Source organism: Brevibacterium sp. LS14 (assembly GCF_012027885.1).
Classification (GTDB): domain Bacteria; phylum Actinomycetota; class Actinomycetes; order Actinomycetales; family Brevibacteriaceae; genus Brevibacterium; species Brevibacterium casei.
In genome coordinates this window covers 1-57,671 of the sequence record NZ_SJXG01000028.1, presented here as the reverse complement: position 1 = coordinate 57,671, position 57,671 = coordinate 1, and the positions used below count along the sequence as shown (strand labels likewise).

The following is a 57,671-nucleotide window of genomic DNA, read 5'->3' as shown; positions in this document are numbered from 1 at the left end:
CTTCGCCGAACGCCTCGGCGCCTGGGTCGCCCCCGACCAGGTCGTCGAGACCTGGCTGGGCGTGACAGAGATCTTCCGCGACTACGGCTACCGCCGCCTGCGCAACAAGGCCCGCCTGAAGTTCCTCATGGCCGAATGGGGTCCGGAGAAGTTCCGCGAGATCCTCGAGACCGAGTACCTCGGCTACCGCCTCGCCGACGGCCCGGCCCCCGCGAAGCCGCTGACCGAAGGGGACCATGTCGGCGTCCATCGCCAGGCCGATGGGAAGTACTACATCGGGGTCAGCCTCATCGCCGGCCGCGCCTCGGGAACCCTGCTCGGACAGATGGTCGACATCGCCGAGAAGTACGGCTCGACCCGGCTGCGGACGACCCCGCACCAGAAGATCCTCTTCCTCGACATCCCGGAGGAGGACATCGACGCGGTCGTCGCCGACCTCGACGCGGTCGGCCTCTCGAGCCGCAAGGACCTCTTCCGCCGGTCGACCATCGCATGCACGGGCATCGAATTCTGCAAACTCGCGATCGTCGAGACGAAGCAGACCGCCGCGGACACCATCGCGACCCTCGAAGCGCGCCTGGCCGAGATCGACCTGCCGCACCCGATCAGCCTCCACCTCAACGGCTGCCCGAACTCGTGCGCGCGCATCCAGACTGCCGACATCGGACTCAAGGGCCAGTTGGTGACCACCGACGACGGGGAGCAGAAGCCCGGGTTCCAGGTCCACGTCGGCGGGGGACTGGCCTCGAGCGACCGCGATGAGGCCGGCCTCGGCCGCACCGTGCGCGGCCTCAAGGTCACCGCGGACGATCTCAGCGACTACGTCGAGACCCTCGTGCGCCGCTTCCTCGCCGGCCGGTCCGAGACCGAGACGTTCTCCGAGTGGGCACACCGAGTCGACGATGAGGAGCTCGTATGACGAAGACCCAGCCCACTGACACCCAGCCCACTGACACCCAGACCGCCGGCACCCAGCCGACTGCGACCACCGAGGCCCAGCCGACGCCGCCTGCCAAGCGCTCCCTCGAGGAGCTGCGCGCCCTCGCCGAGGCGGGAGCCCGCGAGCTCGCCGGTGACCCCGAGAACGGGGTGCCCGAGGCGAGTCCGGCCGACGTCATCCGCTGGGTCTCGAAGCACGTCGACGTCCGCGCCGCCGCCGTGGCCTGCTCGATGGCCGATGCGGCGCTGCCGCACTACGTCGCGCAGTACCTGCCCGGCGTCGACGTGCTCTTCCTCGACACCGGCTACCACTTCCCGGAGACGTACGAGACCCGCAACGAGGTCGCCCGGACGATGGACGTGCGCATCGTCGACGTCCTCCCCGAACAGACCGTGGCCGAGCAGGACGCCGAATTCGGTGCCGAGCTCTTCGCCCGCGACCCGAGCCTCTGCTGCGCCCGCCGGAAGGTCGCGCCCCTGAAGAAGTCGCTGTCCGGCTACGAACTCTGGTTCACCGGGGTCCGCCGCGACGAGGCGCCGACACGGGCGAACACCCCGTTGGTGACCTTCGACGAGAAGAACGGCCTCATCAAGGTCAACCCCGTGGCCGCGTGGTCCTTCGACGACCTCCTCGACTACGCCGGCGCCTTCGGGGTCCCGGTCAACCCCCTCCTCAACCAGGGCTACCCGTCGATCGGGTGCCAGCCCTGCACACGCAGGGTCGCCCCCGGAGAGGATCCCCGGTCCGGGCGCTGGGCAGGTTTCTCCAAGACAGAATGCGGGCTGCACGTATGAGCATCGACACCACCACACCGACGACCCTCGACGTCCTCGAATCCGAGGCCATCCACATCATCCGCGAGGTCGCCGCCGAATTCGAGAAGCCGGTCCTCCTCTTCTCCGGCGGCAAGGACTCCGTGACCGTCCTCCACCTCGCGGCCAAGGCGTTCTGGCCGGCGAAGATCCCCTTCGGGCTCCTCCACGTCGACACCGGACACAACTTCCCGGAGATCCTGAACTACCGCGACCGCACGGCAGAGCGCTACGGGCTGAACCTCACGGTGGCCAAGGTCCAGGACTACATCGACGACGGGCGGCTGCGCGAACGCGCCGACGGCACCCGCAACACCCTGCAGACGCAGCCGCTCATCGACGCCATCGCCGCCGGAGGGTACGACGCCGTCTTCGGCGGGGCCCGCCGCGACGAGGACAAGGCGCGGGCGAAGGAGCGCATCATCTCCCTGCGCGACGAATTCGGCCAGTGGGACCCGAGCAACCAGCGCCCCGAGCTGTGGAACCTCTACAACGGCCGCCACGTCAGCGGTGAGCACGTGCGCGTGTTCCCGATCTCGAACTTCACCGAACTCGACGTGTGGACCTACATCGCCCGCGAAGGCATCGAACTCCCACCGCTCTACTTCGCCCACGACCGGGAGGTCTTCTCCCGCGACGGCATGTGGTGGGCGACCGGGGAGTTCTCCCAGCCGCGACCCGGCGAGGACGTCGTCACCCGGTCCGTGCGCTACCGCACGGTCGGGGACATGAGCTGCACCGGAGCGGTCGAATCGACCGCCGCCGACATCGCCTCCGTCGTCGCCGAGGTGGCGGTGACCACCGTGACCGAACGCGGCGCCACCCGCGCCGACGACAGGATCTCCGCCGCCGCCATGGAGGACCGGAAGAAGGACGGATACTTCTGATGACGACTGTTGCCCCCACGACCACGAAGACGCTGCTGCGGTTCGCCACCGCCGGCTCCGTCGACGACGGCAAATCGACCCTCGTCGGACGCCTCCTCCACGATGCGAAGGCGATCCTCGCCGACCAGCTTGCGGCCGTGACCGCGACGAGCGCCGAACGCGGCTTCGTCGGCGGCGAGTTCGACTTCGCCCTCCTCACCGACGGCCTCCGGGCCGAACGCGAACAGGGCATCACGATCGACGTCGCCTACCGGTACTTCGCCACCGACCGCCGCTCGTTCATCCTCGCCGACTGCCCCGGACACGTCCAGTACACCCGGAACATGGTCACCGGCGCGACGACCGCCGACGCCGTCGTCGTCCTCATCGACGCCCGCAACGGCGCGACCGAGCAGACCCGCCGCCACCTCACCGTCGTCCACCGCCTCGGCATCCGCCACGTCATCGTCGCGATCAACAAGATCGACCTCCTCGACTACGATGAGGCCGCCTTCGCCGAGGTGGCCCGTGAGGTCGGTGCGATCACCGAGGAGATCGGCCTCGAGGCACCCCACCTCATCCCCGTCTCCGCGCTCGCCGGGGACAACGTCGCTGCCGCCTCGGCGAACACCCCGTGGTACCAGGGTCCCTCCCTGCTCGAACTCCTCGAGACCCTGCCGAGCATCGAGGAGGACCAAGCCGACCTCGAGCCCTTCCGCCTCGACGTCCAGTCCGTGCTCCGCCCGCAGGGCGGACTCGCCCCGGGACTCGATCCCGAGGACTTCCGCGACTACCGGGCCGTGACCGGGCAGATCACGTCGGGACGGGTCCGCGTCGGCGACGAGATCGACGTCCACCCGGCCGGGATGCGCACGAGAGTGACCGGCATCGACACCGCCGACGGCCCGCTCGAATCCGCCGGAGCCCCGCTCTCGGTGGCGCTGCGGCTGGCCGACGACATCGACACCGCCCGCGGCAGCGTGCTCGCCGCCGCCGGCAGCCTGCCGCCTGTGCGCAAGACCCTGCGCGCCGAGGTCTTCCCCTTCACCGCCGCAGGCCTCCGCACCGGCGACCGAGTGCTCGTCAAGGCCGGGACGACGACCGTCAAGGGCATCATCGGCATCGAATCCCGTCGGAACCTGCTCACGAACGCATCGGAACCCGCCGAGGTGCTCGCCGGCAACGACATCGGCGTGGCCGAGGTGCGGCTGTCCGCGGCGCTCACCCTGCCCGACTTCCGCACCCACGGCCGTGCCGGAGGATTCATCGTCATCGACGAGCAGACCGGAGCGACCGTGGCCGCCGGCATCCACACCCCCGTCGAGGAGGACGAAGGATGAGCATCGACCGCTTCGCCCCCGGCAGCGTCCTCCTCGTCGGAGCGGGACCCGGGACGCTCGACCTGCTCACGGTTCGGGGACTGCGCGCGCTCGAGACCGCCGACGTCATCGTCGCCGACCGCCTCGGCGCCCGCACCGTCCTCGACGAACTCGCCGCCGAACGGGGAGAGCCGCTGGACGCGGAGATCATCGACGTCGGCAAGACCCCCGGACACCACCCGGTGCCGCAGCAGCGGATCAACGAGATCCTCGTCGAACAGGCCCGCGCCGGCCGCCGGGTCGTGCGCCTCAAGGGCGGGGACCCGTTCGTCTTCGGCCGCGGGGGTGAGGAGCTCGCCCACCTCCGGGAGGCGGGGATCGTCGCCCAGGTGGTCCCCGGCGTGACGAGCGCGAACTCGGTGCCCGCGGTGGCCGGGATCCCGCTCACCCACCGCAGCCTGGCTACGACGTACACCGTCGTCACCGGTCACGACCAGCTGAGCGACCTCGGCGGGGGACGCGACCACACCGTCGTCATCCTCATGGGCATCGGGACGCTCACCCACTCGGCGATGGTGCTCGCCCGCGGCGACCGCGGCGGCGACTGCCCCGTCGCGATCATCGAGGACGGCTACGGCGAGAACCAGCGGGTGACGGTCGGGACGCTGAACACGATCGCCTTCCAGGCCGCACACCGGGGTGTGCGCTCACCGGCCGTCGTCATCGTCGGCGACGTCGTCCGGCTCAGCCCGTACGCCGCCGGTGCCTTCGACCAGACCCACCGACCAGCCCTGACGAGGACCCCATGACCTACATCATCGCCCAGCCCTGCGTCGACGTGAAGGATCGGGCCTGCATCGAGGAATGCCCCGTCGACTGCATCTACGAAGGCGAACGCAGCCTCTACATCCATCCCGACGAATGCGTCGACTGCGGGGCATGCGAACCCGTGTGCCCTGTCGAGGCGATCTACTACGAAGACGACGTGCCCGAGCAGTGGGAGTCCTACTACACCGCCAACGTCGAGTTCTTCGAGACGATCGGCTCTCCGGGAGGTGCCGCCGGCTTCGGCGTGAGCACCTTCGACCACCCCATCATCGCGGCCTTGCCGCCGCAGAACACCGAGGAGTGAGGGCAACTCCCTCACGACCCCGACCCTGACCGGGCACACAGTCGATGTGCCCGACAACGACTGAGGAGAACCATGACCCGTCCTTTCCGTGTGGCTATTGTCGGTGCCGGTCCCGCTGGGATCTATGCGGCTGATCTGTTGACGAAGGCCGAGCGTGATTTCGAGGTCAGCATCGATCTCTTCGAGCGACTCCCCACCCCGTTCGGTCTGGTCCGCTACGGAGTGGCTCCGGATCACCCCAGGATCAAGGGCATCATCAACGCCCTGATCAAAGTCCTCGACCGGGGAGACATCCGCCTGTTCTCGAACGTCGACTACGGCACCGACATCACCTTGGACGAACTCACCGACCGGTACGATGCGGTGATCTTCTCCACCGGGTGCATCACAGATGCGCCGCTGAACATTCCCGGCGTCGACCTCGAGGGCTCGTTCGGGGCGGCGGACTTCGTCAACTGGTACGACTCGCACCCGGATGTCTCCCAGTCCTGGCCGCTCGAGGCCGAGTCCGTCGCGGTGATCGGAAACGGGAATGTGGCCCTGGACGTGGCCAGGGTGCTGGCGAAGCAAGCTGACGATATGCATGTCACGGAGATCCCCGACCATGTGTATGAGGGACTGAAAGCGTCGAAGGTCACTGATGTCCATGTGTTCGGCCGCAGGGGTCCGGCACAGGCGAAGTTCACCCCGCTCGAGCTGCGGGAGCTCGGGCTTGTGCCGGATGTCGACATCATCGTCTACCCGGAGGACTTCGAGTTCGATGAGGGGTCGATGGAGGCGATCGAGTCATCGAATCAGGTCAAGCAGGTCGCGAAGACGCTGACCGATTTCACGCTGCGTGAACCGACCGGTGCGAGCAGGCGTCTGCATCTGCATTTCCTCCATGCCCCGACCGAGATCCTCGGCGATGGGCAGGTCGAAGGTCTGCGCACCGAGCGTCAGGAGCTCGACGGGACGGGCAACGTCCGGGGGACGGGCGAGTTCGTGGACTGGCCGGTGCAGGCGGTCTACCGCGCCGTCGGCTATGCCGGCTCAGCACTGCCGCAGCTGCCCTTCGATCCGCGCCAGGGTGTCATCCCCAACCATGAGGGGCGTGTCGTCGACACCTTGGATCAGGCCGAAGCCCCGTCTGCTGATGTGGTGGCGGGTGTGTATGCGACCGGCTGGATCAAGCGTGGTCCGGTCGGCCTGATCGGGCATACGAAGGGTGATGCTCTGGAGACGATTGGGCATCTCATCGCCGATCGTGGTGCTGGTGTTCTTGCGGAACCGGTGTTTCCCGAGGAGTCGGCGATCGTCGACCTCCTCGAGTCCAAGGGTGTGGATTTCGTGGATTGGGAGGGGTACCACCGGGTCGAGGCTGCCGAGAAGGCCGCTGGCGAGGTTCGGGGTCGCGAGAGGGTGAAGATCGCCACCCGTGAGGGGATGCTCGCCGCCGCCCGCGATGCCGCGCGCGCCCAGTCCGTGAGCTGATCCTCTACGAGAAGTAGCCGTTGCGGTACCCGTACTCGACGGCGTCCCGGCGGTTGCGGACCCCGAGCTTGCGGTAGATCGCGGAGAGACGGTTCTTCACCGTGCCCTCGGCGAGGGAGAGATCGGCGGCGATTCGCGCGAGCGGCGTGGCCTTCTCGAGCCGGTAGAGCAGATCGAGCTCATGGGAGTCGAGCAGACGGTTCTCCACCCTGGCCTCCGACATCGTCACCGGCAGATCGAGGAGACGCGCCCGCAGCTGGGCTCCGGTGACCGGGGACATCGCGAACGTGTCCGCGATCCACTCCCACTGCGGGAAGTCGACGGTCATCTCGACGAAGTACGACCGGAGGTCGCTCGGCAGCAGCGCGAAGGGCAGGACCGAACCGGAGACGACACAGTAGTCGAGGGCGTTGCGCACGTCGGCCAGTGCCGCCGCCTCGCGGCCGCGGCGGACGAGGGCCGCGGCACGCAGTGCCAGGGCCGCGCCCTTCTCCCGCGGGTCGGTGCCGGTGATGAGCACCTGGGAGGTGAAGGAGTCGACGACGTCGTGCTGGCCGAGGGCGAAGGCGACACGGGCGCGGGAGAGACCGTGTTCCCGGTCGAGTCGGGACGCCTTCGACGCGAGCGCCTGCGCCTCCCGCAGCGCTCCAGTCGCCACGGAGAGCATCGTCGTCAACGAGAACGTCGACCCCATCACCTGCGGTTCATGACCGGCCATCGGGGACTCCGGGGCCAGCTCGTGCTCCTTGAGATAGAGCTCCGCATTGCCCGAGTACATCGCGTGCAGGGCCTCGCCGTAGCGGAAGACGCCGGATCCGCGATGGGCGGGGGAGAGGGTGCGCGCGAGCGCGATCGCCGCGGCGGAGGCGACGAGGTCGAGCTGGTCGAGGGCTCGGTGCAGGCGCGGGGTGTTGGCGATGTAGTCCGTCTGCAGGGTGTGGAATTCGAAGCGGGCCCGCAGCTCGTCGTAGCGGGAGAGCACCTGCTCGCTCTTCGGGCCGAAACCCGCAGCGATGTAGCCGACGGCTGCCACCGCGAGTGACGGGAGCAGAGGGAAGGGCTCGAAGGGGAGGATCGATTCGGCGATGACGACGGCGCGTTCGACGAGGTGCAGGCCTCGGCGGACGTCCCCGGTGCGAGCGAGATCGAGGCCGCGCTCCATGAGGAGGCGGGCATCGTAGAGGCGCGAGAGCGAGCCCGAGCCGGACTGCCGGGCGAAGATGAGCTCCATGCCCGCCTCGGCGGCGGCCACTGCGCCGTCGAGATCGCCGTGCTGCCGGCGGTCGCGCATGGTCCGCAGGGTCATCACCGCCACCTCGTCGGCGGTGAAGTCACCGTCGTCGAGGCGCGCCCTCTCCTGCTCGAGAGTGGGGACGTCGAGGCGGTCGAAGGTGACGAGCGGAAGGACCTCACGCGGGTCGGTCGATCCGGTGCGGTTGCTGATGTTCGCGATCTCTCGGGCCGCGCTCTGCGCTTCGGCGAGGACGAGCGACCCGCGGACGACGGAGGCGGGGACGGAGAGGATCGTGTGGACGGCGGCGACGAACTCCGGGTAGAAGACGTTGAAGCCCCGCTCCGACCACACCTCGGTGAGCAGAGACCACGCCCCGAGATCGCCGATGAGGGCGAGCAGCGCATCGGGACGCACCGTGCCGACGTCGAGGAGGGAGCGGTGGGACTCCTCGAGCTCGAGTCCGAGCGCCTGCCTCGGCGAGATCCGCCCCTCCGGGGGATTCGGACCGATCCTGCGGGCCACGGCACGGATGAGGCCCGGCATGACATAGCTGCCCGCGTGCTTCGGGCAGAGGCTGAGCACACCGGTGAAGACGAGTTGGGAGGTGAGCTCGTCGGCGCTTGGGACGGCGTCGTCGGGTGCCTCGCCGATGCGGGGGATCGCGCGATGGGCGAGCGCGATGAGGGGCGCCTCGATGGTCTCGACCTGCGCGACGAGGAGGAAGAGGCGCACGGCGGGGGACTCCCAGTCGAGGGAGTCCGCATCGAGGGAGAACGGGGCGAGCAGGGTGCTGTAGTCATCGGCGGCGACGGCGTCGAGCGCGACCCGTGCGCGCTGGGCGCCGCTGACGACGGTGCGGGCGAGGCTGATATGACCGGCGGTGAGGTCGAACAGCGTGCGGACGGTCTCCTCCGACAGCGTCCCAGCGGTCAGCCCGGCCGAGAACTCGGCGAGATCGTCGATCCGCTCACCGAGGATCGCGTCGAAGGGGCCGGGCTCGGGGGAGGAGTGCGTCGGGGGATGGGGGATCACCTGTGTGCCTTCGGTCGTGCGTGAGGCGAACCTCGGCGGAGGCGCCGCGGCTCACTGGCGCAGCTGGGGAACGCTGCAGCTCCTGGGTCGGAGCACTTTCCAAGGCTACATTCAGCCGGGGCGCGAATCTGCGCGGGAAGCGCCGGGATGACCCGTCGGTAACCTTCGATGACGTCGATGTGACTTCGGGGTCGCAATTGTCCGGCAGGAATCCCTGCCGCCGGGCGGCCGGGCCCGCCGCGGCGGATGGGTGGTCCGCAGCCCCCGGGGCACGAGGGCTGCGGCTGACCTCACCGCGCGGCGGGAGCGTCGACGTCGGGGCGGGCCACGGTCTTCGCGAGGGCGTCGAAGGCCCGGATCGTCGGGAAGAGCTTCCGCGCGTCCTGCGGCAGCCCCCAGCTGGAGAGCTTGACGCCGACGAAGGAGGCTCCGGGGTTGATGTAGATCATCTGCCCGTGGATGCCGAGCGCGAGGAAGGCGTGCGAGTCCGGGTACGGGAACCAGAACTGGTTGCGGTACATCCCGCCGGGCATCCGGTTGTCGCCGGGGCTGTCGGCGAATGCCTGCCTCGTGTCCTCGCTGCCGGTGAGCGTGTCGCCGATCCACGAGGTGGGGACGACCTGTTCGCCGGTGAGCGAGACGCCGCGATTCGAGTAGAGGTAGCCGAAGCGTGCGAGATCGCGCAGGGTGGCATTGATGCCGCCGTCGAACATTCCGACGCCGAACTGGTCGGTGGCGATGAGGGCGTCGCGTTCGGCACCGATGCGCGACCACAGCACCCGCGACATGAGCGTCTGCATGCTCTCACCGGCGACCTTCTCGCACACCCAGCCGAGCACGTCGGTCTCGCACGAGCGGTACTCGAACGGTCCGCCGTGCGGGGCCTTCTGCTCAAGCGTGCGCAGGTAGGCGTACATGCCCACCGCCTCGGGGGAGGGCTCCTCCTCCGACCAGCCGATGGCCCGCTCGATCTGCCGGACCTCGGACTCCGGGTCGAGGTAGTTCTCGGAGAACCGGATGCCCGAGCGCATGTCGAGGATGTCGCGCACCGTCGCTCCTGCATACCCGGACTCTGCGAGCTCGGGGACGTAGTCGGTGACGAGTCGGCTCGTCTCGATCTCCCCGGCGCCGACGAGGACCCCGGCGACCGTGCCCACCAGCGACTTGCTCACCGACATGAGGAGATGCTCGGTCTCCGGCCGCATCGCGCCGAAGTACTCCTCGGTGAGCACGGTTCCCTGGTGGAGGACCATCCACGCGTCCGTGTCGCTGGACTCGATGACGCTGCGGACGCTGCGGGCCGCAGAGTATTCCGTCTCCGGGATCTCGATCCCGCCGAGATCCCGGAGGTCGACGGGGAACTGCGCGACCGGGCCGTCTCCGCGGGAGATCGGCGTCGTCGGCAGCACCTCGTCGACGTGCTGGAACGACCAGCGCACATGCTCGGCGTCCTGCCAGTTGTCCTTGTCGACGCCCTCACCGGAGTCGACCGGGGTCGGCTCGGCGTGGGGGGCGAGCGACTCAGCGGGGTCGGTCGGGGCGACGACCGCCTCGGCGGAGGGACCGGCAGGAGCCGACCCTTCCGCCGCGAGGGCAGGGTCGGGCAGGGTCGGATCCGAAGACGCTTCGGTCACACTTCACCTCTCGATCTGTGCAGGGGTTGAGGACGAGACTATCAGTCGCCCTTCGCCCCCGGTCCGCCGATCGTCGGCGCGGGATCCTCCGCGGCAACGGGAACTCCGGCGTACATCGCACGGATCGAGTCGATGAAGTGCTTGGCACGGATGCTCAGGGACTTCTTGCCGTCGGCATCGACCTGGAGCGGGTTCTTCGTCACGAGGACACCGAGGTCGGCGCCCTTCCACCGGTACTCGCCGGCTCCGTAGATGCGGAGGAAGAAGACCTCGCTGCCGTTCTGCAGAGGATGCCAGTCGAGTGCTGCCCGCTTGTACGTCAGCGTCCCGTACTGGTCGAGGAAGTACTGTCCGGTCAGCGGCGAGTGCGTGATGTACTCGGTGATCGGCGCGGTCTCCTTGATGACCATCTGGCTCCACTCGTCGGCTCCGGAGAGCTCCTCCCACCGTTCGTTTATCTCGTCGACGTCGAGGTCGAACTCGACGTCGAGGTACTCGAGGAGGTGGAAGAGGAAGAGCGGAACGTCGGCGTAGGCTCCCGCGGTGACGTTGGTGATCGCCGAGGCTCCGGAGATCCGGGGGTTGAGCTCGCCGAGGTAGACGTCGTTGGTGTCGAGATCGACGAGGACGTCGACCTCGAAGAATCCGCGGTAGCCGCGCTTGCGCAGGCCTTCGCCCATCCGGCGGACGAGCTCGCGGGCCCGTCCGCGCTGGTCGGCGGTGAGGACATCGGGCGTCATCTCGTTGCCGCACCAGCCGCCCTTGTAGGGGGTGAGCTCGGGGAATCCGGCAAGTTCGGTGAGGAACGGGCCGACGACGACGCCGCTGCTCGTGATCACGGCCTCGACCGCCACAGGCGTGTTGTTGATCCGCTTCATCACCTTGAGCTGCTCGCCGATGATGTCGTCCCGGTGCTTGTCCCATTCCTCCTCGGAGGCGATGAAGAACGTCGTCTTGCCCGAGTCGCCGTAGGGGGTCTGCACGACGAGGTCGGTGCCGAGACCGGCCTCCGTCGACGCCTTCGTCAGCTCCTCGTACGTGTCGGCCGTCGTGAGGACGTTGGGCACCGAGTAGGCACCGGCTTCGTTGCCGAGCTTCGTCGTCTCGATCTTCGAATCCAGCTGGTTGCGCAGCTTCGCCGAGGGGAGGATGAGGTCGTAGCCGAGCTCCCTGCAGATCCGTTCGGTCTCCTCGTCGAAGAAGACCATGGCGACCTTCGGGCGCTCGCCGTGGGGGACGTTGCGGGTCATGTGCGCGCGGACCTCGGCGTTGAGCAGGAGCCAGTTGTTGATCGCCTCCCCTGATTCGAACTCGACGAACGGCTTGTAGCGGGGCGAGAACACGCGCGGGTGTCCCCCGTCCCAGCCGTCGTAGTACGTGATGTAGGAGAAGTTGCGGACCCAGCGGTCGAGACCGAGGAGGTTGAACGGGGTGGCGCCGATGAAGTAGATCGGCGTCTGGTTCGTACGGAAGAAGTGGCGGACCTCGGAGATGTTGCGCAGCGGGCGGCGCAGCTGGGCGCGGTCGGCCTCCTTTCCGGCGTAGGCGGCGTCGGTGCCGACGTGGACCTCGGCCTCGGCGGGGTCGGTGAGTCCGGGCTCGACGGGAGCGAGGGGCTCGACCGGGGCTACAGCGGGTGCGGTCACCGGGGCTGCGGGTGCCGCGGCCGGGGCGGCCACCGATGCGGCGGCCACTCCGGCGGCTGGTGCCGGCGCGGGTGCGACGGGGGTGCCGGGAGCCGGCGGAAGGGCCGGTTCGACCGGGGCGGCCGGTGCGGGTGCCGCAGCGGCGGCCGGGGGAGCTGCGGCTGCCGGTGCTGCGGCTGCGGGTGCCGCAGCGGTGGCGGGGTCGGTCGCTGCCGCAGCGGGCACGGCGACTCCGTCTTTCACCGCCCGTCGCTTGGCCTCCGGAGCGGCGGTCGCGGTCGACTTCGCCGCCGGAGCCTTCGCGGCCGTCGACTTCGTCGTGGCAGTCTTTGTCGCGGCAGTCTTCTTCGCTGCGGGAGCCTTCGTCGTCGAGGGAGCCTTGGCGGCCGTGGACTTCGTCGTAGTCGATTTCGTCGTCGTCGACTTCCTCGCCGCGGGCGTCTTCGCTGCCGAGGACTTCTGCGTCGAGGACGTGCTCGCGGCGGACTTCGTCGTCGCGCCCGTGGTCGGCTTCGCCGCCGTGCTCGCGGCAGCCGGCGTCGTCGACGACGACTTCGCCGGTGAGGACGAGTTCGTCTTCGCCGCGCCGCTCCTGCCGCCGGACGTGCTCGTGCTCGCCGGTGAACTCTTCGCCGTCGAGGCGCTCTTCGCGGCCCCCGACTTCGCCGTCGAGGACGTCTTCTTCGCCGTCGAACTCACCTTCGTCGTCGCCGTCTTCGTCGTGGGCTTCTTCGCGGCGGCCGATGTCGCCGTCGCCGTCTTCGCCGCAGGCTTCTTCGTCGCTGACGTCTTCGCAGCCGATGCGGGCGACTTCGCGGAGGTCGAGCCTCCGGACTCCTTGTTGCCGCGGGGGGTGGCGGACGATGAGCTCGAGGGGTGGTTCGTCATTGCAGTGCTCCTTAGGGAAACGCCCGACGCCGGGATTTCGTCGGCTCTGCCGAGGCTTCGGGTGACGCCTACAGCAGATGTGATGGGGACAACTTATCTCAGTTTTCGACGCCTGAGGTCGATGGTGCACCGATTGAGTGAATGGGAAGCGAAATCGTGACCACGGGAGAGGGTTCCTTGACCGAAGTCGCCGATTCCGCGTGCCCGGGTCGGTGAAGTTAGGCTGGGGCGAGTACCGACCTTTGTCGAAAGAGAGCAGACATGCCGGTGAATGCCGACAAGCAGGGAACCTCGTACACCCTGCCGCGTCCCTACGACGTCTCCCGTGAGGCGATCGCCGAGTTCGCCCGCGCGACGAACGCGACGGCCGACTACCACTTCGACCCCGCCGCGGCTGAGGCCCTGGGGTACAGGGACGTCATCGCCCCGACGACGTTCGCCGTGATCATCGCGCAGCGCAGCGAGGCCGCCTACATCTCCGACCCCGACTCCGGCATCGACTTCTCGAAGGTCGTCCACGGCTCGGAGCAGTTCAGCTTCGCCCGCTCGATCGTCGCGGGCGACAGCCTGCGTGCGACGACCCACGTCGACGGCGTCCGTGCCGCCGGCGACAACGCCATGATCACCACCCGCACCGAGATCACCGACGCCGCCGACCAGCCGGTGGTCACGGTGACCTCGACCATCGTCGTGAGAGGAGACGGAGAATGAGTCTCGTCGACCTGTCCCAGCTGAAAATCGGCGACGTCGTCGTCGAGACCGAGATCCCGCTCTCACGCGCCTCGCTCATCGACTACGCCGCCGCGTCGGGCGACCACAACCCCATCCACTGGTCGGAGCGCTTCGCGCAGGAGGTGGGCCTTGAGGGCGTCATCGCCCACGGCATGCTCTCGATGGCCGTCGTCGTCTCCCCGATCGCCGAATGGCTCGGCGACCCGGGGGCCATCGTCGACTATCGCACCCGGTTCTCCGCCCCCGTCCTCGTCCCCGACGCAGAGTCGGGTCCGCCGTCGACGCCGACCACTGCGCTCACCCTCACGGCGAAGGTCGGCGCCGTCGACCCGGCCGTCGGCACCCTGCGCATCGACGCCACCGTCACCGCCGGCGGCAACGACGTGCTCAGCCGCACTCAGATCCGGGTCGGACGGTGAACCTCTCCGAGCTCACGACGTTCCACCTCGGCGGGCCAGCCCCGGACCTCACGGTCGCAGGCTCCCGGGAGGAGCTGCTCGCGTTCGCCGCTGACAATGCCCTCGACCCGAGCGCACCCCGGATGCCCGGCATCCTCCTCGTCGGCGGCGGATCGAATCTCCTCATCGCCGATGCGGGCTTCGCCGGTCCCGTCGGCGTCGTCGCGACGAAGGGCGTTGAGACCACGGAGCTCTCCGACACCCATGCCCAGGTGACCGCCGAGGCGGGGGAGGACTGGGACGACTTCGTCGCCGGCACGCTCGCGCAGGGTCTCACCGGGCTCGAGGCCCTCTCCGGGATCCCCGGATCGGTCGGGGCCACCCCGATCCAGAACGTCGGGGCCTACGGGACCGAGGTCGCCGAGCTCATCACCTCCGTCGAGGTCTACGACCGCGTCGCCGGGCAGATCCGTTCGCTGAGCGCCGCAGAGCTCGAGTTCGGATACCGCACCTCACTGCTCAAACGCGCCCAGCAGGCCGCGGGCACCCCCGCCCACATCGTCCTCTCGGTGACGTTCACCCTGCAGCGCGGACCGGGTTCTCTGCCGGTGCGCTACGCCCAGCTCGCCTCGGCGCTCGGGGTCGGGATCGGCGAGAGCGTTCCGGCCGCCGACGTCCGCGACGCCGTGCTCGCGCTGCGCCGGTCGAAGGGCATGGTGCTCGACCCGGAGGACCATGACACGTGGTCGGCAGGGTCGTTCTTCACCAACCCGATCGTCGACGCGGAGGCCGCGCTGCCCGCGGAGGCTCCGCGCTTCCCGGTCACCGATCCCCTCAGCGGGGCACCGATCCCCGGGCTGACGAAGACCTCGGCCGCCTGGCTCATCGAGCGCGCCGGGTTCGACAGGGGCTTCGCCCTGCCGGGCGCTCGTGCGAGCCTGTCGACGAAGCACACGCTGGCCCTGACCAACCGCGGCGGGGCGACGACTGCCGACGTCCTCGACCTCGCCCGAACCGTCGTCGCCGGAGTCGAGGAGCGGTTCGGGATCGTCCTCGAGCCCGAACCCACCTTCGTCGGCGCGAGCCTGTAGGCCTGGGCCCGGGGCCGGAACCCGGCCCCTCAGGCCGTCGTCCGGTCCTCCAGCCACGCGTCGATGTCGGCTTGGGCGGCCTCGCGCACGGACTCGGGGGCGGCCGAGATCGCGAACGAGTCACGGGCCAGGCCGGCGAGGTCGGCCGGCGTGAGGCCCAGTTGCTCGGCGAACCGGTACTGGTCGACGAGTCGGGTGTGGAAGATGAGCGGATCGTCGGCGCCGAGGGCGACCTTCGCACCCGCATCGAGAAGCGTCCGCAGCGGCACCTCATCGATGTCGGGGTAGACGCCGAGGGAGACGTTCGACCCCGGACACACCTCGAAGCCGACACCTGCCTCGACGATCTCGCCCAGCAGCTGCGGATCCTCACCGGCCCGGATCCCATGCCCGAGGCGGTCGGGGGAGAGGTCGCGGACGACCGAGCGGATGTGCTCGGGACCGAGCAGCTCCCCGCCGTGCGGGACCGAGAGCAGCCCGGCGCGGCGGGCGATGTCGAAGGCCCGGGCGAACTCCGCGGTCTCACCTCGGCGCTCGTCGTTGGACAGTCCGAAGCCGATGACGGTGCCCGGACCCTCACCGGCGTGGTGGGCGGCGAGACGGGCGAGCATCCGCGCATCGAGGGGGTGCCGCGTGCGGGAGGCGGCGACGATGATCGCCATCCCGAAATCGTCGTCGCTGGCCTTCGCCGCCTCGTCGAGGATGATCTCCAGGGCCGGGGTGATGCCGCCGACGAACGGGGCATACGAGGTCGGGTCGACCTGGAGCTCGAGCCAGCGGGACCCCTCGGCCCGGTCGGCTGCCGCCGCCTCACGGACGAGCCGGCGCATGATGTCCTCCCCGCGGACGACGCCGCGGGCCATGTCGTAGAGGCGTTGGAAGCGGAACCAGCCGCGCTCGTCGGGGCTCAGTCCCGTGACCTTGTCGGCGAAGAGCTGATCGGACAGGCTCACGCCCGCCTCGGCGGCGAGGTCCTGCAGGGTGTCGGCCGACATCGAACCGGTGAAGTGCAGGTGCAGGTGTGCCTTGGGCAGGGACACGAGAGGGTCCGTCATCTGCCCAAGGATAGTCCGACGACCAGGGCGCATCCCTAGAATGGGTCCGTGTCGTCACCCCGTCTCCTCCTCCTGCTCCTCGTCCTCACCGTCGTCACCCTGCCCTGGGCGCTCTTCACCGCCCGTGCCGATCTGAGCTTCGGCCCCCATGAGGCGCAGTACCGCGTCACCGCCGATTCGCGGCTCACCCTCGACTTCGGGCCGCTGGGCACCCTCCTCGTCCCTGCCGGGGACTATCTGCCGCTCGGACTGGGGGTGAGCGTCGACATCGGGGAGATCCCCGTCTCCGGTGCCGCCGAGGACACGACCTCGGCCTCCGGCGGTGCCGCCGACAGCGGTGGAGGGACGATCGACGCCCTCGGTGGGGACATCGCCTCCTATGCCTCGCTCTTCTCCGCCCCGCAGGTCCAGATCGACCTCATCGTCGAGGGCCTGACGCGGGAGATCCTCATCCGCTGGGCGCTCGCGGTGTGTCTGCTCGCCGGAGCCGTCGTCGGCGGCATCCACCTGCTCGGGCCGGCACGGATCGCCGCGCTGCGGCAGGGACTGGCGAGCCGGGAGCTCACGGCGATCGGTGCGGTCGTCGTCCTGCTCCTCTCCGGGGTGAGCGCGATCGCGCTCACCCGTCCGGAACCGCTGCGGCCGGACCCGGCGTTCGCGGGGACCCCGCTGGCCGGATCGCAGGTGACCGGCCGCCTCGGCGGGATCATCGACCAGGCGTTCACCGCGGTCAGGGACTTCTCCGAGGATAACGACGCCTTCTACGACGCCGTCCTCGCCGGCCTTCGCGGAGCGTGGAGCGAACGCCCCCTCAGCGGCGACTGGACCTCGCAGGGCATGGTGCCCCCGCCGGCAGGGAAGGCCGGCGTCTCGACCTTCGTGCTCAGCTCCGACGTCCACTGCAACATCGGCATGGCTCGCGTGGTCGGTGCGGTCACCCGGCTGAGCGGGGCCGACGCACTCATCGACGCCGGCGATGTGACGATGACGGGGACCTCGGCCGAGAACTACTGCATCGACGTCCTCGGCGACGAACTGCCCGAGGGACTGCCGCGGATGTTCGTCAAGGGCAACCACGACTCGCAGGAGACCGCCCGCCATGCCCGGCGCAGCGGGTGGACGGTCCTCGATGACTCCACGGCGGAGCTCGCGGGCGTGCGCTTCTTCGGCGGTCCCGATCCTCGCCGGACGGTGTTCGGCTCCGGACCCCAGCTCGAGACCGAGCTCACCGCCGACGAATACGCGGCCCGGCTGCGCGACGAGGCGTGCACGGCGGACTTCGACGTCATGCTCGTCCACGACCCCAGGATCGTCCAACCGGCCCTCGACTCCGGGTGCGCGGACTACGCCCTGAGCGGACACTGGCACCGCACTGTCGGACCCGAGGCCTTCGGTCGGGGAGTGCGATACGTGAGTTCGACGACAGGCGGAGCGCTCGCGAACGCGCTCACCCCGGGTCCCTTGAAGATGGATGCCACGGTGAGCATCATCCGCGTCGACAACCGGACGAAGAGACCCATCGACCTCCAGATCATCACTGTCTCCCCAGGTGAGGAGGTCAGCATCGGTCCGTGGGTGCGTTTCCCCGAGCCGCAGCCCCTCGTCGCCGATCCCGTCGAACCGAGTGAGTAGGGGGCCACGGCACACGCGGACTGCGCTCGGTTCGACGGATCGCGGTGGGAGACGGTATGCTCGTTTCTCGTGGTTGGACACCCCCTCAGCTGGGGGAGTCGAATCGAAGGGGTGTGGCGCAATTGGTAGCGCAACGGTCTCCAAAACCGTAGGTTGCAGGTTCGAGTCCTGTCACCCCTGCGCAGTCGAAGCCTGCCGCGGCGATCACCGCCGGACAGAGCGCAGACTGACTGGCTGAGGCAGTTGAGCAGTCCCAAAGGATTCCGACCGAGTGAGGATGTGTGAGCGACACACCGGCAAAGAAGACAGGAAACGCGTCTGAGAACGCCTCCCGTCGCAAGCAGCTCGGATTCTTCGGACGGATCATCCAGTTCCTCCGCGAAGTCGTGGCGGAGCTGAAGAAGGTCGTCACCCCGACCCGCAAGCAGCTGGTCAACTACACACTCGTCGTGCTGGGGTTCATCCTCGTCATGATGGTCATCGTCACGGTCCTCGACCTCGTGTTCGGCAAGCTCGTCGGATTCGTCTTCGGCGGAACTCCGCTCTGGCCACTGTGGTGAGTCGCCCTGTGCGGCGATAACCTGGATACAAACAGCACATCCTTCGGACACGCAAGCCGTCCGACTACACGCGAAGCGAGGAATTGATCGGTGTCGGATACCAGTTCACCCGAACAGGACGCCCCTGAGACTGAGGTCGACGCGCCTGAGACCGAGACGGTCGAGGAGTCGACGACCGAGGCGACCGCCGACGTCGACGCGACCGCTGCCGATGAGGCACCGGCCGAGGACTCCGCCGCTGACGATTCCGCCGAGTCCGGCGACGACGTCGACCCCGCCGAGGAGTTCAAGGCCGAGCTGCGGATGCAGGAGGGCGACTGGTACGTCATCCACTCCTACGCCGGCTACGAGAACCGCGTGAAGCAGAACCTTGAGAACCGCGCCGTGAGCCTCAACCTCGAGGACTTCATCTTCGAGTCGCAGGTCCCCATGGAGGACGTCGTCGAGATCAAGAACGGTCAGCGCAAGCAGGTCCGCCGTGTGCGCGTGCCCGGCTACGTGCTCGTCCGGATGGAGCTCACCGACGAGTCGTGGGGCGCCGTGCGCCACACCCCGGGTGTGACCGGCTTCGTCGGCAACGCCTACGACCCGGTCCCGCTCTCGATCGACGAGGTCTTCACGATGCTCGCTCCCGTCTTCGAGGAGCGCCAGGCCGAAGCCGCTGCCGCTGAGGGCGTGGCCGCCGAGGCTGCGGCGAAGTCCGCCCCCATCACCGAGGTGGAGTTCGAGGTCGGCGAATCCGTCCTCGTCAAGGAGGGCTCGTTCGAAGGCCACCCCGCCACGATCCAGGAGATCCGCCCGGACTCCCAGAAGCTCACCGTGCTGCTGTCGATCTTCGAGCGCGACGTTCCCGTCGAGCTCGGCTTCGACCAGGTCTCGAAGCTCTGACCCGACCAGCGCACACCATCGCAGGGGCCCGGTTCCGACCGGGCCCCTGACGCGTTCTTCCACCCTGTGTTCCCGCTCACAACCATTTGCCCGAAGCCGGGCGAGCGTGGAATGATGGTGTGGTTTGATTGTCGGCCCTGTATCGGCAGGTCGGCATCGGATGATGCGCCGCGTTCTCTCGGCGCATGGACACTCTCAAGATTAAGGACCGCACATGCCTCCCAAGAAAAAGGTAGCCGGCCTCGTCAAGCTCCAGATTCAGGCAGGTGCCGCCAACCCGGCGCCTCCGATCGGTCCGGCGCTTGCCCAGCACGGCGTCAACATCATGGAATTCACGAAGGCGTACAACGCTGCGACTGAATCCCAGCGCGGGAACATCGTTCCCGTCGAGATCACGGTCTACGAAGACCGTTCGTTCACCTTCGTCCTCAAGACCCCGCCGGCCGCGGAACTCATCAAGAAGGCCGCCGGCGTGAAGTCGGGTTCGGCGACCCCGCACACCGTCAAGGTCGCGCACCTCAGCGCCGACCAGGTCCGCGAGATCTCCACGACGAAGATGCCCGATCTCAACGCCAACGACCTCGACATGGCCGATCGCATCATCGCGGGCACCGCTCGTTCGATGGGCATCACCACCGACATCGAGGTCTGAGACCAGACATCCCACTGTGGCAGGGCGGACGCAGCCCCGACCACGACTGCAAGGAGAGAAGCAGATGGCAAAGCGCTCGAAGGCCTACCAGGCCGCGGCTGAGAAGATCGCCGCAGATGTGAAGTACGAACCGGCTCAGGCGATCGACCTGGCCAAGGAGACCTCGGTGGCGAAGTACGACGCCACCGTCGAGGTCGCCCTCCGCCTCGGGGTCGACCCCCGCAAGGCGGACCAGATGGTGCGCGGCACCGTCAACCTCCCGCACGGCACCGGCAAGACCGCCCGGGTCCTGGTGTTCGCCGCCGGCGACCGTGCAGAGGCAGCCCGCGAAGCAGGTGCCGACTACGTCGGTTCCGATGACCTGCTGGAGAAGGTGGCCGACGGCTTCACCGACTTCGACGCAGCGGTTGCGACCCCCGACATGATGGGCAAGGTCGGACGTCTGGGCAAGGTGCTCGGTCCCCGCGGCCTCATGCCGAACCCGAAGACCGGCACGGTGACCATGGACGTCGCCAAGGCCGTGTCCGACATCAAGGGCGGAAAGATCGAATTCCGCGTCGACAAGCACTCGAACCTCCACTTCATCATCGGCAAGGCCTCGTTCTCCGAGCAGGCCCTGCAGGAGAACTTCGATGCTGCGATCGAGGAGATCCTCCGCCTCAAGCCGTCCTCCTCGAAGGGCCGCTACATCACGAAGGCGACGATCACGACCTCGAACGGTCCCGGCATCCCGGTCGACGCAGCCGCGCTGCGCGCCTGATTCCGACCGTGGAGTGATCCGCGCCTGAAGGGCGGGAAGTGAGTCTCTCACTTCCCGCCCTTCGTCGCATCTGCGCCTCTTCGCCTCCCACGGGTCCTCACGTGCGCCGGTGACCTTGCTCACGTTCGTCGCAGCCGATAGATTGGGATGACCCCAGTGACCTGCATGACGACCGCCGACGGAGGTGGAGCGGACTGCGATGAGCACGACACCGCTGCTGCACGACGACTATCAGCTCATCGTGCGTCGGGCCCACAGCGACCTCGCCGCACCCAACCCTGAGCGGCGCGGCGTCCCCGGGGTGCGATCGACGGTCCTCGAGTCCTGGACCCGTTCCCTCGATCGACTCCGCGACCCGTCCGGCGTCCGTGCCCGGGTGGCCTATGAGGACGCTCAGCTCGCCGAGGTGCGCCGCCGTCATCCCTTCCACTCGATCATGCCGCTGCTGCGCTCCCACCTCATCGAACCGGCCACCGGCGCGGGCCTCCTCGTCGCCCTCGGCGATGAGCAGGGATGTCTGCTCTGGGTCGAAGGGGAGCGGTCTGTGCGCGAGCGTGCAGAGTCGATGGGCTTCGTCCCCGGCTCCGACTGGTCCGAGGATGCGATGGGCACCTCGGCACCGGGTCTCGCCCTCCAGTCGCGGTCGGCCGTCCAGATCAGCCAGGCCGAGCACTTCGCCAGCGACGTCCACGCGTGGAGCTGCAGCGCGGTGCCCGTCACCCATCCCGGCACCGGCGAGGTCATCGGCATCATCGACGTCACCGGGGGAGACGATGCCGTGTCCTCGATCGTCCTGCCCCTGCTCGGGTCGACCGCTCAGGCCGCCGCCGCAGGCCTCTCCCGGCTCTACCGCGCCGATGCCGCCGAGGCGGGGGACCGGGACTCCGCCGCCCGCGTTTGCCTCGCGGTCAGCGGTTCGGCTCCCGCCCTGACCGGGCCCGACGGCGCGCGCATCGAACTCTCGAAGCGCCACGCCGAACTCCTCCTCCTGCTCCACCGCAGCCCTGCCGGGCTGACCAATGCCGAACTCGCCGATCGGCTCTGGCCGACCGGAGGCAGCGACGTCACCGTGCGCGCGGAGATTGCGCGCCTGCGCAAGACGATCTCCGCCCTCAGCGACCTCGAGGTGGCCGGACGGCCCTACCGCCTGGTCGGCGATCTCGACAGCGACGTCGACACCGCCCATCGGGCCCTGGGCCAGGGCGACGTCGAGACCGCACTCGAGGCCTACCGCGGCCGGGTGCTTCCCGACTCCGACGCCCCCGGGGTGCGGGAGATCAGCGGCGAGCTCGAGGCGCTGCTGCGCGAGACCCTGCTCCAGGACGGGACCTGGCAGCAGCTGTGGCGCTTCGCCAGGCTGCCGGAGAACCAGTCCGACACCGAGGTGCTCATGGCCGTCCTCCGGCTCGCCCCGCCCGACGCCCCCGAGCGCACCGCCGCACTCGTCCGTCTCGAGGCGCTCGGCAGCTGAGGTCCCGCCTCGGCGATGCAACGCTCATGCAACGTTGCCCTCTGTAGCGTGATCGTCAATCGGGGATCACTCCCGAGGACATCGCAGCAAAGGAGTTGCCATGACGGTATACGCACGGCCGGGCGAAGACGGCTCTCTCGTCACCTTCAAGCCCCGCTACGAGAACTACATCGGCGGGGAGTGGGTGCCGCCGACGAACGGAAACTACTTCGACAATCCCACGCCCGTGACCGGCCAGCCCTTCACCGAGGTGCCCGCCAGCACTGCCGAGGACATCGAACTCGCCCTCGACGCCGCCCACGCCGCGGCCCCCGCATGGGGGAAGACCTCGCCGACGGAGCGGGCGAACATCCTCCTCCAGGTCGCCGACCGCATGGCGGAGAACCTCGAGATGCTCGCGGTCGCCGAGACCTGGGACAACGGCAAGGCCGTCCGCGAGACCCTCAACGCCGACCTGCCGCTGGCCGTCGACCATTTCCGGTACTTCGCCGCGGCGATCCGCACCCAGGAGGGCGGGCTCTCCCAGCTCGACGAGCAGACCGTGGCGTATCACTTCCATGAGCCGCTCGGCGTCGTCGGACAGATCATCCCCTGGAACTTCCCGATCCTCATGGCCGTGTGGAAGCTCGCTCCGGCCCTCGCCGCCGGCAACGCGGTCGTTCTCAAGCCCGCCGAGCAGACCCCGGCCTCGATCCTCGTCCTCATGGAGCTCGTCGGCGATCTGCTGCCGCCCGGCGTCGTCAACGTCGTCAACGGCTTCGGGCTTGAGGCGGGCAAACCGTTGGCCTCGAACAAGCGCATCCGCAAGATCGCGTTCACCGGTGAGACCACGACGGGCCGGCTCATCATGCAGTACGCCTCGCAGAACATCATCCCGGTCACCCTCGAGCTCGGCGGCAAGAGCCCGAACATCTTCTTCGATGATGTCATGGCCAAGGACGACGCCTATTGGAACAAGGCGCAGGAGGGCTTCACAATGTTCGCCCTCAACCAGGGCGAAGTCTGCACGTGCCCGTCGAGGGCGCTCATCCAGGAGGGCATCGCCGCGGACTTCCTCGAATCCGTCGTCGCCCGCACTGAGAAGATCGTCCAGGGCAACCCGCTCGACACCGACACGATGATGGGTGCGCAGGCCTCGAACGATCAGCTCGAGAAGATCGTCTCCTACCTCGACATCGGCAAGCAGGAGGGCGCCGAGGTCCTCATCGGCGGCGAACGGGCCGAACTCGACGGGGACCTCTCCGGCGGCTACTACGTGCAGCCGACCATCTTCAAGGGCGACAACGGGATGCGCATCTTCCAGGAGGAGATCTTCGGCCCCGTCGTCTCGGTGACGACGTTCACCGACTACGACGACGCGATGCGCATCGCCAACGACACCCTCTACGGCCTCGGCGCCGGTGTGTGGAGCAGGGACGGCAACACCGCGTACCACGCCGGCCGTGACATCCAGGCCGGTCGCGTGTGGGTGAACAACTACCACGCGTATCCCGCGCACGCGGCGTTCGGCGGCTACAAGGCCTCGGGCATCGGACGCGAGAACCACAAGATGATGCTCGACCACTACCAGCAGACGAAGAACCTCCTCGTCAGCTACTCCGACGAGGCCCTCGGCTTCTTCTGAGCCGACCTCCCGCCGGTCCTGCGCGCCGGACCCCTGCGCGCAGGACCGTCACGGCCGACCGCCTCGGCGGTCCTCCGCATTCCCCTCCACCCAGTGCATCCGCCCCACCGCAGCCACCCCCACCTCGGCGAACGCCGCCCCTCCAAGCGAAACCCCGGAACCACCCCATCACAACGAAGGAGTCGATGATGTCGGCAATGAAAGCAGCAGTCGTAGAAGGATTCGGCGAGGACCTCGTCGTCGGGGACAACCCGATTCCGGAGCCGGGTCCGGGTCAGGCCCTGGTCAAGCTCATCGCCTCGGGCGTGTGCCATACCGACCTCCACGCCGCCCACGGGGACTGGCCCGTCAAGCCGAAGGTGCCCCTCATCCCCGGCCACGAAGGCGTCGGCATCGTCGAGAAGGTCGGCGAAGGGGTCACCGAGGTCGAGGTCGGCCAGATGGTCGGCAACGCCTGGCTGTGGGCGGCCTGCGGAGTCTGCGAGCACTGTCGGCAGGGCTGGGAGACGCTCTGCGAATCCCAGGTCAACGGCGGCTACGGCGTCGACGGGTCGTTCGGGGAGTACATGCTCGTCGACGAGAAGTTCGCCGCCGTCATCCCCGACGGCGCCGACCCCTATGAGATCGCCCCTGTCCTCTGCGCCGGAGTGACCGTCTACAAGGGACTCAAACGCACCGAGGTCAAACCCGGACAGTGGGTCGTCATCTCCGGCATCGGCGGCCTCGGGCACATCGCCGTCCAGTACGCGGTGGCCATGGGCATGCGGGTCGTCGCCGTCGACGTCGCCGACGACAAGCTCGCCCTGGCGAAGAAGCACGGGGCGGAGATCACCGTCAACGCCTTCGCCGAGGACCCGGCCGAGGTCATCCAGGAGAAGATCGGCGGCAGCCACGGCGTGCTCGTCACCGCCGTCCACCCGGCAGCGTTCGGGCAGGCGATCGGCATGACCCGCCGAGGCGGCACGATCGTCTTCAACGGCCTGCCCCCGGGCGACTTCCCGGCCCCGATCTTCGACATCGTCCTCAAGGGCCTGACGATCCGCGGATCGATCGTCGGCACCCGCCAGGACATGGTCGAGGCCCTCGAGTTCTACGCAGCCGGCAAGATCCACCCGACCTACTCCAAGCGCCCCCTCGAGGACATCAACGCCGTCTTCGATGAGATGCTCCACGCGAAGATCGACGGTCGCGTCGTCATCGAGTTCTGACCCGCCGAGGCGGTGCCCGCTTCCGCCCACACCGACCGAGGACCGTGCCGTCGTCCGCTGCGAACGCCGGCACGGTCCTCCCATGTGTGTCAGGGAAGGGTCATGTCAGGGCGGCATGCGACCATGACTCCATGTTCGAGTCATTCACCGCGGAGACCTTTGGGACCGGCGACGCTGAGATCTATGTCCGCCATGGTGGGGATGGCCCGGCCGTCGTCCTCCTCCACGGTCACCCGCGTACCGGGTCGACGTGGTACGCCGTTGCGCCGGCTCTTGTCAAAGCCGGCTTCACGGTGGTCGTTCCGGACCTCAGAGGCTATGGGCGATCGCGAGGACCGCGCCCGGCCTCGGATCACCGACCGCATTCCAAACGTGCCTCAGCTGGAGACATCGCGACGGTTATGACCGCCCTCGGCCACGAGCGTTTCAGCATCGTCGGTCACGACAGAGGCAGCTACGTGGGTCTGCGGCTCGCTCTCGACTGCCCCGAACGGACGCAGGCGGCCGTCCTGATCGACTGTGTGCCGATCAGTGAGCACCTGCGACGGGCGGATGCGAAGTTCGCCGCGCAATGGTGGCACTGGTTCTTCTTCGCACAGCCCAATGTGCCGGAGCGCGTGATCAACGCCGATCCGGATGCCTGGTATTCCGGCGACCCCGCTGTGATGGGGGAGGAGAACTTCGCGGAGTTCCGCCGAGCGACCCGCAATCCCGAGGTGGTCAGTGCAATGCTCGAGGACTATCGAGCGGGACTCACCGTTGATCGGGCTGACGAGGAAGCGGACAGAGCTGCCGGCAAACGCCTGCGGATGCCGGTGCAGATCCTCTGGTCGCGCCGCGACGACCTCGAAGACCTCTACGGCGATCCATTGGAGATCTGGCGCGAGTGGGCCGATTGCCTCGCGGGGCATTCGATCGATTCCGGTCACCACGTGGCTGAGGAGGCTCCCGGTGAGCTCGTCGAATCTCTCGTCCCCTTTCTGCGTTCGCATACCGCATGAGGACTTCGGCGGTGTGACCAGTGTCTCCGGGGTCGAACGGCTCCCGATTGGACTGAGCGCGGGGGGACTGGCTAAGCTGGAGACACCGAAGACCGTCGGTCTCTGTGGGAATGCATGAATCCGCCATCGGATCCCTGTGCCCGCAGACGAAGACTCCGCAAGGAGTGACCCTCGCAGGTGAGCCAGAGATCCTTCAGTGAGAACCCCGTTCTCATCCTCGAAGCGTTTCGCGCGTACCTGCGTGGAGCGCTTTTTTCGTTGTCGGGACGCAGACCGGCGCCTGTACGAAAGGAATACCATGGCGAGGCCAGACAAGGCAGCCGCAGTCGAGGAGCTCAAGCAGCAGTTTGAGAACTCCGACGCTGTATTGCTGACCGAGTACCGCGGTCTCACCGTCGCGCAGATGAAAGAGCTGCGCGTCTCTCTTGGTGAGAACGTCAGCTACGCCGTGGTAAAGAATACGCTGACCAAGATTGCAGCCAAGGAAGCCGGCGTGACCGGTCTCGATGAGCTCCTCAACGGGCCCACCGCGATCGCGTTCGTCAACGGCGAACCGCCTGAGGCTGCCAAGGCTCTGCGTAACTTTGCCAAGGCGAATTCTCAGCTCGTCGTCAAGGGTGGCTACTTCGACGGTGCCGCCCTCAGCGCTGAGAATGTCAACCAGCTCGCCGACCTCGAATCCCGCGAAGTGCTGCTTGCGAAGGCAGCCGGTGCCATGAAGGCAAGCCTCCACCAGGCGGCTTACCTCTTCACCGCTCCGCTGGTCAAGGCCGCGCGCACTGTCGATGCCCTCCGCGAGAAGCAGGACTCCGCTCCTGCCGAAGACGCCTGAGCATCACCCCATCAACCCGGTCACCGCAGGTGACCACCACAGGAAGGATTGGCCACCATGGCTAAGCTCACTGCAGACGAGCTCATCGAAGCTTTCAAGGAGCTCACGCTCATCGAGCTCTCCGACTTCGTCAAGAAGTTCGAAGAGGAATTCGACGTCGAGGCCGCTGCCCCGGCCGCTGTCGCCGTTGCCGCTCCGGCAGCCGGTGGCGGAGAAGCCGCCGCTGAAGAGAAGACCGAGTTCGACGTCATCCTCGAGTCGGCCGGCGACAAGAAGGTCCCCGTCATCAAGGAAGTCCGTGGACTCACCTCCCTCGGACTGAAGGAAGCCAAGGACCTCGTCGACGGCGCCCCCAAGGCCGTCCTCGAAGGCGCTTCGAAGGAAGACGCCGAGAAGGCCAAGGAGACCCTCGAGGCTGCCGGCGCGACCGTCACCCTCAAGTGATCACCTTCGCGGCAGCCTGACTGACCGCAGAGACACGAGCCCCGCAGCCGATCCGGCTGTGGGGCTCGTGTCGTCCCAGGGACCCGCCCGGGCGGCAGGTGGCAGATCCGCACCATGGCTGTGACAACAGGTGTGAGCGCCCACCGTAGAGTTGGAACCATGACGACGACCGACCGCCTGCTCGGACAGCTGCGGGACCGCATCAGAGGGGCCTGGGACACCGGCCCCCTCTGGGTCGACCCCACGCTCGCCCCCGGTCTCACCGACAGGCAGCGGAGCGCGGTCGAGACGGCGACCGAGAACGCCGCCCGATCCGGACTCCCCGTCTTCGTCGCCGTGACTCCGGAGATCTGGATCGGCTACCACGACCAGTGGGACGCGTTCACCGCCGACCTCGCCTTCGAGATGTTCGACCGGACGGGAGAGGACCAGGCTCTCGTGCTGTTCACCGAGGCCGAGACCTCCGCCCGCAGCCGGTCCTACCTCGTCGATGGGAACGGTCCGAGCGTGCCGCCGAACTCCCAGGTCCTGCAGCGCTCGTCAAGCGACGACTTCCTCCCCATCGAGCTCGCCGTCGACTACCACCTCCGCGTCCTCGTCGCCGCCGCGACAGGGGAACCGGCACCGCCGCTGCCCGACTTCGACCCGGTCGACGTCGGCGAGTCACGGGGGGACTACATCGAGGCGACCGGCCTCGACCTCGGCAACCCCGACGGCATCGTCTTCGGCGTCTCCACCCTCGCCGCCCTCGGGCTCACCGCGTGGGTGCTCACCCGGAAGACGCGGTACCGGTGGAAGTCGGAGCTGACGACCGAACCGGAGCTCGTCCGCCGTCACCGCCTCGTCCCCGAGGTCACGCGGGCGCTCGAGCCCTTCCCGGAGCCCACCTCCGCCGACGAGGAGGGCTGGGCGATCCGCGACCGCGGGCTGCGGGTGCAGCGGGCCATCGACGCGGTCACCGACGCCCACCCCGACTGGGCATCCTCTCCCGACCACTCCCACCGCCAGGCGATCTGGGCCCTCGTGCGCACCGACAGGGCGCTGCGGGCGATGAACCGCCTCGGCCGCCGAGCGGCATCGGCCGAGACCGCCGCGCCCGAGTTCTGCTACTTCTTCCCCGCGCATACGAAGCCCGTCGAGAGCATCGCGTGGAAGCAGTCGGGGACCGTGCTCACCATCGATGCCTGTCAGACGTGCATCGCCGACCTCGACGCCGGACACGACCCCGTCTGCCTCATGGTGCCGAAGGACCCGACTATCCTCACCTCCCGACCCGTGCCCTACTTCCGGCGCGACGACGCCTACGCGCTCTCCGGGTTCGGCAGCTTCACCCCGCTCGAGGACGCCATCCTCGACGACGGCGTGCCCGGTGCCGAACGCCCAGTCCGGACGGGGAGGCGGTCATGACACGCTCCGGTGCCTCCCGCACTGCCCTCCTCATCCGCCTCGCGATCTCCGCCGTCGTCTTCTCCGCGGTCACCGCCGGGGCGATCGTCTGGAGCGTCTCCCTCTTCGACGACGCGAAAGACGAGCGCATCGAGCGGGCGAACAGCGACGACATCCGCGTCGACTCGATCTACTCCGACCGCATCGAGTCCCGCTTCGACGCCGACTACGACCGGACCCGCTACCGCACGATCGCCGAGGACCTCGCCTCCGACCCGATCTACGTCGACGCGTACCAGGCGTGGGCGGTCACCGACCCCGAACTCGACACCCTGCGCGACGAACTCGACGGGTCCGAGGTCCCCGTCTACGTCGCGTTCATGACGCTGTCCGATCTCGACGACGCCGACGGTGAGGGGAAGCTCGTCGCCGCCCGCATCGCCCGGGAGCTGCCGGAGGAGAAGGCGACTGTGCTCGTCGTCGGCAGCACCAGTGAGGACGTCGCGGACAAGGGCATCGAACGAAGGATCGTCGACTACCCCCGGCCGGCCGCGGATTCCACCCCGCCCGGCAGGGCGCTGGACTGGGTGCGGGTGCTCAAGCAGACCGAGGTCGACGAACCCTACGCCGAGCTCGAGTACGTCGACGAGCGCAGCGATGAGCAGCGACCCGAGGAGCTCGCCTACCCTGCGGTGTCCGCGATCACCTCTGTCGGCTTCGGCCTCGTCCTCGGCGTGCCCGCCGCGATTCTCCTCGTGTGGGTCGTGCGCAGGGTCCGCAGTCGGAAGGGTGCGCCCGTGCGGTCGGGACCGACCGGAGGGAGGCGCCGATGACCGCGACCGGAGAGCAGATCGCCGAGGCGCTGGGGGCCGATCCGTTCTGGATCGACCCGGCCGTCGCCGACCGGCTCAACCCCGCCCTGATGGAGAAGGCGACGACGACGGTCGAGGGTCTCGACTTCCCCGTCTACGTCATCGCCGTCGACGCCCCGAGCGTTGATCGCGAGCTGCTCCAGCAGGTCAAGGTCGCCCACGGCGGCGAGGGGGCCTTCGTCATGATCAACGGCACCGACGGTCTCATCGCCGACCAGACGTTTGCGGACACGGACCAGAAGATCGAGGTCATGGACCAGTACACGAACGCCATGGGGGAGTGGAACGTCTCGACCCCGTCGACGACGAAGCTCAACATCCTCCTCGGCTACTACGCCGATCCGCAGGAGCGCACCGAGGCGCAGGCGGGCACGGGGCAGGAGGTGCCCGGCAGCGAAGTCGTCGTAGACAGCGGTTCGGGATCACTCGCCCCGCTCCTCCTCGGCGGCTCCATCCTCGTCCTCGCCCTCGTCATCGCCGGTGTCTGGCTGTTGCGCCGTCGCCGGCAGGGCGCGGCCTACCGACTGCCCTCGCGGCTCCTCGACCGCGTCGACACCCTCCAGCGCGACTCGCTGCGGGATTCGATCAGCGACGACACGACGGCATTGGCCGAGTCGATCGACCGCCTCCACACCGCGGACCTGCCCGCCGCCGATGCCGACCGCGTCGAGCGGGCCCTCGACGCCTACCAGATCGCCCGCCGCATCGTCGACGACACGAGCTCGTCGCGGATCGACCTCGCCGGGGCCATGGTCCTCATCCGCCAGGCGGGCAGGGAGATCGCCGAGGCGCAGCGCGGTGGCCGGAGGAGGCGCGGTCGCACGGGCAGCCTTCCGGAGAGCCTGTGCACGGTCAACCCGCTCCACGGTGAGGCGCAGTCGACCTCCCGGGTCGACGCCGACGGGCAGAGCATCCGCGTGCCCGTGTGCCGGATGTGCGCAGAGGACCTCGCCGCCGGGCGCGAACTGCAGTGGATCTTCGACGGCGACAGGCCCTACGTCGAGGCCCGGAGCATCTGGGCGCGCACACTTTTCGGTGCGATCGGCGGCGACCTCGTCACCGCGCTCCACCGCGAACGACCAGAGTTCGACCGCGAGGCCTGACCAGACCGGCTCCATCTGCTGAGAGTCACCGGCGTCCAGCGGCCGTGTCCAGGACGCTGAGTGTCGATTCTGGGCCGGCAGATCGACACTGAGCGTCCAAAAGTCGAGGCCCCGAGTGGCCGGCTCACTCCATCGGCAACGTCAGCTCCCGCGGGATCGTGCGGTCGCGGTCACCGGGCATGGCACGGGAGGGCAGGGTCACCTCGGCGTCGGGCCCGTGCTCATGCTCCTGCGCGTCCTCCCACACGTCCTCGCTGTCGGCACCGAAACCCCCGGTCGACAGGTCGGTGTCCGGTCTCTGCCCGGGCACGGACGCGAGCCGGAAGCCGTCGATGTCCTCGAGCTGTCGTTCGACGAACGCCCGATCGACAGGAACCCCGTGCCCGGGGACGAAGACCTCGGCCCCGGGGAGAGCGAGCAGCGCGTGGAGGCTCTCGACCCAATGGCTCAGGGACGCGTCGGCACCGGCCTGCGGGGCGGAGCCCTCCTCGACGAGGTCCCCGGTGAAGACGATCCCGGCCTCGGGGAGGCTGACGATGACATCGGCCGTGGAATGTCCGCCGAGCACCGAGAGTTCGACGGGGAAGTCGCCGAGGTCGACCACCGTGGGCTCCGCACCCGCCTCGGCGATGGGGGTGACCTCGACGAGGAGGTCGCCGGGATCCTCCGGCAGGCTCGCGGCGAAGTCCGCGGTGTCGGGATTGGTCCGCAGGGCGTCGAGGGAGATCCACGTGCTCGCGGCCTGATCGGCGGCGAAGGCGGGGGAGGCGAAGACGCGGTCGATGCCGGCGGCGACGAGGGCGGCGGCTCCGAGGTGGTGGTCCCAGTGGTCGTGGGTGATGACGAGATCGATGGGGGTGACGATCTCATTGGCAGCGCGGCTGAGCTCCTGTGCGCGCTCGACGAGGCGGGCGGCCGTGTCCGGCCCGGGACTCGAGTCGACGATGAGGGTGCGGTCGGCGCCGGTGATGATCCCGGAGTTGACGGCGGCCGGGTCGAACGTGAGCACGGTGATGGTCGTCATGGCCCCAGTGTACGGGCGGGCACCGGCCCGAATCCGGTCTCGACGGCCTCGCCGTCGTCTGCGGTTAGACTCGCTCTCGGAGCGCTTCGCACCGCGGCGGGCGCAGGCACGCGAGGACAAGGAGATCGATGGAGATCACGCACATCCCGGCAGGCTCGCTCACCGAGTCCGAGATCGAGGACACCGTCGCCGAGGTGGTCGCCTTCGATCGCGTCGTCAACTCAGCCTCGGGTCTCGGCCCCGACTTCGACCCCCGCCCCGGAGAGGTGCGCCGGACGTTGCGGAGGACGAACGACTATCTCACGCACGCGCTGTGGCTCGGCCGCCTCGGCGCGGACATCGTCGCCAAGGGCATCGCCTACCTCAGCCTCAAGGACAACGAGGATGCCGCCGAGATCCACGTCGCAGTCCACCCCGAGCACCGCCGGCAGGGACTCGGCACCGAGCTGCTCGCGGCTATGGAGGAGCAGCTGGCCGGCGACGGACGGACGAGGTTGACGAGCTTCGGTGAGTCCCCGGCCGCGGTCGTCGATGCCGATCCGCGGATCGCGCGAGTCGCCGCGGCCTCGGGGACGGGGGCGCTGCCCTCGACCCTGCCGGAGGTCGCCTTCGCCCGCACCCACGGGTACTCTCTGCGGCAGCTCGAACGGTGCTCGGTCGTGCGGATCCGCGAGGCCGGGGGAGGGCTGGGTGCGGAGGACGAGGGCGACGACGGCTACACGATCCTCACGTGGGCCGGACCCACCCCCGAGGAGCACCTCGAGGCGCTCGCCCTCCTCCACCGGAGGATGTCGACGGACACGCCCGGGGCCGCCGACCTCGAGGAGGAGGAGTTCTGGGATGCCGACCGGGTGCGTGCGAACGACGCCGACCGGGAGGCATCCGGCAAACGGATGATGACGGCGCTGGCGATGAAGGGCGACGAGGTAGCCGGCTACACTCAGGCCGCCCACTTCGCCGACCGCCCCGAGGTCGGCGACCAGGGTGGGACTCTCGTCATCCGCGAGCACCGCGGGCACCGCCTCGGCGCGAGGCTCAAGAGGGCCAACCACGCGGCGCTGCTGCAGGAGTCGGCGGTCGAGCGGGTCTACACGTGGAATGCGGCGGAGAACACGTGGATGCTCGCGATCAACGACCTCGCCGGATTCGAGACGTTCGCGTGGACGAGCGTGTGGAAGAAGGTGCTGCCCACGGGCGCCACGGCGGGGGAGTGAGGCCGTCACCAGCCGAGCGCGATGACAAGGACGGCCACCGTGAGCACCGCCCCGGTCGGCACCATCGTCGCGCGTTCGGTCCGGCTGCCGGAGACTGCGTTGGCCACCGTGCTCAGGGCGAGCACGCCGACGAGCACCCATGTCGCGACGATGACGACGGTGGAGTCCCGGCCGGGCAGCACCCCCGTGCGGCTGAGCAGCAGGGCGGCGAAGACCGCGTAGGCGGCGAGGGTCGCGAGACTCGAGAGCCGCAGCCGGGTCGGCAGCACGCGTTCTCGCCCGCCCCAGAGCAGACTGCCGACGGGCAGCCCCGCCGCCCCGAGGATCTGGAGGGCGGCGAGGGCGGCGAGCAGCACCAGGGCGATGATCAGGGCGAGGGTCACGACTGCTCCAGGTCGTCGAGCCACTGCACTGCCAGGGCGTGGGAGCGCAGCCCGTAGTCAAGGGTGGCCCTCTCGAAGCGATGGTTCTCCCGCGCGGCATCCGGCACCTCGGCGGCATCGAGGTCAGCGGCGAGGGCTGTCAGCGCAGACGCATCGGCGTCGAGTCGCGAGCGGATCTCCGCGAGGCATGCCGCGCGCTCGGTCTCCGGCAGCCGGCCGAGCAGGTAGACCTTCGCGAGCATGGTCTGCTCCGGATTCGACCCGGTGGGTGGTTCGCCCATCCATTCCCGCCAGCGTGTCCGCCCTGCGGCCGTGAGCGAGTAGAGCCGGCGCCCGCGCGCCGAATCGGGAACGTCGTCGACCGTGACCCAACCGCTGTCGCGAGCACGGTCGAGGGCCCGCTGGATGCTGCCGAAGCTCGCGGCGTAGAACAGCGAGATCCCGCGGGAGAACCTTCGGTGAAGGTCGTAGAGGGTGCGCGGTCCGTCGTGGAGGAGTCCGAGAAGGAGGAACACCATGACCTGAATATACCCTTGAGGGATATCGATGTCACGGGTGGGAGACGGGGTTCGGAGACGGACCTTGCGGGACTTGACCGAATGCTATAAGCTTGATATTTGCGTTGCTGTGCCTGTGGCGTGCCTTCATATAGCGGGGGGCAGGCCAGTTCCACTCCAGTGAACCACGTCGTCGCCCGGTGTCGAAACCGACAAACGGATCGGCAGCCGGTCGGGGTGGGGTGGCAACGCGTCAATTGGTGAAGCACTCGGAAGGATCCCATTGGCCGCCGCCAACGATAACACCAGGACCGCTAATCCCCCCAAGAGAATCTCGTTCGCGAAGATCCGCGAACCGCTCGAGGTTCCCGACCTGCTCGGACTCCAGACCGACAGCTTCGACTGGCTCATCGGATCGGAAGCGTGGCAGGACCGCGTCGCCGAGGCCATCGAAATCGGAGACGACTCCGTCGCGACCACCTCCGGTCTCGAGGACATCTTCGAAGAGATCTCGCCGATCGAGGACTTCGGCGGATCGATGTCGCTGTCGTTCCGTGAGCACAGGTTCGAAGCTCCCAAGTACTCGATCGACGAGTGCAAGGAACGCGACATGACCTACTCGGCGCCGCTCTACGTCACCGCCGAGTTCATGAACAACAACACCGGCGAGATCAAGTCCCAGACCGTCTTCATGGGCGACTTCCCGCTCATGACCGACAAGGGCACGTTCATCGTCAACGGCACCGAGCGCGTCGTCGTCTCGCAGCTGGTCCGTTCGCCGGGCGCCTACTTCGAGTCGAGCGTCGACAAGACCACGGACAAGGACATCTTCTCCGCGAAGATCATTCCCTCCCGCGGTGCATGGCTCGAGTTCGAGGTCGACAAGCGCGACCAGGTCGGCGTCCGCCTCGACCGCAAGCGCAAGCAGTCGGTCACCGTGCTGCTCAAGGCCCTCGGCTGGACCGAGTCGAAGATCCTCGAGGAGTTCGGCGAGTTCGAGTCGATCCGCGAGACCCTGGCGAAGGACACCGTCTCCACGCAGGAGGAGGCGCTGCTCGACATCTACAAGAAGCTGCGTCCCGCCGAGCCCGCGACCGCCGAGGCTGCGCGCAACCTGCTCAACAACCTCTACTTCAACCCCAAGCGCTACGACCTGGCCAAGGTCGGCCGCTACAAGGTCAACCGGAAGCTCGGCGTCGATGCCCCGCTGTCGGACTCGGTGCTCTCTGTCGACGACATCGCCGCGACCATCCGCTACCTCGTCTCCCTCCACGCCGGAGTCGAGACGACGAAGGGTGAGCGCGACGGCGAGGAGATCGAGGTGCGCGTCAAGCTCGACGACATCGATCACTTCGGCAACCGCCGCATCCGCGCCGTCGGCGAGCTCATCGAGAACCAGGTCCGCACGGGCCTCTCCCGCATGGAGCGCGTCGTGCGCGAGCGCATGACCACCCAGGACGTCGAGGCGATCACGCCGCAGACGCTCATCAACATCCGTCCCGTCGTCGCCGCGATCAAGGAGTTCTTCGGAACCTCGCAGCTGTCGCAGTTCATGGATCAGAACAACCCGCTCGCGGGTCTGACCCACAAGCGCCGCCTCTCGGCGCTGGGACCCGGCGGCCTCTCGCGCGACCGTGCGGCGATGGAGGTCCGAGACGTCCACCCGTCGCACTACGGCCGCATGTGCCCGATCGAGACCCCCGAGGGTCCGAACATCGGTCTCATCGGTTCGCTCGCCTCCTACGCCAGGATCAACCCGTTCGGCTTCATCGAGACCCCGTACCGCAAGGTCGTCGACGGCGTCGTCACGGACGAGACCGAGTACCTCACCGCCGATGACGAGCTCGACTACAACATCGCGCAGGCGAACGCCCCGCTGACCGACGATCAGCGCTTCGCCGAGGAAGAGGTCCTCGCCCGTCCGAAGGGCGGCGGCGGCGAAGCCGAGCTGGTGCTCCGCGACCAGATCGACTTCATGGACGTCTCCGCACGTCAGATGGTGTCCGTCGCCTCGGCGCTCATCCCGTTCCTCGAGCACGACGACGCGAACCGCGCCCTCATGGGTGCGAACATGCAGCGCCAGGCTGTGCCGCTGGTCATGTCCGAGGCCCCCGTTGTGGGCACCGGCATGGAGTACCGTGCGGCCGTCGACGCCGGCGACGTCATCGTCGCGGAGAAGGCGGGCGTCGTCACCGAGGTCTCGGCTGACTTCGTCACGGTCCTCGCCGACGACGGCACGATGCAGACCTACCGGGCCGCGAAGTTCAAGCGCTCGAACCACGGCACGTCCTACAACCAGCGCATCATCGTCGACGAGGGAGACCGCGTCGAGGCCGGTGCTGTGCTCGCCGACGGACCGTCGACGGAGAACGGCGAGATGGCTCTCGGCAAGAACCTCCTCGTCGCGTTCATGTCGTGGGAGGGCTACAACTTCGAGGATGCGATCATCCTCTCGCAGCGTCTCGTCCAGGACGACGTCCTCTCCTCGATCCACATCGAGGAGCACGAGGTCGACGCCCGCGACACGAAGCTCGGTGCCGAGGAGATCACCCGGGACATCCCGAACATCTCGCCCGACGCCCTGGCCGACCTCGACGATCGCGGCATCATCCGCATCGGCGCCGAGGTCACTGACGGCGACATCCTCGTCGGCAAGGTCACCCCGAAGGGTGAGACCGAGCTGACCCCGGAGGAGCGTCTGCTCCGGGCGATCTTCGGTGAGAAGTCCCGTGAGGTCCGCGACACCTCGCTGCGCGTGCCCCACGGCGAGATCGGCACCGTCATCGGCGTGCGCGTCTTCGACCGTGAGGACGACGACGAGCTCTCGCCGGGCGTCAACCAGATGGTCCGCGTCTACGTCGCCCAGCGACGCAAGATCACGATCGGTGACAAGATGGCCGGCCGTCACGGCAACAAGGGCGTCATCTCGACGATCCTGCCGGTCGAGGACATGCCGTTCCTCGCCGACGGAACCCCCGTCGACGTCATCCTCAACCCGCACGGTGTGCCCCGTCGTATGAACATCGGCCAGGTCTTCGAGATCCACCTCGGTTGGATCTCGAAGCAGGGCTGGAAGATCGAGGGCAACCCCGAGTGGGCCGAGGAGCTTCCGCAGCTCGCCCGCGAAGCCGAGGCCGGCACTAACCTGGCCACCCCGGTCTTCGACGGTGCCCACGAGCAGGAGCTGCGCGGACTGCTCGACGCCACGACCCCGAACCGCGACGGAGACCGACTCATCGACTCCTCGGGCAAGGCCCAGCTGTTCGACGGTCGCTCCGGTGAGCCGTTCCCGTACCCGATCTCGGTCGGCTACATGTACATGCTCAAGCTCCACCACCTCGTCGACGACAAGATCCACGCGCGGTCGACCGGCCCGTACTCGATGATCACCCAGCAGCCGCTCGGTGGTAAGGCGCAGTTCGGCGGTCAGCGCTTCGGTGAGATGGAAGTCTGGGCCCTTGAGGCCTACGGCGCTGCGTACACGCTCCAGGAGCTGCTGACGATCAAGTCCGATGACATCCCGGGCCGCGTCAAGGTCTACGAAGCCATCGTCAAGGGTGAGAACCTGCCCGACCCGGGAATCCCCGAGTCGTTCAAGGTCCTCATCAAGGAGATGCAGTCCCTGTGCCTCAACGTCGAAGTCCTGTCTTCCGACGGCGGCCAGGTCGAGATGCGCGACTCGGAGGACGAGGTCTACCGCGCAGCCGAAGAGCTCGGCATCGACCTGTCCTACCGCGAAGCCCAGACCGTCGAAGAAGTCTGAGCACTTCCACTCCAACCGACACAAGAATTTCTGATGGACCACGAGTCCATCGCCAGGAAAGAGGATTTACGTGCCTGACGTTAATTTCTTTGATGAGCTGAGGATCGGTCTCGCCACCGCGGATGACATCCGCGGCTGGTCCCACGGCGAGGTGAAGAAGCCTGAGACCATCAACTACCGCACCCTCAAGCCGGAGAAGGACGGACTCTTCTGCGAGAAGATCTTCGGTCCCACCCGTGACTGGGAGTGCGCCTGCGGAAAGTACAAGCGCGTCCGCTTCAAGGGCATCATCTGCGAACGCTGCGGCGTCGAGGTGACCCGTGCCAAGGTGCGCCGTGAGCGCATGGGCCACATCGAGCTTGCCGCTCCCGTGACCCACATCTGGTACTTCAAGGGCGTCCCCTCGCGCTTGGGCTACCTGCTCGATCTCGCGCCGAAGGACCTCGAGAAGGTCATCTACTTCGCCGCGTACATGATCACCTCTGTTGACGAGGAGTCCCGTCACCGGGATCTGCCGAGCCTGCAGAACAAGATCGACGTCGAGAAGCAGCAGATCGGCGACCGCCGCGACGCTGACATCGACCGTCGTGCCAAGAAGCTCGAAGAGGATCTCGCAGCGCTCGAGGCCGAGGGCGGCTCCGCCCAGGCGAAGAAGAAGCTGCGCGATGTCGCCGACAAGGAGATGGACAAGCTGCGCAAGAACGCCGATCGCGAGATCGACCGTCTTGAGCAGGTGTGGGACAGGTTCAAGAACCTCAAGGTCAACGACCTCGAGGGCGATGAGAGCCTCTACCGCGAGATGTTCGCCCGCTTCGGCCTCTACTTCACCGGTGCCATGGGCGCCGAGGCGATCCAGAAGCGCCTCCTCGACTTCGACCTCGAGGCCGAAGCCGAGAAGCTGCGCGAGCTGATCAACACCGGCAAGGGACAGCGCAAGACCCGCGCGCTCAAGCGCCTCAAGGTCGTCAACGCGTTCCTCACCACGGACAACAACCCCGAGGGCATGGTCCTCGACGTCGTCCCGGTGATCCCGCCCGAGCTGCGCCCGATGGTCCAGCTCGACGGCGGCCGCTTCGCGACCTCGGATCTCAACGACCTCTACCGTCGTGTGATCAACCGCAACAACCGCCTCAAGCGGCTCCTCGACCTCGGCGCCCCCGAGATCATCGTCAACAACGAGAAGCGGATGCTCCAGGAGGCCGTCGACTCGCTGTTCGACAACGGCCGTCGCGGACGTCCTGTGACCGGACCGGGCAACCGTCCGCTCAAGTCGCTCTCCGACATGCTCAAGGGCAAGCAGGGCCGGTTCCGTCAGAACCTGCTCGGCAAGCGCGTCGACTACTCGGGCCGTTCGGTCATCGTCGTCGGTCCGCAGCTCAGCCTCCACCAGGCCGGTCTGCCCAAGACCATGGCCCTGGAGCTGTTCAAGCCGTTCGTGATGAAGCGCCTGGTCGATCTCAACCATGCGCAGAACATCAAGTCGGCCAAGCGGATGGTCGAGCGCCAGCACCCGCAGGTGTGGGACGTCCTCGAAGAGGTCATCACCGAGCACCCGGTGCTGCTCAACCGCGCACCGACCCTGCACCGCCTCGGCATCCAGGCGTTCGAACCGCAGCTTATCGAGGGTAAGGCCATCCAGCTCCACCCCCTCGTGTGCTCGGCCTTCAACGCCGACTTCGACGGTGACCAGATGGCTGTCCACCTGCCGCTGAGCCCCGAGGCGCAGGCTGAGGCCCGCATCCTCATGCTCTCGGCGAACAACATCCTCAAGCCCTCCGACGGCAAGCCCGTGACCATGCCCTCGCAGGACATGATCATCGGCCTCTACCACCTCACCTCGGAGCGCAAGGGACTCGCCGGCGAGGGCCGGTCGTTCTCCAGCCTCGGCGAGGCCATCATGGCCTTCGATCACGGCGAGCTCGACCTCGGTTCGGTCGTGACCATCCGCCTCGAGAACGTCGTTCCGGGTGCGGACCTCGAGGTTCCCGAGGGCTGGGAGCCGGGTATGCCGCTCGACGTCACCACGACGCTGGGCCGTGCCCTGTTCAACGAGTACCTGCCCGCCGACTACACGTTCGTCAACTCGACGATCGACAAGAAGGCGCTGAGCCGGATCGTCAACCACCTCGCCGAGGAGTACCCGAAGGTCGAGGTCGCGCACACGCTCGACAACTTCAAGTCCGGCGGCTTCCACTGGGCGACTCGTTCGGGTATCACCGTGGCGATGTCGGACATTGTCTCGCCCGAGGCGAAGACGGAGATCCTCGACAACGCCGAGGCGCTCGACACGAAGGTCCAGCAGCAGTACGAACTCGGTGCGCTCACCGACGACGAGCGCCGCAACGAGCTCGTCAAGCTGTGGACCGAGACCACCGAGAAGGTCGACCAGGTGATGCGGACGAACTTCCCGGAGGAGAACTCCGTGCTCCGCCTTGTCGACTCGGGTGCGTCCGGCAACTGGATGCAGGTCCGTCAGCTCGCCGGTATGCGCGGTCTGGTGACGAACCCGAAGGGTGAGATCATCCCGCGTCCGATCACGTCGAACTACCGTGAGGGACTCTCGGTGCTCGAGTACTTCATCGCCTCCCACGGCGCCCGCAAGGGCCTCGCGGACACGGCGCTGCGTACCGCTGACTCCGGTTACCTCACGCGTCGACTCGTCGACGTCTCGCAGGACGTCATCATCCGCACCGCGGAGACCGATTCGACCAAGGGCATCACCCTGCCCGTGGCCGAGCGCGACCACGACGGCAACCTCGTTCCGCACGAGTTCGTCGAGACCAGCGTCTACGGCCGTCTCACGGTCTCCGACGTCACCGACGCCGACGGCAACGTCATCGTCCCGGCGAAGACGGACGTCACCGCTGAGGTCGTCGACACCCTCGTGGCCGCCGGCATCGAAGAGCTCAAGGTCTACTCCGTGCTCACCGCGGATTCGGACACGCAGATCTCGGCGATGCACTACGGTCGTTCGATGGCCACCGGCAAGCTCGTCGACATCGGCGAGGCGATCGGCACGGTCGCTGCCCAGTCGATCGGCGAGCCCGGCACGCAGCTGACGATGCGCACCTTCCACACCGGTGGTGTGGCGGCGTCCTCGGGTGACATCACCCAGGGTCTGCCCCGTGTCACCGAGCTCTTCGAGGCCCGCACCCCGAAGGGCTTCGCCCCCATCGCCGAGGCGACCGGTCGGGCGAAGATCGACGACAGCCGCAAGACCCGCTTCGTCGTCATCACCCCCGATGACGGCAGCGAGGAGATCGAGCACGCAGTCTCCAAGCGCGCCCGCCTCCTCGTCGAGGACGGTCAGCACGTCAAGGCGGGCGAGCAGCTCGTCGTCGGTGCTGTCGATCCGAAGCAGGTGCTGCGCATCCGCGGTCGCCGTGAGGCCGAGCGCTTCCTCGTCGAGCAGGTGCAGAAGGTGTACCGCTCGCAGGGCGTGGGCATCCACGACAAGCACATCGAGGTCATCGTACGGCAGATGCTGCGTCGCGTGACCGTCATCGAGTCGGGCGACACCAACCTGCTGCCCGGCGAGCTCGTCGACCGCGGCCGCTACCAGGCGGAGAACCGTCGCGTCGTCGCCGAAGGCGGACAGCCGGCTTCGGCCCGTGACGAGCTCATGGGCATCACGAAGGCCTCGCTGGCCACCGAGTCGTGGCTCTCGGCTGCGTCCTTCCAGGAGACCACGCGCGTCCTCACCGAGGCCGCGATGGAAGGCAAGTCGGACACGCTCATGGGGCTCAAGGAGAACGTCATCCTCGGTAAGCTCATCCCGGCCGGCACCGGCCTCCAGACGCACCGCAACATCGTTGTGGAGCCGACGGAGGAGGCGAAGGCCGAGATGTTCACCAACAGCTACGGTGACTTCTACGCGGGCATCGGCGCCGACTCCGGCTCCGCGATCCCGCTCGAGGACTACGACTACGGCGCCTTCAGCTGAGTCTGAGTTCCAGACCGCCTGAGGTCTGAACGGCAGAGGGGCACCCACCGACACGGTGGGTGCCCCTCGTGCATTCAGCGCTTGGGCCGCCGCTCGCGCGGTTGCGACGCCTTCCGCGCGGATCGCGACTACCCGAAGAGAACCTGCGCCTCTTCCCAGCGGTCGAGCGGCACCGTCTTGAGGCTGTCGACGGCCGAGGCCATCTCGACGGCGACGATGTCGGTGCCCTTGAGGCTCGCCATCTTCCCCCATTGCTCGTCGTGGGCGAGGTCGGCTGCGGCCATGCCGAGCCGGGTCGAGAGCACCCGGTCATACGCGGTGGGGGAGCCGCCGCGCTGCAGGTGTCCGAGGATCGTCGCGCGGGTCTCGATGCCCGTGGTCTCCTCGATGAGGGGTGCGAGGTAGTTCGCGATGCCGCCGAGGCGGGCCCGGCCCCGGCTGTCGAGACCGCGGTCGGCGATCTGCTCGTCGAGGCCCTCGGGCACGAAGCCTTCGGCGACGACGACTATCGGGGCGCGACCGCGGTCCCTCGCCGAGGTCACCCACTGCCCGATCTGGTCCATCGAGACGGGGAACTCGGGCATGAGGATCGCGTGCGCGCCGCCGGCCATACCCGAGTGCAGCGCGATCCAGCCGACGTTGCGGCCCATCACCTCGATGACCATGCACCGGTGGTGCGACTCAGCGGTCGTGCGCAGCCGGTCGATCGCCTCGGTGGCAATCGACTGGGCGGTGTCGAAGCCGAACGTGTAGTCGGTGTTGTCGAGGTCGTTGTCGATCGTCTTCGGCACCCCGACGATGTTGAGCCCCTCCTCCTCGACGAGGCGCGAGGCACCCGAAAGCGTCCCCTCGCCGCCGATCGCGACGATCGCATCGATGTCGTGGGCGGCCATCACCTCGCGCATCCGCGCCGGACCGCCGTCCTCGTAGGGGTGAGTGCGGGAGGTGCCGAGGATCGTGCCGCCGCGTCCGGACAGGCCGCGGACATCGAGCATCGACATCTCGAACACGTCGTCCTCGAGGAGTCCCCGCCAGCCGTCCCTGATCCCGACGAACGAGGAGCCGTGGGAGCGGATGCCCTTGCGGACGATGCCGCGGATGACGGCGTTGAGTCCGGGGCTGTCGCCGCCGGAGGTGAGGATCCCGATTCTCATGTCAGCTGTCCCTGGTCCTTTCCTCGGTAGCCCTTCGCCAGGTGGATGTCGTGGCCGGCCATGAGCGACATGCCCTTGAGCACGAGCGTTCCGTTCGATCCGTCGCCGCGGGCGGACTGCCGGACCTCGTTGCCGGCCATGATGTTGATCGTCTCGTCCTTGATCCGCACGCCCGGCGGGACGTAGATGTCGTTGCCGCCCCACATCGCGAAGGAGTGGAGCTCGACGGTGACACCGGGGCCCATCACCTCGCAGAGGTCGATGTTGTCCCCGCCCATGAGCGCGTACGTCGTCACCTCGGCGGTGCCGGCGGGCACGTCGATCTCGCGCCCGGACATGATCGCCACGGAGTTCACCGGCGCCGAGGTGCCGGGTGCGGCGAGCGGCGACAGCGGTGCGGGTCGGTTGCCGGGGACGATCTGCGATCCGGGGGTCGTTCCGCCCGTCTGCGCCTCGAGCGATCGGTGGAGGTCGTTGCCCTCGGGAAGGTCGACGATGAGCGGCATGAGTTCGTCGAGGTACTTCGCCGCGATCGCCTCGTCCTGCCGCTCAGCGGTCTCCTCGGGGTCGAGGCGACCGTTCGAGACGGCGTCGGTGATGACGGCGAGCACGGCGTCGCGGTCCTTGTCAGAGGCGCGGATCCGCGGACGGGAGGGGAGCTCTGGCTGTTCGTCGGACATGGTCACCAGTGTAGCGGGGACCACACCCGCCGACCGGGGACAGCACACGGGCGGTGCCCCTGGTTGGGGCACCGCCCGTGCGGTGCGGAACCGTGCCCTCGCCGAGGCGGTGGCGCGGGGTCCGTGCCACCGCCTCGGCGAGGGGGTCGGCTCAGCGCTTCAGGTCGTAGCGGTCGGCTTCGACGACCTTCGTCCAGGCACGGACGAAGTCGGTGACGAACTTCTCCTGCGCATCGTCGGAGGCGTAGACCTCGGCGATCGCACGCAGCTCGGAGTTCGCACCGAAGAGCAGGTCGACGCGGCTGCCCGACCACAGCTTCTCACCATCGGGGGAGTAGTTCTCGTAGAGGTTCGTCGTCGCCGAATCGCCGACGGCCTTCCACGTGTTGCCGAGCTCGAGGAGGTTGACGAAGAAGTCGTTCGTCAGCTGCTCCTTGCGGTCGGTGAAGACGCCGAGCTCGGAGTCCTCGTAGTTCGCCCCGAGGACGCGCAGGCCGCCGATGAGGACGGTGAGCTCGGACGGGGTGAGCCCGAGCAGGCTCGCCTGGTCGAGCAGGAGGAACTCCGCGGCCAGGGGCAGATCCGGGGTGAGGTAGTTGCGGAAGCCGTCGTGGGTGGGCTCAAGGTAGGAGAACGACTCGATGTCGGTCTGTTCCTGCGAGGCGTCCCCGCGACCGGTCGAGACCGGGACGGTGATGTCGTGGCCGGCCGCGGCGGCGGCGGTCTCGACGCCCACGGCACCGGCGATCGCGACGACGTCGGCGAAGGAGGCGCCGGTCTGGTCGGCGATGCCCTCGAGGACGCCGATCACCTCGGCGAGCTTCGCGGGCTCGTTCGCCGTCCAGTCACGCTGCGGTTCGAGGCGCAGGCGCCCGCCGTTGACGCCGCCGCGCATGTCGGAGACGCGGTGCGAGGAGGCGGCGGCCCACGTCGTCGAGACGAGCTGGGACACGCTCAGACCCGAGTTGCGGATCGAGGCCTTGACGAGCTCGAGCTCACCGTCGTTGAGAGGGGTGCCGACGGGAACCGGGTCCTGCCAGATGAGCTCCTCGGTGGGAACCTCGGGTCCGAGGTACCGGGTGGCCGGGCCCATGTCACGGTGGGTGAGCTTGAACCAGGCCCGGGCGAACGCGTCCTCGAAGGCGGCCTGGTCGTCCTTGAAGCGGCGCGAGATCTTCTCGTAGGCGGGGTCGAAGCGCAGGGAGAGGTCGGTGGTGAGCATGCGCGGCTCCCGGCGTCCCTCACCCTGGGCCATCGGGACCATGTCGTCGCCGCCGCCGTCGATCGGACGCCACTGGATGTGGCCGCCCTCGTTCTCGAACTTCTCCCACTCGTAGGCGAAGAGGATGTGGAAGAACTCGTTGTCCCAGCGGGTCGGATGGTAGGTCCACGTGACCTCGATGCCGCTGCCGATCGAGTCATTGCCGTGCCCGGTGCCGAAGTCGGACTTCCAGCCCAGACCCTGCTGTTCGAGCGGGGCGCCCTCGGGGTCGGCGCCCTTGTGGCTCTCGGGGCCGGCGCCGTGGGTCTTGCCGAAGGTGTGACCGCCGGCGATGAGGGCGACGGTCTCCTCGTCGTTCATCGCCATCCGACCGAAGGTGTCGCGGATGTCGGCAGCGGCCTTGAGCGGATCGGGCTCGCCCTCAGGGCCTTCCGGGTTGACGTAGATGAGACCCATCGTCGTCGCCGCCAGCGGCTTCTGCAGCTCGCGGTTGCCCGCGTAGCGCTTGTCGGTGCCCAGCCATTCGGTCTCCGAGCCCCAGTAGACGTCGTTGTCCGGCTCCCAGACGTCCTTGCGTCCGCCGGCGAAGCCGAAGGTCTTGAAGCCCATCTGCTCGAGGGCGACGTTGCCCGCGAGGATGAAGAGGTCGGCCCAGGAGATCTTCTTGCCGTACTTCTTCTTCAGCGGCCACAGCAGACGCCGGGCCTTGTCGAGTCCGACGTTGTCGGGCCACGAGTTGAGCGGGGCGAAGCGCTGCTGGCCCTCACCGCCGCCGCCGCGACCGTCCTGGACGCGGTAGGTGCCCGCCGAGTGCCAGGCCATGCGGATCATGAACGGGCCGTAGTTGCCGAAGTCGGCGGGCCACCAGTCCTCGCTCGTGCGCTGCATCTCCGCGAGGTCGGCCTTGAGAGCGAAGTAGTCGAGGCTGTTGAACTCGGCCGCGTAGTCGAAGTCCTCATCCATCGGGTCGCGGGCCGGCTGGTTCTTCGCGAGGATCTTGAGGTTGAGGCGGTTGGGCCACCAGTGGGAGTTGGCGTCGCCCTGCATCGGAGAGGTCAGGGACCCGGGCTCGGTGGTCGCGGTTGCCGTCGAGTCGCCGTGGACGACCGGGCAGCCGCCCGTGGTGGAGGTTTCGGACATGGGGGTTCCTTTCGGGTTCGAGCCGCAGCGCGGCTCAGCTGTGGTCCTCGGCAGCGGTTGCCCGCAGGCGTCTGCGCCGGTTCACGCGACAGAGGTGCGTTGCTCAGTCTCCCCGGTCGCTCGGTCCCTCACTGCCGCTGCGGCAGTCGGGGCAGAGTCCCCAGAACGTCACCTCGGCCTGGTCGACTGCGAATCCGTGATCGTGCGACGGACTCAGACAGGGCGCCCGGCCGACCGTGCAGTCGACATCGACGATGAGACCGCACGACCGGCAGACGAGGTGATGGTGGTTGTCGCCGATGCGCCGCTCGTACCTGGCCACGGACCCGGACGGCTGGATGCTCCGGACGAGGCCGACCGCGGTGAGCGTGTGCAGCGAATCGTAGACGGCCTGATGGGAGACGTCCGGCAGGCTCTCCCTGACGGACCGGATGACGGTCTCGGTGTCGGCATGGGGGTGGGTGTCCACCGCCGCCAGCACCGCGACCCTCTGCTTCGTCACGCGCAGGGAACTGCTCCGCAGGGTCGCGGAATAGTCCTCGGCGTGCACGCGTTCTTCCTCTGACACACCTTCACCCTGCCCCGTTTTCTTGAATGAGTCAAGGAAGCGGGTCCTCAGCCGTGCCTCCTCGCCGAGGTGGCTGCCGGGCCGGAGGGCCGTGTGACCCCGGTCTCGCCGGGGCGGAGGCCCTCGCGCTCCCGTTCCGGCAGGGTGCCGGTGGTTTTGACCAGAGGCTCGCGCACGCGATATTCTGGGATGCGACTGATTGTGTTATCTGCGTCGTCGGACGATCATGCCAGGTGTTCTGTGAGGCCTGGGACCAGTGTGAGTGCGACCGGCGCAGGCCGCCGAAACCGCGGGCCTCTGCGCGTGTGTGTCCTTGCGACACTCCCGACCGCAGGGTGCGTGACATCGCGCGGATACTGGCATCGGGAGTCAAGCTTCACCCGGTGTTCAGTCGGATATGTCCCACGGTTCACAGACGCGCATGCGCGACCGATGTGGGAATTAGGTTCATCGAGAAGCAATGGAGAACGCTTAGTGCCGACAATCCAGCAGCTCGTCCGCAAAGGACGGCATAACAAGTCCGCAGGGTCCGACGCCCCTGCCCTCAAGGGCAGCCCCCAGCGTCGCGGCGTGTGCACCCGTGTGTACACCACGACCCCCAAGAAGCCGAACTCGGCTCTTCGCAAGGTCGCTCGTGTCAAGCTCTCGAGCCAGATCGAAGTGACCGCGTACATCCCCGGCGAGGGACACAACCTGCAGGAGCACTCGATCGTGCTCGTCCGCGGCGGCCGTGTCAAGGACCTCCCGGGTGTGCGCTACCGGATCGTGCGCGGTTCCCTCGACACCCAGGGTGTCAAGGGCCGTCAGCAGGCCCGCAGCAAGTACGGAGCGAAGAGGGAGAAGAAGTAATGCCGCGCAAAGGTCCCGCACCCAAGCGACCGATCGTCATCGACCCGGTCTTCAACTCGCCGCTCGTCACGCAGCTGATCAACAAGATCCTGCTCGACGGCAAGCGGTCGACGGCCGAGCGCATCGTCTACGGTGCCCTCGAGGGAACTCGTGAGAAGAACGGCAACGACCCCGTCGCCAACCTCAAGAAGGCCCTCGACAACATCCGTCCGTCCCTCGAGGTCCGCTCCCGCCGTGTCGGCGGTGCGACCTACCAGGTTCCGGTCGATGTCCGTCCTGCTCGTTCGACCACCCTCGCGCTGCGCTGGCTCGTCGGCTACGCCCGCCAGCGTCGCGAGAAGACGATGACCGAGCGCCTCATGAATGAGATCCTCGACGCCGGCAACGGCCTCGGTGCCGCAGTCAAGCGCCGTGAGGACACCCACAAGATGGCCGAGTCCAACAAGGCCTTCGCCCACTACCGCTGGTAATCGTCGCCCCCGCCCCCGGTCGGTCCGCTCCGGACCGACCGGGGGCCGGGGGAGTCGATCAAGTCATCGATTGAGAGAGAGACACCGTGGCACTTGACGTGCTCACCGACCTGAACAAGGTCCGCAACATCGGCATCATGGCCCACATCGATGCCGGTAAGACCACCACGACCGAACGCATCCTGTTCTACACCGGTGTGAACTACAAGATCGGCGAGACCCACGACGGTGCCTCGACGATGGACTGGATGGAGCAGGAGCAGGAGCGCGGCATCACGATCACGTCGGCCGCGACGACCTGCTACTGGCACGACTACCAGATCAACATCATCGACACCCCCGGGCACGTCGACTTCACCGTCGAGGTGGAGCGCTCGCTCCGCGTCCTCGACGGCGCCGTCGCCGTGTTCGACGGCAAGGAAGGCGTTGAGCCGCAGTCCGAGACCGTGTGGCGTCAGGCCGACAAGTACAACGTTCCGCGCGTGTGCTTCGTCAATAAGATGGACAAGCTCGGTGCGGACTTCTACTTCACCGTGCAGACCATCAAGGACCGCCTCGGTGCGAAGCCGCTCGTCATCCAGCTGCCGATCGGCGCCGAGTCCGAGTTCGAGGGCATCGTCGACCTCCTTGAGATGAAGGCCTACATCTGGCCTGACGAGTCCAAGAAGGGTCAGGACATGACCGAGATCGAGATCCCCGCGGATCTCAAGGACAAGGCCGAGGAATACCGCGCCCAGCTCGTCGAGGACGTCGCCGAGAGCTCTGAGGAGCTCATGGAGAAGTACCTCGAGGGCGAAGAGGTCTCCATCGAGGAGATCAAGGCCGGCATCCGCTCTCTCGTCATCAACTCCGAGGCCTTCCCGGTCATGTGCGGTTCCGCGTACAAGAACAAGGGCGTCCAGCCCATGCTCAACGCGGTCCTCGACTACCTCCCCTCGCCGCTCGACGTGCCTCCGATGATCGGACACAACCCGAGCAACGAGGAAGAGGAGATCGTCCGCAAGCCCGACGTCAAGGAGCCGTTCTCGGCGCTCGCGTTCAAGGTCGCCACGCACCCGTTCTTCGGTGCGCTGACCTACGTCCGCGTGTACTCGGGACAGGTGAAGTCGGGTGAGCAGGTCCTCAACGCCACGAGCGGGAAGAAGGAGCGCGTCGGAAAGCTCTTCCAGATGCACTCCAACAAGGAGAACCCGGTCGAAGAGGCGATCGCGGGTCACATCTACGCGTTCATCGGCCTCAAGGACACCACCACCGGTGACACCCTGTGCGACCCGGCACACCCGATCGCGCTCGAGTCGATGACCTTCCCCGAGCCCGTCATCTCCGTGGCCATCGAGCCCAAGACGAAGGGCGACCAGGAGAAGCTCTCGGCTGCCATCCAGAAGTTCGTCAAGGAAGACCCGACCTACCAGGTCGAGCTCGACGCGGAGACCGGTCAGACCGTCATCCGCGGCATGGGCGAACTCCACCTCGACATCCTCGTCGACCGCATGCGTCGCGAGTTCAAGGTCGAGGCGAACGTCGGCAAGCCGCAGGTCGCGTACCGCGAGACGATCCGTCGGGCCGTGGAGAAGTACGACTACACCCACAAGAAGCAGACGGGTGGATCGGGACAGTTCGCGAAGGTCCAGGTCACCTTCGAGCCTCTCGAGGTCGACGGCGACACGATCTACGAGTTCGAGAATGCCATCACGGGCGGCCGCGTGCCGCGCGAGTACATTCCGAGCGTCGACGCTGGCATCCAGGACGCCATGCAGCTCGGTGTCCTCGCCGGCTACCCGCTGGTCGGCATCAAGGCCACCCTGGTCGATGGTGCCTACCACGACGTCGACTCCTCGGAGATGGCGTTCAAGATCGCCGGTTCGATGGTCCTCAAGGAGGCCGTCCGGAAGGCGAACCCGGTTCTGCTCGAGCCGGTCATGGAAGTCGAGGTGCGCACCCCTGAGGAATACATGGGTGACGTCATCGGCGACCTCAACTCTCGGCGTGGCCAGATCCAGTCGATGGACGACGCTTCCGGCGTGAAGGTCGTCCGCGCGATGGTCCCGCTCTCGGAGATGTTCGGCTACATCGGCGACCTGCGGTCGAAGACCCAGGGCCGTGCGGTGTACTCGATGCAGTTCTCCAGCTACGCGGAGGTCCCGAAGGCTGTTGCCGACGAGATCATCCAGAAGGTGCGCGGCGGAGAGTGATCTCCTAAGGCTCATCGCCAAGGTGATGTAGAACAACATCACCGGAATGAAAGATAACCAACAAAGGTCTAAGATATGAACCGCATATCTTTTGCCAACCACGAGGAGGAACCCAGTGGCAAAGGCTAGTTTCGATAGGACTAAGCCGCACGTCAACATCGGCACCATCGGCCACGTTGACCACGGAAAGACCACCTTGACCGCTGCGATCACCAAGGTCCTGGCGGACAAGTACCCCGATCTCAACGAGGCACGTGCCTTCGACCAGGTGGACAACGCACCTGAGGAGAAGGAGCGCGGCATCACCATCAACGTCTCGCACGTTGAGTACCAGACCGAGAAGCGTCACTACGCTCACGTCGATGCCCCGGGTCACGCCGACTACATCAAGAACATGATCACCGGTGCTGCTCAGATGGACGGCGCGATCCTCGTCGTCGCCGCCACCGACGGTCCGATGCCGCAGACCCGTGAGCACGTCCTGCTCGCGCGTCAGGTGGGTGTGCCCTACATCGTCGTGGCTCTCAACAAGTCCGACATGGTCGAAGACGAAGAGCTCCTCGAGCTCGTCGAGTTCGAGGTCCGCGACCTCCTCTCCAGCCAGGAGTTCGACGGGGACAACGCTCCCGTCGTCCAGGTCTCCGCTCTCAAGGCCCTCGAGGGCGACGAGAAGTGGGTCAAGACCGTCGAAGAGCTCATGGACCAGGTCGACGACTTCGTTCCCGAGCCGGAGCGCGACGTCGACAAGCCGTTCCTCATGCCCGTCGAGGACGTCTTCACGATCACCGGTCGTGGAACCGTCGTCACCGGTCGTGTCGAGCGCGGCGTCCTCCTCCCCAACGAGGAGATCGAGATCGTCGGCATCAAGCCGAAGTCCTCGAAGACCACGGTCACGGCCATCGAGATGTTCCGCAAGACCCTGCCGGACGCCCGTGCAGGTGAGAACGTCGGTCTGCTTCTCCGCGGCACCAAGCGCGAAGACGTCGAGCGCGGTCAGGTCATCGTCAAGCCGGGTTCGATCACCCCGCACACCAAGTTCGAGGCCCAGGTCTACATCCTGAGCAAGGACGAGGGCGGCCGTCACAACCCGTTCTACTCGAACTACCGTCCGCAGTTCTACTTCCGGACCACGGACGTCACCGGCGTCATCACGCTGCCCGAGGGCACCGAGATGGTCATGCCCGGCGACAACACCGACATGTCGGTCGAGCTCATCCAGCCGATCGCCATGGAGGAGGGCCTCCGCTTCGCCATCCGCGAAGGTGGACGCACCGTCGGCGCCGGTCGAGTCACCAAGATCATCGAGTGATCTGACTCGTCTGAGTGAACTCAGCCTTCGGACCCCGGTCTGAAGCAGTTCAGGGGCCGCAATCCCGTACAGGGATTGCGGCCCCTGTCGCGTCTATGCTGGAGACGTCGGACTTCGATCCCGTGAGGAGACCCATGACGACAGATGCAGCGAGGCCGCAGGAGCGCGGCAGGCCCCAGCCTTCGGTCCCGCCCTCGCCGAGGTGGTCCGACGACGCCGTCATCTACCAGATCTACCCCCGGTCGTTCGCCGACGGAGACGGCGACGGAGTAGGGGATCTGCGGGGCACCCTCGATCGCCTCTCGCACATCGTCGACCTCGGGGTCGACGCGATCTGGCTCTCGCCCTTCTACCCCTCACCGCAGAACGACGCCGGCTACGACGTCGCCGACTACGTCGACGTCGACCCGCTCTTCGGCAGCCTCGACGACTTCGACGAGCTCGTCGCCCGCGCCCACGACGCAGGCATCCGCGTCATCGTCGACCTCGTGCCCAACCACACCTCGTCGACGCATCCGTGGTTCCAAGCGGCCCTGACCGCCGAGGCGGGGGACCCCGCCCGCGATCTCTACGTCATCCGCCCCGGCCGAGAGGGTGGGGACGCCCCGCCGAACAACTGGACCTCGGTCTTCGGCGGTCCCGCCTGGACCCGCCTGCCCGGCAGCGACGACTGGTACCTCCACATCTTCGACCCCACCCAACCCGACCTCGACTGGTCGAACCCGGCCGTGCACGAGGAGTTCGCCGATATCCTGCGCTTCTGGCTCGACCGCGGCGTCGACGGCTTCCGCGTCGACGTCGCCCACGGACTCGTCAAGGCCGAGGGGCTGCCCGACCATGTCCCCGCGCTCGAAGCCTCGGGCGAGCCGGTGCCCTCGTCCTCACCGACGGCCGCCTCGCCGTTCTTCGACCAGGACGGGGTGCACGAGATCTACCGTGAGTGGAGGAGGATCCTCGACGCGTACCCGGGGGAGAGGATCCTCGTCGCCGAGGCGTGGGTCGAACCCCTCGAGCGTCTCTTCCGCTACGTCCGCGCCGATGAGATGGATCAGGCCTTCAACTTCACGTTCCTCATGGCCGGCTGGGATGCTCCCGGTCTCGCCCGTGCGATCGAGGGCACCTTCGCCGCGGCCGCTGAGGTCGGCGCGGCACCGACCTGGGTGCTCTCGAACCACGACACCGTCCGCCACCCCAGCCGCTTCGGGGTCGCCGAACCTCCGCCCCACCAGCGGGGCATCGGACCCGACGACCCGCAGCCGGATCTCACGCTGGGACGTCGTCGCGCCTCGGCGATGGCGCTCATCGAACTGGGACTGCCGGGATCGGCCTACATCTACCAGGGTGACGAACTCGGGCTGCCCGAGCACACGCAGCTGCCCGCCTCGGCGCGGCGCGACCCGGTCTATGCGCGCAGCCGCGGAGCCGAACTCGGCCGTGACGGGGCCCGCACCCCGTACCCGTGGTCCGCCTCGGCGCCGCATCTGGGTTTCGGCACGCCGGCGGGGGAGGAGACGTGGCTTCCCCAGCCCAAGGGCCACTCCGTCCTCGCCCATGACATCCAGAACGACGACCCCGAGTCCCAGCTCCACCTCTACCGGGGACTGCTCCGGACCCGCCGGGAGCTCGGGATGGGTCGGGGAGCGTTCGCGTGGCACCCCCTCCACGATCCGCGGCGGGGACTCCTCGCCTTCACCGTGACGACGGAGACCGCCGCGGTGCTCGTGGCCGCGAACCTCTCGGAGGTGCCGATCGCCCTGCCCGAGGCGGTCGGGCGGCCGACCCTGGCCGCAAGCGGACCTGCCGCATGGGACGAGGGGACGCTGTCGGGCGAGAGCGCAGTGTGGGTGCCACTGGCATGAGTGCCGACTTGAGGTAATGTGTGATCCAGGTGGCAGTGCCACCGGCAACGTCGCAGACTGGCAGGTAGGCAATGAGGCATACGGCAAGGAAGCTCCGGCCCTGGCGAACGGGCCTGGCCGCGTTCGCCCTGCTCGGACTCGTCGGGATCACCGGCTGTGCGAGCGGAACATCGACACCGACGCTGACGTGGTACATCAACCCCGACAACGGGGGTCAGGCGAAGATCGCCGAACAGTGCACCGCGGAGGCGGACGGGAAGTACCGGATCTCGACGAGCCTGCTGCCCAACGACGCACCCAGCCAGCGAGAGCAGCTCATCCGCCGCCTCGCCTCGCAGGACTCCTCGATCGACATCATGAGCCTCGACCCGGTCTACGTCGCCGAGATGGCCAACGCCGACTACCTCACCCCGGTTCCCGAGAAGTACGTGAACGAGTTCACCGAAGGCGTCATCCCGTCCTCCGTCGAGTCCTCGACTCGCCAGGACGAACTCGTCGCGACCCCGTTCTGGGCGAACACGCAGCTGCTGTGGTATCGGAAGTCCGTCGCCGAGGCGGCGGGCCTCGACATGTCCCAGCCGGTCACCTGGGACCAGATCATCGACGCCGCCGCGGAGCAGGACAAGCGCGTCGGCGTCCAGGGCATTCGGGCCGAGTCCCTGACCGTGTGGATCAATGCGATGATCGAATCCGCCGGCGGATCGATCGTGACGAACCCCGACTCCGACGGCGCCGACGAAGTCAAGCTCGGCATCGACTCCGAGGCGGGCAGGAGCGCCGCGGAGATCATGTCCAAGATCGGCTCCACCGGTGTCGGCGGACCTCAGCTGTCCAACCTCGACGAGAATGCCTCGATGCTCGAGTTCCAGTCCGACGACGGCGGGTTCATGGTCAACTGGCCCTTCATCTACCCGGCGACGAAGGCCGCCGTCGACGAGGGAAGCCTCGACCAGGCGGTGCTCGACGACATCGGCTGGACGATCTACCCCCGGGTCGACGAATCCCAGGAGGCGCGACCGCCGTTGGGTGGGATCAACCTCGGCGTCGGCGCGTTCTCCGAGAACCCCGACCTCGCCTACGAGGCCGTCGCGTGCATCAGGCAGCCGGAGAAGCAGGCGGAGTACTTCCTCACCGACGGCAATGCTCCCTCGAACCTCGCCGCCTTCGACGACCCTGAGGTCCAGAAGGAGTTCCCCGTCGCCGACACCGTCGCCGAGTCGTTGAAGATCTCGGCAGCCCGCCCGCTCACCCCGTACTACAACGAGGTGACAGGCGGCATCCAGAAGTCCTGGCATCCGCCGGGCAGCGTTGACCCCGAGTCGACGCCGGCACGATCTCAGGAGTTCATCCTCGAGATCCTCCGAGGGGAGAGGCTGCTGTGAAGGCACGTGTGTCGAACCGGCAGCGAGGGGAGACGCGGCTGGGCTGGATGCTCTCGGCCCCCGCGGTCATCATCCTCCTCGCCGTCACCGGTTATCCCATCCTCCAGGCCGTCTACTTCTCGTTCTTCAACTACCGGATGACGGACCCTGACAACCGCTTCGTCAACTGGGGGCAGAACTACATCGTCATCCTCACCGATCCGCTGTGGTGGCAGACGGTCGGGGTGACTCTGCTGCTCACCGTGGTCACGGTCGCCGTCGAACTCGTCCTCGGGTTCGCACTCGCCCTCGTCATGCTCAATGCACTCAAAGCAGTGCGCCCGTGGGTGCGCACCGCGATCCTCATTCCCTACGGCATCATCACCGTCGTCGCCGCCTTCTCGTGGAAGTACGCCTTCGACCTCGGCACAGGCTTCGTCGGGACGTGGCTCTCGATGCCCGAGTTCGACTGGTTCGGCGACTTCTGGTCGGCGTTCCTCGTCATCTGTGCGGCCGAGATCTGGAAGACGACGCCGTTCATCTCGCTCCTCCTGCTCTCTGGCCTCGCGCAGATCCCCGGCGACATGCTCGAGGCGGCGACCGTCGACGGCGCCTCGTGGTGGCAGCGGATGTCGAAGGTGATCATCCCGAACATGAAGGCCGCGATCATGGTCGCCCTCCTCTTCCGCACCCTCGACGCCTTCCGCGTCTTCGACTCGGTCTTCGTCATGACCGCCGGCGCCCAGAACACGGCGACGGTCTCCTTCCTCACGTACAACCAGTCGATCGGTCAGCTCCAGCTGGGAATGGGTTCGGCGCTCTCGGTCCTCCTCTTCCTCAGCGTCGCCCTCATCTGCTTCATCTTCATCAAGGTCTTCAAGGTCGACTTGGCCCAGGCGAGGGGAGAGTGACGATGTCGGGTCGCAAGCACACAGTCTGGTGGATCGTCATCAGCCTCATCGTCGCCGTCTACGCACTGTTCCCGGTGCTGTGGATCGTCTCCCTGTCGCTCAAGTCGCCCGGGGACATCGCGAACAAGCGGTTCTGGCCCACGGCGATCGACTGGTCGAACTACGAGCTCATCTTCACGGGTGCGGCCAAGGACCTCTTCCTCCCGGCGCTCGTGAATTCGATCGGCATCTGCCTCATCGCCACCGTCATCGCTGTGGTGCTCGCCACCCTGACGGCCTACGCGGTTGCCCGGCTCGACTTCCCCGGCAAGAAGTTCATCCTCACCATGGCGCTCGCGGTCTCGATCTTCCCCGTCATCTCGCTGGTCACCCCGCTGTTCCGGATCTGGTCGGCGATCGGGCTCTACGACACGTGGGCGGGCCTGATCATCCCCTACCTCTCGCTCACCCTTCCGATCTCGATCTGGACGCTTGCGGCGTTCTTCCGGCAGATCCCGTGGGAGCTCGAGCAGGCGGCACAGGTCGACGGGGCGACGAGCTTCCAGGCGTTCCGCAAGGTCATCGTGCCCTTGGCCGCGCCCGGCGTGTTCACCACCGCGATCATCGCCTTCTTCATCGCCTGGAACGACTTCGTCTACGGCATCTCCCTGACCTCCACCTCGGCGGCGCGCCCGGTGCCGGCGGCACTCTCGTTCTTCACCGGAGCCAGCCAGTTCGAAGAGCCGGCGGGGGCGATCTCCGCGGCCGCCATCATCGTCACCATTCCGATCATCATCATCGTTCTCCTCTTCCAGCGCCAGATCGTCTCCGGCCTGACCTCGGGAGCGGTGAAGGGATGATCAGCCCAGAAGCCACAGCCACCGGTCGCGGGAGCGCAGAGCAGCACTCTGCGGACCCGCGGATCGTGACCGCACAGATACGGAGCACACGACCATGTCAGTGATCGAACTGCGCAACATCGTCAAGCGCTACGGCGACGGATTCCCGGCGATCAACGACGTCAGCCTCGACATCGCCGAGGGCGAGTTCGTCATCCTCGTCGGCCCCTCCGGTTCGGGCAAGTCGACGCTTCTGCGGATGATCGTCGGCCTCGAGGACATCACCGAGGGGGACCTCCGCATCGACTCCGAACGGGTCAACGACTCCGCACCCCGGGAGCGGGACCTGGCGATGGTGTTCCAGAACTACGCCCTCTATCCGCACCTCACCGTGGCCGAGAACATCGCGTTCCCGCTCATCCTCGCCAAGGGCCAGTACAGCAGGCAGGAGATCGACGAGCGGGTGTCGCGGGCGGCGAAGCTTCTCGAGCTGGGCGACCACCTCGACCGCAAGCCTGCGAACCTCTCCGGCGGTCAGCGTCAGCGCGTGGCGATGGGGCGGGCGATCGTCCGCGATGCGAAGGCCTTCCTCTTCGACGAGCCGCTGTCGAACCTCGATGCGAAGCTGCGGATCCAGATGCGCACGGAGATCGCGCGGATGCAGCGCAACCTCGCGGTGACGACCGTCTACGTCACCCACGACCAGACCGAGGCGATGACGCTCGGGGACAAGGTCGCCGTGCTCAAGAAGGGCGTCCTCCAGCAGTACGCCAGTCCGCAGGAGCTCTACGACGAGCCGGTCAACCTCTTCGTCGCCGGCTTCATCGGCTCCCCGCCGATGAACTTCCTGCCGGTGGAGAACGTCGACGGTGAGCTGCGCTCGCCCTTCGGCGTCTTCACCCTGCCCGAGGGCGAGCGGGAGAAGCTGCGCGACGCACCCCAGTACCTCGTCGCCGGCATCCGACCCGAGGACTTCCACGATGCGGCGACGATCGACGAGGAGCGCCGCGGACGTGGCGCCCTGCTCAGCGCCGAGGTCGACGTCACCGAATGGCTGGGCAACGAGGTCTACGCCTACCTGCCCTTCGAGGCGGCGCCCGCCGTGCGCGAGGCCCTCGAAGAGCTCGACCGGGACCTCGACGGCGAAGGCGCGCGCACTCAGGTCGTCGCCGTCCTCGATCCGGCGACGAATGTCCAGGAGGGTGACACCGTCGACCTCTGGTTCGACCCGGCCAAGGTCATGGTCTTCGACCCCGAGACGGGGGAGAACCTCACCCGCGACCCGGAGAACGCGAAGCGTCTGGCAGCCGAATCGGAGGCCGCCCGGAAGCGCGCGCTCGACCGTGCCAAGGCCCAGCAGAACGGGAACGGGCAGGCGCAGCGCAACGGCGGGGTCCGGGCCGACGGCGAGGTCCAGCAGAACGGTCAGACTCAGTCCGCCACCGAGGCATAGCCCCACTCAGTTCACCACCGCCGTCGAAGCATGAGAACGACTCCGGTTGCGTGAGGGCAGACCGCCTCGGCGGGGCGGCTTGTACGGGTGGAGGACGACCGCTTCGAGCAGGTGCAGCGCCGAACCAACCCGTGTGTGGTCGATAAACCGAGGCGAATCGGCGATTTCGGCGTATT

General features: G+C 67.7%; 48 protein-coding genes and 1 tRNA gene (1 of these 49 running past the window's edge). 38 read left to right on the top strand and 11 right to left on the bottom strand.

Going from position 1 to position 57,671, the window contains the following annotated elements:
- The 7 genes from EZE58_RS02420 to EZE58_RS02390 all read left to right on the top strand — a co-directional run.
- A protein-coding gene (locus EZE58_RS02420; RefSeq protein WP_131248322.1) for a nitrite/sulfite reductase crosses the window boundary here: on the top strand, positions 1-919 show its 3' portion. The gene continues 797 nt to the left of window position 1, outside the view; the window shows 919 of its 1,716 coding nt (coding positions 798-1,716); the start codon falls outside the window, past its left edge; it ends in the stop codon at positions 917-919.
- Positions 916-1,734: a phosphoadenylyl-sulfate reductase gene (locus EZE58_RS02415; RefSeq protein ID WP_240941067.1), complete on the top strand. Its 819-nt coding sequence runs from the start codon at positions 916-918 to the stop codon at positions 1,732-1,734. The genes EZE58_RS02420 and EZE58_RS02415 overlap by 4 nt, the downstream gene beginning before the upstream one ends.
- Positions 1,731-2,639, top strand: coding sequence for a sulfate adenylyltransferase subunit CysD (gene cysD, locus EZE58_RS02410; protein WP_009379100.1), 909 nt, complete (start codon positions 1,731-1,733; stop codon positions 2,637-2,639). Before EZE58_RS02415 ends, cysD begins: the two co-directional genes overlap by 4 nt.
- Entirely contained in the window at positions 2,639-3,958 is a 1,320-nt protein-coding gene (locus tag EZE58_RS02405) for a GTP-binding protein (RefSeq protein ID WP_063249196.1), read from the top strand. The genes cysD and EZE58_RS02405 overlap by 1 nt, the downstream gene beginning before the upstream one ends.
- Positions 3,955-4,746 carry a uroporphyrinogen-III C-methyltransferase gene (cobA, locus tag EZE58_RS02400; RefSeq protein ID WP_095376722.1) on the top strand — a complete coding sequence of 264 codons (792 nt, stop codon included), beginning with the start codon at positions 3,955-3,957 and terminating at the stop codon, positions 4,744-4,746. Before EZE58_RS02405 ends, cobA begins: the two co-directional genes overlap by 4 nt.
- Positions 4,743-5,069 carry a ferredoxin gene (fdxA, locus tag EZE58_RS02395; protein WP_063249194.1) on the top strand — a complete coding sequence of 109 codons (327 nt, stop codon included), beginning with the start codon at positions 4,743-4,745 and terminating at the stop codon, positions 5,067-5,069. Before cobA ends, fdxA begins: the two co-directional genes overlap by 4 nt.
- Before the next feature lie 72 nt (positions 5,070-5,141).
- Positions 5,142-6,542 (top strand): FAD-dependent oxidoreductase, encoded by a 1,401-nt coding sequence (locus tag EZE58_RS02390; RefSeq protein WP_095376721.1) that lies wholly within the window; start codon positions 5,142-5,144, stop codon positions 6,540-6,542.
- A gap of 4 nt (positions 6,543-6,546) precedes the next feature.
- Here the strand turns inward: EZE58_RS02390 and EZE58_RS17645 are convergent, their stop codons facing one another.
- From EZE58_RS17645 to EZE58_RS02375, 3 genes are all read right to left on the bottom strand, one after another.
- Positions 6,547-8,808 (bottom strand): LuxR C-terminal-related transcriptional regulator, encoded by a 2,262-nt coding sequence (locus tag EZE58_RS17645; protein WP_255249015.1) that lies wholly within the window; start codon positions 8,806-8,808, stop codon positions 6,547-6,549.
- Between the two features lie 290 nt (positions 8,809-9,098).
- The gene (locus EZE58_RS02380) at positions 9,099-10,442 is read right to left on the bottom strand and encodes a serine hydrolase (protein ID WP_176472504.1); all 1,344 of its coding nucleotides are present in this window, start codon (positions 10,440-10,442) and stop codon (positions 9,099-9,101) included.
- Between the two features lie 41 nt (positions 10,443-10,483).
- Positions 10,484-12,331, bottom strand: coding sequence for a biotin carboxylase (locus tag EZE58_RS02375; protein WP_223290041.1), 1,848 nt, complete (start codon positions 12,329-12,331; stop codon positions 10,484-10,486).
- Positions 12,332-12,341: 10 nt separating this feature from the next.
- Here EZE58_RS02375 and EZE58_RS02370 point away from each other — a divergent pair, with 10 nt between their 5' ends.
- The 4 genes from EZE58_RS02370 to EZE58_RS02355 all read left to right on the top strand — a co-directional run bounded on the left by EZE58_RS02370 (position 12,342) and on the right by EZE58_RS02355 (position 15,197).
- On the top strand, positions 12,342-13,136 hold the full coding sequence (locus EZE58_RS02370) for a hypothetical protein (RefSeq protein ID WP_167559722.1): 795 nt from the start codon (positions 12,342-12,344) through the stop codon (positions 13,134-13,136).
- A gap of 101 nt (positions 13,137-13,237) precedes the next feature.
- On the top strand, positions 13,238-13,687 hold the full coding sequence (locus EZE58_RS02365) for a MaoC family dehydratase N-terminal domain-containing protein (protein WP_063249189.1): 450 nt from the start codon (positions 13,238-13,240) through the stop codon (positions 13,685-13,687).
- Positions 13,684-14,127: a MaoC/PaaZ C-terminal domain-containing protein gene (locus tag EZE58_RS02360; RefSeq protein WP_095376718.1), complete on the top strand. Its 444-nt coding sequence runs from the start codon at positions 13,684-13,686 to the stop codon at positions 14,125-14,127. Before EZE58_RS02365 ends, EZE58_RS02360 begins: the two co-directional genes overlap by 4 nt.
- On the top strand, positions 14,124-15,197 hold the full coding sequence (locus tag EZE58_RS02355; protein WP_095376717.1) for a UDP-N-acetylmuramate dehydrogenase: 1,074 nt from the start codon (positions 14,124-14,126) through the stop codon (positions 15,195-15,197). The genes EZE58_RS02360 and EZE58_RS02355 overlap by 4 nt, the downstream gene beginning before the upstream one ends.
- Positions 15,198-15,226: 29 nt before the next feature.
- Here EZE58_RS02355 and EZE58_RS02350 read toward each other — a convergent pair whose 3' ends face one another.
- Positions 15,227-16,252, bottom strand: coding sequence for an adenosine deaminase (locus EZE58_RS02350; protein WP_162909035.1), 1,026 nt, complete (start codon positions 16,250-16,252; stop codon positions 15,227-15,229).
- A 48-nt stretch (positions 16,253-16,300) separates the two neighbouring features.
- Between EZE58_RS02350 and EZE58_RS02345 the strand changes: the two genes are divergently transcribed.
- The 15 genes from EZE58_RS02345 to EZE58_RS02275 all read left to right on the top strand — a co-directional run bounded on the left by EZE58_RS02345 (position 16,301) and on the right by EZE58_RS02275 (position 30,685).
- On the top strand, positions 16,301-17,884 hold the full coding sequence (locus EZE58_RS02345) for a metallophosphoesterase (protein ID WP_095376716.1): 1,584 nt from the start codon (positions 16,301-16,303) through the stop codon (positions 17,882-17,884).
- Between the two features lie 107 nt (positions 17,885-17,991).
- A tRNA-Trp gene (locus EZE58_RS02340) sits at positions 17,992-18,064 on the top strand.
- Positions 18,065-18,165: 101 nt separating this feature from the next.
- On the top strand, positions 18,166-18,444 hold the full coding sequence (gene secE / locus EZE58_RS02335; RefSeq protein WP_009379120.1) for a preprotein translocase subunit SecE: 279 nt from the start codon (positions 18,166-18,168) through the stop codon (positions 18,442-18,444).
- 90 nt (positions 18,445-18,534) lie between these two features.
- The gene (gene nusG / locus EZE58_RS02330) at positions 18,535-19,332 is read left to right on the top strand and encodes a transcription termination/antitermination protein NusG (RefSeq protein ID WP_009379122.1); all 798 of its coding nucleotides are present in this window, start codon (positions 18,535-18,537) and stop codon (positions 19,330-19,332) included.
- 214 nt (positions 19,333-19,546) lie between these two features.
- A complete protein-coding gene (gene rplK / locus EZE58_RS02325) occupies positions 19,547-19,984 on the top strand; it encodes a 50S ribosomal protein L11 (protein WP_009379129.1) in 438 nt (145 codons plus the stop codon).
- A 64-nt stretch (positions 19,985-20,048) separates the two neighbouring features.
- A complete protein-coding gene (gene rplA, locus EZE58_RS02320) occupies positions 20,049-20,744 on the top strand; it encodes a 50S ribosomal protein L1 (protein WP_009379130.1) in 696 nt (231 codons plus the stop codon).
- 199 nt (positions 20,745-20,943) lie between these two features.
- A complete protein-coding gene (locus EZE58_RS02315) occupies positions 20,944-22,215 on the top strand; it encodes a helix-turn-helix domain-containing protein (protein ID WP_095376714.1) in 1,272 nt (423 codons plus the stop codon).
- A gap of 100 nt (positions 22,216-22,315) precedes the next feature.
- Positions 22,316-23,839 carry an aldehyde dehydrogenase family protein gene (locus EZE58_RS02310; RefSeq protein WP_063249184.1) on the top strand — a complete coding sequence of 508 codons (1,524 nt, stop codon included), beginning with the start codon at positions 22,316-22,318 and terminating at the stop codon, positions 23,837-23,839.
- 188 nt (positions 23,840-24,027) lie between these two features.
- Complete coding sequence (gene adhP / locus EZE58_RS02305; RefSeq protein ID WP_063249183.1) at positions 24,028-25,047, top strand: alcohol dehydrogenase AdhP; 1,020 nt, start codon at positions 24,028-24,030, stop codon at positions 25,045-25,047.
- 131 nt (positions 25,048-25,178) lie between these two features.
- A complete protein-coding gene (locus tag EZE58_RS02300; protein ID WP_040342028.1) occupies positions 25,179-26,048 on the top strand; it encodes an alpha/beta hydrolase in 870 nt (289 codons plus the stop codon).
- 298 nt (positions 26,049-26,346) lie between these two features.
- Positions 26,347-26,880, top strand: a complete 534-nt coding sequence (gene rplJ / locus EZE58_RS02295; RefSeq protein WP_009379140.1) for a 50S ribosomal protein L10 — start codon at positions 26,347-26,349, stop codon at positions 26,878-26,880.
- Positions 26,881-26,937: 57 nt separating this feature from the next.
- Positions 26,938-27,324, top strand: a complete 387-nt coding sequence (gene rplL, locus EZE58_RS02290; protein WP_009379144.1) for a 50S ribosomal protein L7/L12 — start codon at positions 26,938-26,940, stop codon at positions 27,322-27,324.
- Between the two features lie 159 nt (positions 27,325-27,483).
- Complete coding sequence (locus EZE58_RS02285; RefSeq protein ID WP_009379146.1) at positions 27,484-28,731, top strand: hypothetical protein; 1,248 nt, start codon at positions 27,484-27,486, stop codon at positions 28,729-28,731.
- The gene (locus EZE58_RS02280) at positions 28,728-29,543 is read left to right on the top strand and encodes a hypothetical protein (protein ID WP_009379148.1); all 816 of its coding nucleotides are present in this window, start codon (positions 28,728-28,730) and stop codon (positions 29,541-29,543) included. Before EZE58_RS02285 ends, EZE58_RS02280 begins: the two co-directional genes overlap by 4 nt.
- Positions 29,540-30,685: a hypothetical protein gene (locus EZE58_RS02275; RefSeq protein WP_009379150.1), complete on the top strand. Its 1,146-nt coding sequence runs from the start codon at positions 29,540-29,542 to the stop codon at positions 30,683-30,685. Before EZE58_RS02280 ends, EZE58_RS02275 begins: the two co-directional genes overlap by 4 nt.
- Positions 30,686-30,809: 124 nt before the next feature.
- Here the strand turns inward: EZE58_RS02275 and EZE58_RS02270 are convergent, their stop codons facing one another.
- A complete protein-coding gene (locus EZE58_RS02270; protein ID WP_009379152.1) occupies positions 30,810-31,709 on the bottom strand; it encodes an MBL fold metallo-hydrolase in 900 nt (299 codons plus the stop codon).
- Between the two features lie 128 nt (positions 31,710-31,837).
- Between EZE58_RS02270 and EZE58_RS02265 the strand changes: the two genes are divergently transcribed.
- Entirely contained in the window at positions 31,838-32,923 is a 1,086-nt protein-coding gene (locus tag EZE58_RS02265; RefSeq protein WP_009379155.1) for a GNAT family N-acetyltransferase, read from the top strand.
- 5 nt (positions 32,924-32,928) lie between these two features.
- Here the strand turns inward: EZE58_RS02265 and EZE58_RS02260 are convergent, their stop codons facing one another.
- Together EZE58_RS02260 and EZE58_RS02255 are read right to left on the bottom strand one after the other, a co-directional pair.
- Positions 32,929-33,306: a hypothetical protein gene (locus EZE58_RS02260; protein WP_009379156.1), complete on the bottom strand. Its 378-nt coding sequence runs from the start codon at positions 33,304-33,306 to the stop codon at positions 32,929-32,931.
- The gene (locus tag EZE58_RS02255) at positions 33,303-33,824 is read right to left on the bottom strand and encodes a PadR family transcriptional regulator (RefSeq protein WP_009379159.1); all 522 of its coding nucleotides are present in this window, start codon (positions 33,822-33,824) and stop codon (positions 33,303-33,305) included. The genes EZE58_RS02260 and EZE58_RS02255 overlap by 4 nt, the downstream gene beginning before the upstream one ends.
- Positions 33,825-34,086: 262 nt before the next feature.
- Here EZE58_RS02255 and rpoB point away from each other — a divergent pair, with 262 nt between their 5' ends.
- Both rpoB and EZE58_RS02245 read left to right on the top strand, forming a co-directional pair.
- Positions 34,087-37,566: a DNA-directed RNA polymerase subunit beta gene (rpoB, locus tag EZE58_RS02250; RefSeq protein ID WP_009379160.1), complete on the top strand. Its 3,480-nt coding sequence runs from the start codon at positions 34,087-34,089 to the stop codon at positions 37,564-37,566.
- Between the two features lie 70 nt (positions 37,567-37,636).
- Positions 37,637-41,509: a DNA-directed RNA polymerase subunit beta' gene (locus EZE58_RS02245; RefSeq protein WP_009379162.1), complete on the top strand. Its 3,873-nt coding sequence runs from the start codon at positions 37,637-37,639 to the stop codon at positions 41,507-41,509.
- 128 nt (positions 41,510-41,637) lie between these two features.
- Here EZE58_RS02245 and EZE58_RS02240 read toward each other — a convergent pair whose 3' ends face one another.
- The 4 genes from EZE58_RS02240 to EZE58_RS02225 form a co-directional block, all read right to left on the bottom strand.
- Positions 41,638-42,663 carry a 6-phosphofructokinase gene (locus EZE58_RS02240; protein WP_009379164.1) on the bottom strand — a complete coding sequence of 342 codons (1,026 nt, stop codon included), beginning with the start codon at positions 42,661-42,663 and terminating at the stop codon, positions 41,638-41,640.
- Positions 42,660-43,343, bottom strand: a complete 684-nt coding sequence (locus tag EZE58_RS02235; RefSeq protein WP_009379165.1) for a DUF1707 domain-containing protein — start codon at positions 43,341-43,343, stop codon at positions 42,660-42,662. The genes EZE58_RS02240 and EZE58_RS02235 overlap by 4 nt, the downstream gene beginning before the upstream one ends.
- A gap of 151 nt (positions 43,344-43,494) precedes the next feature.
- Entirely contained in the window at positions 43,495-45,705 is a 2,211-nt protein-coding gene (gene katG, locus EZE58_RS02230) for a catalase/peroxidase HPI (RefSeq protein ID WP_009379166.1), read from the bottom strand.
- Between the two features lie 103 nt (positions 45,706-45,808).
- Positions 45,809-46,273: a Fur family transcriptional regulator gene (locus tag EZE58_RS02225; RefSeq protein WP_100227484.1), complete on the bottom strand. Its 465-nt coding sequence runs from the start codon at positions 46,271-46,273 to the stop codon at positions 45,809-45,811.
- 474 nt (positions 46,274-46,747) lie between these two features.
- Between EZE58_RS02225 and rpsL the strand changes: the two genes are divergently transcribed.
- The 9 genes from rpsL to EZE58_RS02180 all read left to right on the top strand — a co-directional run bounded on the left by rpsL (position 46,748) and on the right by EZE58_RS02180 (position 57,495).
- Entirely contained in the window at positions 46,748-47,122 is a 375-nt protein-coding gene (gene rpsL, locus EZE58_RS02220; RefSeq protein WP_009379175.1) for a 30S ribosomal protein S12, read from the top strand.
- Entirely contained in the window at positions 47,122-47,592 is a 471-nt protein-coding gene (rpsG, locus tag EZE58_RS02215) for a 30S ribosomal protein S7 (RefSeq protein WP_009379177.1), read from the top strand. The genes rpsL and rpsG overlap by 1 nt, the downstream gene beginning before the upstream one ends.
- 86 nt (positions 47,593-47,678) lie before the next feature.
- Positions 47,679-49,784 (top strand): elongation factor G, encoded by a 2,106-nt coding sequence (gene fusA / locus EZE58_RS02210; protein ID WP_009379179.1) that lies wholly within the window; start codon positions 47,679-47,681, stop codon positions 49,782-49,784.
- Positions 49,785-49,899: 115 nt separating this feature from the next.
- Complete coding sequence (gene tuf, locus EZE58_RS02205; RefSeq protein WP_009379181.1) at positions 49,900-51,093, top strand: elongation factor Tu; 1,194 nt, start codon at positions 49,900-49,902, stop codon at positions 51,091-51,093.
- 134 nt (positions 51,094-51,227) lie between these two features.
- Positions 51,228-52,952 (top strand): alpha-amylase family glycosyl hydrolase, encoded by a 1,725-nt coding sequence (locus tag EZE58_RS02200; protein ID WP_009379183.1) that lies wholly within the window; start codon positions 51,228-51,230, stop codon positions 52,950-52,952.
- Positions 52,953-53,023: 71 nt separating this feature from the next.
- Complete coding sequence (locus EZE58_RS02195; protein ID WP_009379185.1) at positions 53,024-54,334, top strand: extracellular solute-binding protein; 1,311 nt, start codon at positions 53,024-53,026, stop codon at positions 54,332-54,334.
- 47 nt (positions 54,335-54,381) lie between these two features.
- The gene (locus tag EZE58_RS02190; protein ID WP_009379187.1) at positions 54,382-55,224 is read left to right on the top strand and encodes a sugar ABC transporter permease; all 843 of its coding nucleotides are present in this window, start codon (positions 54,382-54,384) and stop codon (positions 55,222-55,224) included.
- 2 nt (positions 55,225-55,226) lie between these two features.
- Positions 55,227-56,063, top strand: coding sequence for a carbohydrate ABC transporter permease (locus tag EZE58_RS02185; RefSeq protein WP_009379189.1), 837 nt, complete (start codon positions 55,227-55,229; stop codon positions 56,061-56,063).
- A 94-nt stretch (positions 56,064-56,157) separates the two neighbouring features.
- Entirely contained in the window at positions 56,158-57,495 is a 1,338-nt protein-coding gene (locus EZE58_RS02180) for an ABC transporter ATP-binding protein (RefSeq protein ID WP_009379190.1), read from the top strand.
- Positions 57,496-57,671: the final 176 nt, after the last annotated feature.

Excerpts from the sequence above, each read along its gene's own strand:
- rplA (WP_009379130.1), top strand. The coding sequence starts at position 20,049 with ATGGCAAAGCGCTCGAAGGCCTACCAGGCCGCGGCTGAGAAGATCGCC.
- katG (WP_009379166.1), bottom strand. The coding sequence starts at position 45,705 with ATGTCCGAAACCTCCACCACGGGCGGCTGCCCGGTCGTCCACGGCGAC.
- rplK (WP_009379129.1), top strand. The coding sequence starts at position 19,547 with ATGCCTCCCAAGAAAAAGGTAGCCGGCCTCGTCAAGCTCCAGATTCAG.
- rplJ (WP_009379140.1), top strand. The coding sequence starts at position 26,347 with ATGGCGAGGCCAGACAAGGCAGCCGCAGTCGAGGAGCTCAAGCAGCAG.
- EZE58_RS02405 (WP_063249196.1), top strand. The coding sequence starts at position 2,639 with ATGACGACTGTTGCCCCCACGACCACGAAGACGCTGCTGCGGTTCGCC.
- EZE58_RS02415 (WP_240941067.1), top strand. The coding sequence starts at position 916 with ATGACGAAGACCCAGCCCACTGACACCCAGCCCACTGACACCCAGACC.
- EZE58_RS02255 (WP_009379159.1), bottom strand. The coding sequence starts at position 33,824 with ATGGTGTTCCTCCTTCTCGGACTCCTCCACGACGGACCGCGCACCCTC.
- EZE58_RS02360 (WP_095376718.1), top strand. The coding sequence starts at position 13,684 with ATGAGTCTCGTCGACCTGTCCCAGCTGAAAATCGGCGACGTCGTCGTC.
- EZE58_RS02265 (WP_009379155.1), top strand. The coding sequence starts at position 31,838 with ATGGAGATCACGCACATCCCGGCAGGCTCGCTCACCGAGTCCGAGATC.
- EZE58_RS02275 (WP_009379150.1), top strand. The coding sequence starts at position 29,540 with ATGACCGCGACCGGAGAGCAGATCGCCGAGGCGCTGGGGGCCGATCCG.
- EZE58_RS02185 (WP_009379189.1), top strand. The coding sequence starts at position 55,227 with ATGTCGGGTCGCAAGCACACAGTCTGGTGGATCGTCATCAGCCTCATC.
- EZE58_RS02350 (WP_162909035.1), bottom strand. The coding sequence starts at position 16,252 with ATGACGGACCCTCTCGTGTCCCTGCCCAAGGCACACCTGCACCTGCAC.
- EZE58_RS02195 (WP_009379185.1), top strand. The coding sequence starts at position 53,024 with ATGAGGCATACGGCAAGGAAGCTCCGGCCCTGGCGAACGGGCCTGGCC.
- EZE58_RS02235 (WP_009379165.1), bottom strand. The coding sequence starts at position 43,343 with ATGTCCGACGAACAGCCAGAGCTCCCCTCCCGTCCGCGGATCCGCGCC.
- cysD (WP_009379100.1), top strand. The coding sequence starts at position 1,731 with ATGAGCATCGACACCACCACACCGACGACCCTCGACGTCCTCGAATCC.
- EZE58_RS02315 (WP_095376714.1), top strand. The coding sequence starts at position 20,944 with ATGAGCACGACACCGCTGCTGCACGACGACTATCAGCTCATCGTGCGT.
- EZE58_RS02200 (WP_009379183.1), top strand. The coding sequence starts at position 51,228 with ATGACGACAGATGCAGCGAGGCCGCAGGAGCGCGGCAGGCCCCAGCCT.
- adhP (WP_063249183.1), top strand. The coding sequence starts at position 24,028 with ATGTCGGCAATGAAAGCAGCAGTCGTAGAAGGATTCGGCGAGGACCTC.
- EZE58_RS02280 (WP_009379148.1), top strand. The coding sequence starts at position 28,728 with ATGACACGCTCCGGTGCCTCCCGCACTGCCCTCCTCATCCGCCTCGCG.
- rplL (WP_009379144.1), top strand. The coding sequence starts at position 26,938 with ATGGCTAAGCTCACTGCAGACGAGCTCATCGAAGCTTTCAAGGAGCTC.
- EZE58_RS02390 (WP_095376721.1), top strand. The coding sequence starts at position 5,142 with ATGACCCGTCCTTTCCGTGTGGCTATTGTCGGTGCCGGTCCCGCTGGG.
- rpsG (WP_009379177.1), top strand. The coding sequence starts at position 47,122 with ATGCCGCGCAAAGGTCCCGCACCCAAGCGACCGATCGTCATCGACCCG.
- EZE58_RS02365 (WP_063249189.1), top strand. The coding sequence starts at position 13,238 with ATGCCGGTGAATGCCGACAAGCAGGGAACCTCGTACACCCTGCCGCGT.
- EZE58_RS02180 (WP_009379190.1), top strand. The coding sequence starts at position 56,158 with ATGTCAGTGATCGAACTGCGCAACATCGTCAAGCGCTACGGCGACGGA.
- EZE58_RS02285 (WP_009379146.1), top strand. The coding sequence starts at position 27,484 with ATGACGACGACCGACCGCCTGCTCGGACAGCTGCGGGACCGCATCAGA.
- EZE58_RS02310 (WP_063249184.1), top strand. The coding sequence starts at position 22,316 with ATGACGGTATACGCACGGCCGGGCGAAGACGGCTCTCTCGTCACCTTC.
- EZE58_RS02240 (WP_009379164.1), bottom strand. The coding sequence starts at position 42,663 with ATGAGAATCGGGATCCTCACCTCCGGCGGCGACAGCCCCGGACTCAAC.
- fdxA (WP_063249194.1), top strand. The coding sequence starts at position 4,743 with ATGACCTACATCATCGCCCAGCCCTGCGTCGACGTGAAGGATCGGGCC.
- cobA (WP_095376722.1), top strand. The coding sequence starts at position 3,955 with ATGAGCATCGACCGCTTCGCCCCCGGCAGCGTCCTCCTCGTCGGAGCG.
- EZE58_RS02300 (WP_040342028.1), top strand. The coding sequence starts at position 25,179 with ATGTTCGAGTCATTCACCGCGGAGACCTTTGGGACCGGCGACGCTGAG.
- EZE58_RS02190 (WP_009379187.1), top strand. The coding sequence starts at position 54,382 with ATGCTCTCGGCCCCCGCGGTCATCATCCTCCTCGCCGTCACCGGTTAT.
- EZE58_RS02270 (WP_009379152.1), bottom strand. The coding sequence starts at position 31,709 with ATGACGACCATCACCGTGCTCACGTTCGACCCGGCCGCCGTCAACTCC.